The organism is Xanthomonas sp. D-36-1 (assembly GCF_017746155.1).
Taxonomy (GTDB): domain Bacteria; phylum Pseudomonadota; class Gammaproteobacteria; order Xanthomonadales; family Xanthomonadaceae; genus Xanthomonas; species Xanthomonas cissicola.
Genome location: NZ_JAGHWR010000035.1, coordinates 57,672 through 114,451, shown reverse-complemented (window position 1 = coordinate 114,451; position 56,780 = coordinate 57,672). Strand labels below are relative to the sequence as shown.

At 65.7% G+C, this 56,780-nt stretch carries 52 protein-coding genes (1 of these 52 only partly in view); 36 read left to right on the top strand and 16 right to left on the bottom strand.

Going from position 1 to position 56,780, the window contains the following annotated elements; genetic code table 11:
- Positions 1-204 precede the first annotated feature (204 nt).
- The 3 genes from J7367_RS11615 to J7367_RS11605 all read left to right on the top strand — a co-directional run bounded on the left by J7367_RS11615 (position 205) and on the right by J7367_RS11605 (position 4,900).
- Complete coding sequence (locus J7367_RS11615; protein WP_057660070.1) at positions 205-705, top strand: TspO/MBR family protein; 501 nt, start codon at positions 205-207, stop codon at positions 703-705.
- 671 nt (positions 706-1,376) lie between these two features.
- On the top strand, positions 1,377-3,884 hold the full coding sequence (gene thrA / locus J7367_RS11610; RefSeq protein ID WP_057660068.1) for a bifunctional aspartate kinase/homoserine dehydrogenase I: 2,508 nt from the start codon (positions 1,377-1,379) through the stop codon (positions 3,882-3,884).
- 41 nt (positions 3,885-3,925) lie between these two features.
- On the top strand, positions 3,926-4,900 hold the full coding sequence (locus J7367_RS11605) for a homoserine kinase (protein ID WP_057660078.1): 975 nt from the start codon (positions 3,926-3,928) through the stop codon (positions 4,898-4,900).
- 74 nt (positions 4,901-4,974) lie between these two features.
- Here the strand turns inward: J7367_RS11605 and J7367_RS11600 are convergent, their stop codons facing one another.
- Entirely contained in the window at positions 4,975-5,289 is a 315-nt protein-coding gene (locus tag J7367_RS11600; RefSeq protein WP_042675108.1) for an EthD family reductase, read from the bottom strand.
- A 155-nt stretch (positions 5,290-5,444) separates the two neighbouring features.
- On the opposite strand from J7367_RS11600, the gene thrC reads away from it, so the two are divergent.
- Both thrC and J7367_RS11590 read left to right on the top strand, forming a co-directional pair.
- A complete protein-coding gene (gene thrC, locus J7367_RS11595) occupies positions 5,445-6,755 on the top strand; it encodes a threonine synthase (protein ID WP_176214997.1) in 1,311 nt (436 codons plus the stop codon).
- Between the two features lie 100 nt (positions 6,756-6,855).
- Positions 6,856-7,599, top strand: coding sequence for a murein L,D-transpeptidase catalytic domain family protein (locus tag J7367_RS11590; protein ID WP_057660066.1), 744 nt, complete (start codon positions 6,856-6,858; stop codon positions 7,597-7,599).
- A gap of 85 nt (positions 7,600-7,684) precedes the next feature.
- Here the strand turns inward: J7367_RS11590 and J7367_RS11585 are convergent, their stop codons facing one another.
- Positions 7,685-8,350 carry a helix-turn-helix domain-containing protein gene (locus J7367_RS11585; protein ID WP_172955836.1) on the bottom strand — a complete coding sequence of 222 codons (666 nt, stop codon included), beginning with the start codon at positions 8,348-8,350 and terminating at the stop codon, positions 7,685-7,687.
- Positions 8,351-8,553: 203 nt separating this feature from the next.
- Here J7367_RS11585 and hisS point away from each other — a divergent pair, with 203 nt between their 5' ends.
- From hisS to J7367_RS11530, 11 genes are all read left to right on the top strand, one after another.
- On the top strand, positions 8,554-9,966 hold the full coding sequence (gene hisS / locus J7367_RS11580; protein ID WP_057660064.1) for a histidine--tRNA ligase: 1,413 nt from the start codon (positions 8,554-8,556) through the stop codon (positions 9,964-9,966).
- Between the two features lie 624 nt (positions 9,967-10,590).
- On the top strand, positions 10,591-10,914 hold the full coding sequence (locus J7367_RS11575; RefSeq protein WP_007963919.1) for a YerC/YecD family TrpR-related protein: 324 nt from the start codon (positions 10,591-10,593) through the stop codon (positions 10,912-10,914).
- Between the two features lie 9 nt (positions 10,915-10,923).
- A complete protein-coding gene (gene hisG / locus J7367_RS11570) occupies positions 10,924-11,838 on the top strand; it encodes an ATP phosphoribosyltransferase (protein WP_057660062.1) in 915 nt (304 codons plus the stop codon).
- Positions 11,835-13,130: a histidinol dehydrogenase gene (hisD, locus tag J7367_RS11565; RefSeq protein WP_057660060.1), complete on the top strand. Its 1,296-nt coding sequence runs from the start codon at positions 11,835-11,837 to the stop codon at positions 13,128-13,130. The genes hisG and hisD overlap by 4 nt, the downstream gene beginning before the upstream one ends.
- Positions 13,127-14,218: a histidinol-phosphate transaminase gene (hisC, locus tag J7367_RS11560; RefSeq protein WP_057660058.1), complete on the top strand. Its 1,092-nt coding sequence runs from the start codon at positions 13,127-13,129 to the stop codon at positions 14,216-14,218. The genes hisD and hisC overlap by 4 nt, the downstream gene beginning before the upstream one ends.
- Positions 14,215-15,342, top strand: a complete 1,128-nt coding sequence (hisB, locus tag J7367_RS11555; protein ID WP_007963926.1) for a bifunctional histidinol-phosphatase/imidazoleglycerol-phosphate dehydratase HisB — start codon at positions 14,215-14,217, stop codon at positions 15,340-15,342. Before hisC ends, hisB begins: the two co-directional genes overlap by 4 nt.
- Positions 15,339-15,941, top strand: coding sequence for an imidazole glycerol phosphate synthase subunit HisH (gene hisH, locus J7367_RS11550; protein ID WP_007963930.1), 603 nt, complete (start codon positions 15,339-15,341; stop codon positions 15,939-15,941). Before hisB ends, hisH begins: the two co-directional genes overlap by 4 nt.
- Positions 15,938-16,672, top strand: a complete 735-nt coding sequence (gene hisA / locus J7367_RS11545; RefSeq protein WP_057660056.1) for a 1-(5-phosphoribosyl)-5-[(5-phosphoribosylamino)methylideneamino]imidazole-4-carboxamide isomerase — start codon at positions 15,938-15,940, stop codon at positions 16,670-16,672. The genes hisH and hisA overlap by 4 nt, the downstream gene beginning before the upstream one ends.
- A complete protein-coding gene (gene hisF, locus J7367_RS11540) occupies positions 16,666-17,442 on the top strand; it encodes an imidazole glycerol phosphate synthase subunit HisF (protein ID WP_022559052.1) in 777 nt (258 codons plus the stop codon). The genes hisA and hisF overlap by 7 nt, the downstream gene beginning before the upstream one ends.
- Positions 17,432-18,052, top strand: a complete 621-nt coding sequence (gene hisIE / locus J7367_RS11535) for a bifunctional phosphoribosyl-AMP cyclohydrolase/phosphoribosyl-ATP diphosphatase HisIE (protein ID WP_057660054.1) — start codon at positions 17,432-17,434, stop codon at positions 18,050-18,052. The genes hisF and hisIE overlap by 11 nt, the downstream gene beginning before the upstream one ends.
- 107 nt (positions 18,053-18,159) lie before the next feature.
- Positions 18,160-19,746, top strand: coding sequence for a calcineurin-like phosphoesterase family protein (locus J7367_RS11530; RefSeq protein WP_057660052.1), 1,587 nt, complete (start codon positions 18,160-18,162; stop codon positions 19,744-19,746).
- A 437-nt stretch (positions 19,747-20,183) separates the two neighbouring features.
- Here the strand turns inward: J7367_RS11530 and J7367_RS11525 are convergent, their stop codons facing one another.
- The 6 genes from J7367_RS11525 to J7367_RS11500 form a co-directional block, all read right to left on the bottom strand.
- Positions 20,184-21,269, bottom strand: coding sequence for a C13 family peptidase (locus J7367_RS11525; protein ID WP_057660050.1), 1,086 nt, complete (start codon positions 21,267-21,269; stop codon positions 20,184-20,186).
- Positions 21,270-21,452: 183 nt separating this feature from the next.
- Positions 21,453-22,151, bottom strand: coding sequence for an acireductone synthase (mtnC, locus tag J7367_RS11520; RefSeq protein ID WP_007962134.1), 699 nt, complete (start codon positions 22,149-22,151; stop codon positions 21,453-21,455).
- Positions 22,152-22,153: 2 nt separating this feature from the next.
- The gene (locus tag J7367_RS11515) at positions 22,154-22,720 is read right to left on the bottom strand and encodes an acireductone dioxygenase (protein ID WP_005915388.1); all 567 of its coding nucleotides are present in this window, start codon (positions 22,718-22,720) and stop codon (positions 22,154-22,156) included.
- A gap of 35 nt (positions 22,721-22,755) precedes the next feature.
- Positions 22,756-23,409, bottom strand: a complete 654-nt coding sequence (locus tag J7367_RS11510; protein ID WP_007962123.1) for a methylthioribulose 1-phosphate dehydratase — start codon at positions 23,407-23,409, stop codon at positions 22,756-22,758.
- Positions 23,410-23,498: 89 nt separating this feature from the next.
- The gene (locus J7367_RS11505) at positions 23,499-24,929 is read right to left on the bottom strand and encodes an amino acid permease (RefSeq protein WP_007962121.1); all 1,431 of its coding nucleotides are present in this window, start codon (positions 24,927-24,929) and stop codon (positions 23,499-23,501) included.
- Positions 24,930-25,005: 76 nt separating this feature from the next.
- Complete coding sequence (locus J7367_RS11500) at positions 25,006-26,478, bottom strand: amino acid permease (protein ID WP_057660048.1); 1,473 nt, start codon at positions 26,476-26,478, stop codon at positions 25,006-25,008.
- A gap of 141 nt (positions 26,479-26,619) precedes the next feature.
- Between J7367_RS11500 and J7367_RS11495 the strand changes: the two genes are divergently transcribed.
- On the top strand, positions 26,620-27,285 hold the full coding sequence (locus J7367_RS11495) for an NUDIX hydrolase (protein WP_244667756.1): 666 nt from the start codon (positions 26,620-26,622) through the stop codon (positions 27,283-27,285).
- 572 nt (positions 27,286-27,857) lie between these two features.
- On the opposite strand, the gene serA is transcribed toward J7367_RS11495, so the two are convergent.
- Positions 27,858-29,099: a phosphoglycerate dehydrogenase gene (gene serA, locus J7367_RS11490; RefSeq protein WP_057660046.1), complete on the bottom strand. Its 1,242-nt coding sequence runs from the start codon at positions 29,097-29,099 to the stop codon at positions 27,858-27,860.
- 208 nt (positions 29,100-29,307) lie between these two features.
- Between serA and J7367_RS11485 the strand changes: the two genes are divergently transcribed.
- From J7367_RS11485 to J7367_RS11475, 3 genes are read left to right on the top strand one after another with little or no spacing between them, the layout of a single operon-like run.
- Positions 29,308-30,726 (top strand): FAD-binding oxidoreductase, encoded by a 1,419-nt coding sequence (locus tag J7367_RS11485; RefSeq protein WP_022559059.1) that lies wholly within the window; start codon positions 29,308-29,310, stop codon positions 30,724-30,726.
- Positions 30,727-30,760: 34 nt separating this feature from the next.
- Entirely contained in the window at positions 30,761-31,060 is a 300-nt protein-coding gene (locus J7367_RS11480) for a DUF2388 domain-containing protein (RefSeq protein ID WP_022559060.1), read from the top strand.
- Positions 31,057-32,913 (top strand): DUF4105 domain-containing protein, encoded by a 1,857-nt coding sequence (locus J7367_RS11475; RefSeq protein WP_057660045.1) that lies wholly within the window; start codon positions 31,057-31,059, stop codon positions 32,911-32,913. Before J7367_RS11480 ends, J7367_RS11475 begins: the two co-directional genes overlap by 4 nt.
- A gap of 229 nt (positions 32,914-33,142) precedes the next feature.
- Here the strand turns inward: J7367_RS11475 and J7367_RS11470 are convergent, their stop codons facing one another.
- The 6 genes from J7367_RS11470 to J7367_RS11445 all read right to left on the bottom strand — a co-directional run bounded on the left by J7367_RS11470 (position 33,143) and on the right by J7367_RS11445 (position 37,309).
- A complete protein-coding gene (locus J7367_RS11470) occupies positions 33,143-33,529 on the bottom strand; it encodes a hypothetical protein (protein WP_007962937.1) in 387 nt (128 codons plus the stop codon).
- Complete coding sequence (gene yeiP / locus J7367_RS11465) at positions 33,529-34,095, bottom strand: elongation factor P-like protein YeiP (RefSeq protein ID WP_007962938.1); 567 nt, start codon at positions 34,093-34,095, stop codon at positions 33,529-33,531. The genes J7367_RS11470 and yeiP overlap by 1 nt, the downstream gene beginning before the upstream one ends.
- Positions 34,096-34,215: 120 nt before the next feature.
- Positions 34,216-34,986 (bottom strand): SDR family NAD(P)-dependent oxidoreductase, encoded by a 771-nt coding sequence (locus J7367_RS11460; RefSeq protein WP_022559064.1) that lies wholly within the window; start codon positions 34,984-34,986, stop codon positions 34,216-34,218.
- A 136-nt stretch (positions 34,987-35,122) separates the two neighbouring features.
- The gene (locus J7367_RS11455; RefSeq protein WP_007962941.1) at positions 35,123-36,019 is read right to left on the bottom strand and encodes a hydroxymethylglutaryl-CoA lyase; all 897 of its coding nucleotides are present in this window, start codon (positions 36,017-36,019) and stop codon (positions 35,123-35,125) included.
- A gap of 106 nt (positions 36,020-36,125) precedes the next feature.
- Positions 36,126-36,515 (bottom strand): VOC family protein, encoded by a 390-nt coding sequence (locus tag J7367_RS11450; RefSeq protein ID WP_057660042.1) that lies wholly within the window; start codon positions 36,513-36,515, stop codon positions 36,126-36,128.
- Positions 36,512-37,309: an enoyl-CoA hydratase-related protein gene (locus tag J7367_RS11445; protein WP_057660040.1), complete on the bottom strand. Its 798-nt coding sequence runs from the start codon at positions 37,307-37,309 to the stop codon at positions 36,512-36,514. The genes J7367_RS11450 and J7367_RS11445 overlap by 4 nt, the downstream gene beginning before the upstream one ends.
- 114 nt (positions 37,310-37,423) lie before the next feature.
- Between J7367_RS11445 and J7367_RS11440 the strand changes: the two genes are divergently transcribed.
- The 13 genes from J7367_RS11440 (at position 37,424) to recJ (ending at position 51,871) form a co-directional block, all read left to right on the top strand.
- A complete protein-coding gene (locus J7367_RS11440; protein WP_003486267.1) occupies positions 37,424-37,672 on the top strand; it encodes a FeoA family protein in 249 nt (82 codons plus the stop codon).
- The gene (locus J7367_RS11435) at positions 37,669-39,528 is read left to right on the top strand and encodes a ferrous iron transporter B (protein ID WP_057660038.1); all 1,860 of its coding nucleotides are present in this window, start codon (positions 37,669-37,671) and stop codon (positions 39,526-39,528) included. Before J7367_RS11440 ends, J7367_RS11435 begins: the two co-directional genes overlap by 4 nt.
- A 1-nt stretch (position 39,529) precedes the next feature.
- Positions 39,530-39,784, top strand: a complete 255-nt coding sequence (locus J7367_RS11430) for a DUF6587 family protein (protein ID WP_022559069.1) — start codon at positions 39,530-39,532, stop codon at positions 39,782-39,784.
- Between the two features lie 60 nt (positions 39,785-39,844).
- On the top strand, positions 39,845-40,345 hold the full coding sequence (locus J7367_RS11425; RefSeq protein WP_022559070.1) for a hypothetical protein: 501 nt from the start codon (positions 39,845-39,847) through the stop codon (positions 40,343-40,345).
- Between the two features lie 227 nt (positions 40,346-40,572).
- On the top strand, positions 40,573-41,775 hold the full coding sequence (locus J7367_RS11420; protein ID WP_057660036.1) for a PLP-dependent aminotransferase family protein: 1,203 nt from the start codon (positions 40,573-40,575) through the stop codon (positions 41,773-41,775).
- Positions 41,772-42,491: an MOSC domain-containing protein gene (locus tag J7367_RS11415; protein WP_057660035.1), complete on the top strand. Its 720-nt coding sequence runs from the start codon at positions 41,772-41,774 to the stop codon at positions 42,489-42,491. The genes J7367_RS11420 and J7367_RS11415 overlap by 4 nt, the downstream gene beginning before the upstream one ends.
- A gap of 408 nt (positions 42,492-42,899) precedes the next feature.
- A complete protein-coding gene (gene dapB, locus J7367_RS11410) occupies positions 42,900-43,616 on the top strand; it encodes a 4-hydroxy-tetrahydrodipicolinate reductase (RefSeq protein ID WP_007962949.1) in 717 nt (238 codons plus the stop codon).
- 239 nt (positions 43,617-43,855) lie between these two features.
- Positions 43,856-45,031: a glutamine-hydrolyzing carbamoyl-phosphate synthase small subunit gene (carA, locus tag J7367_RS11405; protein WP_042674829.1), complete on the top strand. Its 1,176-nt coding sequence runs from the start codon at positions 43,856-43,858 to the stop codon at positions 45,029-45,031.
- Positions 45,031-45,474, top strand: coding sequence for a hypothetical protein (locus tag J7367_RS11400; protein WP_007962953.1), 444 nt, complete (start codon positions 45,031-45,033; stop codon positions 45,472-45,474). Before carA ends, J7367_RS11400 begins: the two co-directional genes overlap by 1 nt.
- 8 nt (positions 45,475-45,482) lie before the next feature.
- Positions 45,483-48,725: a carbamoyl-phosphate synthase large subunit gene (gene carB / locus J7367_RS11395; protein WP_007973506.1), complete on the top strand. Its 3,243-nt coding sequence runs from the start codon at positions 45,483-45,485 to the stop codon at positions 48,723-48,725.
- Between the two features lie 8 nt (positions 48,726-48,733).
- Positions 48,734-49,198 carry a transcription elongation factor GreA gene (greA, locus tag J7367_RS11390; RefSeq protein WP_003486289.1) on the top strand — a complete coding sequence of 155 codons (465 nt, stop codon included), beginning with the start codon at positions 48,734-48,736 and terminating at the stop codon, positions 49,196-49,198.
- 16 nt (positions 49,199-49,214) lie between these two features.
- Positions 49,215-50,135 carry a hypothetical protein gene (locus tag J7367_RS11385; protein ID WP_057660033.1) on the top strand — a complete coding sequence of 307 codons (921 nt, stop codon included), beginning with the start codon at positions 49,215-49,217 and terminating at the stop codon, positions 50,133-50,135.
- Positions 50,132-51,871 (top strand): single-stranded-DNA-specific exonuclease RecJ, encoded by a 1,740-nt coding sequence (recJ, locus tag J7367_RS11380; protein WP_057660030.1) that lies wholly within the window; start codon positions 50,132-50,134, stop codon positions 51,869-51,871. Before J7367_RS11385 ends, recJ begins: the two co-directional genes overlap by 4 nt.
- Before the next feature lie 326 nt (positions 51,872-52,197).
- On the opposite strand, the gene J7367_RS11375 is transcribed toward recJ, so the two are convergent.
- On the bottom strand, positions 52,198-53,412 hold the full coding sequence (locus J7367_RS11375) for an acyltransferase family protein (protein ID WP_057660029.1): 1,215 nt from the start codon (positions 53,410-53,412) through the stop codon (positions 52,198-52,200).
- Positions 53,413-53,571: 159 nt separating this feature from the next.
- Here J7367_RS11375 and J7367_RS11370 point away from each other — a divergent pair, with 159 nt between their 5' ends.
- From J7367_RS11370 to lysS, 3 genes are all read left to right on the top strand, one after another.
- Positions 53,572-54,519 carry a LytTR family DNA-binding domain-containing protein gene (locus J7367_RS11370; protein WP_057660026.1) on the top strand — a complete coding sequence of 316 codons (948 nt, stop codon included), beginning with the start codon at positions 53,572-53,574 and terminating at the stop codon, positions 54,517-54,519.
- Between the two features lie 248 nt (positions 54,520-54,767).
- Positions 54,768-55,893 (top strand): peptide chain release factor 2 gene (prfB, locus tag J7367_RS11365; RefSeq protein ID WP_099050317.1). Its coding sequence is split into 2 segments (ribosomal slippage): positions 54,768-54,842 and positions 54,844-55,893, totalling 1,125 coding nucleotides; the frame shifts between segments, so codons are not numbered across the junction.
- 218 nt (positions 55,894-56,111) lie between these two features.
- Positions 56,112-56,780, top strand: the start of a protein-coding gene (gene lysS, locus J7367_RS11360; RefSeq protein WP_057660024.1) for a lysine--tRNA ligase. 849 nt of this gene lie beyond the right edge of the window; 669 of the gene's 1,518 nt are visible here — the first part of the coding sequence; it begins with the start codon at positions 56,112-56,114; the stop codon falls past the right edge of the window.

Sequence of the window (56,780 nt, the reverse complement as noted above, 5' to 3'; positions counted from 1 at the left end):
GTGATCAAGCGCCAGTTTGGCCGACGTCCCCCCAAGTTTAAATAGCACATCGGTTTGGAGTGTAATTCCCTATCCCGAGAGATTGGACCTGACGGCACGAATCCCTACGGCCTCAGCTGACGGCGGACTCGCTTATTTGCGTAGTCACGGCTTGCACAGGCGCTCTGCGAAGATGACGAACGGTGATGAGAGGTCACAGCAGTCATGATCCGAGGACGTTCAAAAAAGCCGCAATGGTTGGGTCTTCTCGGCTGGCTGATGCTTTGCTATTCCATCGCCGGTTTAGGCGCAATGGCATCAATCCAGGCGGCCAGCTTTTATGCGCAGCTGCAACGGCCGGGGTGGGCGCCGCCGGGGTGGTTGTTCGGGCCGGTGTGGACGGTGTTGTACGGAATGATGGCGGTGTCGGTATGGTTGGTGTGGCGCCGTGGGGGATGGGCTGGTGCGCGCGTGGCGCTGACACTGTTCGTCGCGCAGCTGACGCTCAACGGGCTGTGGAGTTGGTTGTTCTTTGCGTGGCATCAGGGGGCGTGGGCGTTCGCGGACATCGTGGCGCTGTGGCTCGTGCTGGTGGCCACCATCGGGGCGTTTGCGAAGAGGCAGGCTTTGGCGGAGTGGCTGTTGGTGCCGTATCTGGCATGGGTGAGCTTTGCGGCGGCGCTCAATTTCTCGGTATGGCAACTCAATCCTCAAGTGCTCGGCTGATCCCGTGTTGTCACGCAGGGAGTTGGCTGGATCTGCTTTGTCTCGTGGCTCGCAACTCAGGACGACGATCACCTGTGCGGGGCGACGACAACCCGCAGTGGGAAGCGGCATGTCGGCAGCAGCAAGGGGACAGGGCGTTCAAAGGTTATGACGGCCTCTGAGCCGCATCGCACGTCCGCGCTCACCAGACAGGTGCACGCGCGTAGATGGCGCTAACGATGCAAGTTAAGTCTTTCCCGTCGTGCCACGGCGGTGAGAGGTCTTCCAAAGCTGCGCACAGCGGTCCGCCTAGGTCCCCAGAAAAGTTTCCATGGCAATCAATTGCTTGCACGCGCGGCGCTTAAATCCCTGAGCGGCAAGGTTTTCTGTTCCCTGCGCCCGGCGTATGCGCCTGCCCATTCACGCAATGCTTGACAGGCCTCGGCCCGGTGATGTCTTTTGCATGCATGGGTAACGCCTCCGCCATCGCTTCGCTTCTCTGCCAGCCGCTGCTGCGGGCCGGTGCGGGCGTGGCCGGCATTACCACCATCATTACTACCGCCACCATTCGCCCGGTGCGGTCCGTCGTCTTCGCGTAACTTCCGAAAACAACGGCCCCGCACCCGGATCAGGATGCGGGGGCTTCCCTCTCTCATCCGATGCGGACGGGGCCTCCCCAATGAGGTCTGTCGATGTCATCGCCCGCTGTTTCGTTCGAACCCGCTGCTGTTCTTGCGTCCTCTGCGCGCACCGTCGTGCACAAATTCGGCGGCACCTCGGTGGCCGATGCCGAGCGTTATCGGCATGTGGCCCAGCTGCTGCTTGCACGCGACGAGACGGTGCAGGTCACCGTGGTCTCGGCGATGAAGGGCGTCACCGATGCCTTGATCGAACTGGCCGAACTGGCGGCGAAGAATCGCCCCGAATGGCGCGAGCGGTGGCACGAAACACGCGCACGCCATCGCGGTGCGGCGGTGGCGTTGCTCGGCGAGCATTCCGGGCCAACCGTGGAGTGGCTGGACGAGCGCTTCGAGCATCTGTCGCAGATCCTCGGCGCGCTGGCGGTCATCGGGGAATTGCCGCGTGAAGTGCTCGACCGCGTGCAGGGTTTGGGCGAGGTGTATTCGGCGCAGTTGCTGGGCGATCACTTTCGCGCGATCGGCGAAGACTGCGCGGTGCTGGACGCGCGCGATGTGCTGGTGGTCAATCGCGGCGAACTCGGTGTGGACGTGGACTGGGAGGCCAGTGCGCAACGTCTTGCAACCTGGCGGCAAGCGCATCCGCAAACGCGCGTGGTAGTGACCGGATTCGTGGCGCGCGATCGCGCCGACCGCATCACCACACTGGGCCGCAACGGCAGCGATTACTCCGGTGCGATCTTCGCCGCATTGTTCGACGCTGATGAGTTGCATATCTGGACCGATGTGGATGGCGTGCTGTCGGCCGATCCGCGCGTGGTGCCCGAAGCGGTGCAACTGGAAACCCTGAGCTACGACGAGGCCTGCGAGCTGGCGTATTTCGGTGCGAAGGTGGTGCATCCGCAAACGATGTCGCCTGCAATCGAACGTGGTTTGCCGATCATCATCCGCAATACCTTCCAGCCCGAACACCCGGGCACGCGCATCACCGCCAGCAGCGCGGTGAGCGGGCCGATCAAGGGGCTGACGCTGAGCCCGGATCTGGCGGTACTGAATCTGGAAGGCACCGGTCTGATCGGTGTGCCGGGAACGGCCGAGCGCGTGTTCGCCGCTCTGCGCACCGCGCAGGTGTCGGTGGTGATGATCTCGCAGGGTTCGTCAGAACATTCGATCTGTTGCGTGGTCAAACAGCACGAGTCCGAGCGTGCACGCAATGCCTTGCTGCAGGCGTTCGCGCATGAACTCACGGTCGGGCAGGTGCAGCGCGTGCAGCTGACCACCGGCATCAGCGTGCTCGCAGCGGTGGGCGATGGCATGGCCGGCCAGCCAGGCGTGGCGGCGCGCTTGTTCGAATCATTGGGGCGAGCGCAGGTCAATATCCTGGCGATTGCGCAGGGCTCGTCGGAGCGCAACATCTCGGTAGCGATCGATGCGGCGCATGCCACCAAGGCGTTGCGCGCGGCGCATGCGGGTTTTTGGTTATCGCCGCAGACGTTCTCGGTGGGCGTGATCGGGCCGGGCAATGTCGGCGCGGCGTTGCTGGATCAGCTACGCGTCGCGCAACCGCAGTTGCTGGGCAAGGCCAATCTGGATCTGCGTCTGCGTGCGGTGGTGTCGCGTGGTCGCATGTTGCTGGACGAGCGCGGGTTGGTCGGCGACTGGCGCGATGCGTTTGCATTGGCCACCACCGCGACCGATCTGGAACGCTTCACCGCGCATCTGCTGTCGGCACATTTGCCGCATACGGTGATCATCGATTGCAGCGGTAGCGCCGAAGTCGCAGACCGTTATGCGGGCTGGCTGGCCGCCGGCATCCATGTGGTGACGCCGAACAAGCAGGCTGGTTCCGGGCCGCTGGCGCGCTATGAGGCGATTTGCGCAGCGGCCGACGCCAGTGGTGCGCGCTTCCGTTATGAAGCCACCGTGGGCGCCGGTTTGCCGGTGATCACCACGCTACGCGACCTGGTCGATACCGGCGATGCAGTCACATCCATCGAAGGCATCTTCTCCGGCACGTTGGCATGGTTGTTCAACAAGTACGACGGCAGCGTTCCGTTCGCCGAACTGGTGACGCAGGCGCGTGGCATGGGATACACCGAGCCGGATCCGCGCGACGATCTGTCCGGCGTGGATGTGGCGCGCAAGTTGGTGATTTTGGCGCGCGAAGCGGGGCGTTCCATCAGCCTGGAAGATGTGCAGGTTGAAAGCCTGGTGCCGGAAGCGCTGCGTCAGGCCAGCGTGGACGATTTTATGGCGCGCTTGCCGGAAGTGGATGCCGCCTTTGCGCAGCGTCTGGCCGACGCGCGCGTGCGCGGCAACGTGCTTCGCTATGTGGCGCAGCTGCCGCCGGACCGCGCGCCCAGCGTGGGCCTGGTCGAACTGCCGGCCGATCATGCATTCGCCAACTTGCGTCTGACCGATAACGTGGTGCAGTTCACCACGCGTCGCTACTGCGAGAACCCGCTGGTAGTACAGGGGCCGGGCGCGGGGCCGGAAGTGACCGCGGCAGGCGTGTTCGCCGATCTGCTGCGCGTGGCGGCAGGCGAGGGCGCGCGGCTGTGACGCAGACTGTTGTCAGCCAGGCCGGCGTGAGCCAGGCAGCGGTGGTGCAGGCGCAGGCGCAGGGCAGCGATCGCGCTTCCCCGGGCAAACATGGCCTGCACGAAGCGCGCGCCTTCGCACCGGCATCGGTTGCCAATGTTGCGGTGGGATTCGACCTGCTCGGCTATCCGATCGATGGCGTTGGCGACACTGTGACCGTGCGCCGGATCGAAGCGCCAGTGGTGCGCATCGCTGCGATTCGCGGCACGACGGTGGCGCTGCCACTGGATGCCGAGCGCAACACTGCAGGCGCTGCACTCATTTCGCTGCGGGCAGCCTTGCAGCTGCCGTATGGATTCGAAATCGAGATCGACAAAGGTATTGCGCTGAGCTCGGGCATGGGCGGGTCTGCCGCGTCATGCGTGGCAGCGTTGGTCGCGGCAAACGCGCTGCTGGCCTCGCCGCTGGATCACCACCAGCTCTACCAATACGCGCTCGATGGCGAAGCGGTGGCCAGCGGCAGCCGCCACGGCGACAACCTGGGGCCGCTGTTTGCCGGTGGCTTGGTGCTGTGCACGCTGGAGCGCCTGGTGCCGATCAACGTGCCGGCGGCGTGGCATAGCCTGCTGGTGCATCCGGATGCAGTGCTGGAAACGCGACGCGCGCGCGAAGCCTTGGCAGGAAACTATCAATTGCGCGAATTCGTCGCGCAGAGCACCAATCTGGCCTTGGTGTTGGCCGGTTGCCATGCCGGCGATGCAGACCTGGTACGCGCGGGCTTGCGTGATGTGCTGATCGAACCGCGTCGCGCCCCATTGATCGCCGGCTTCGCCGACGCCAAACAGGCAGCGCTGGACCACAACGCCCTCGGCGCCAGCATTTCCGGCGCCGGGCCGAGCGTGTTTGCCTGGTTCGAATCGCGCGCCGCGGCCGAAGCTGCGGCACCGGCAGTGCAGGCCGGGTTTGCGGCTGTAGGGTTCGATAGCCAGGCCTGGGTTTCGCCGATCGCAAGTCCTGCGGCGCGGTTGCTCGGATGAATCGGGACGCACGCAATGCCAACGCGCCGCAGGCAGCCGGTAGCAGGTCTGGCCTGCAGATTGGCACACGTCATTTAGTCGACGACGACTTCGCTGATCTGCATGACCGGGGTCAGGTCGGTGTAGTTGGCGATGTCGGCGAGGATTTCCTGTGCATGCGGCCCGAAGCCGGCGTTGAAGGTCTCCACCGACCCGCAAAAGATGTGGCACATGCCGATGAACGCCGGCGGGCTGCCGGCCTCCCCCCCGCTGATGCCCTTGTCCACGGTGTATTTCAAACAGGCCGCGCCCATGCGCGCGCTCACCAGCGGCATGTGCTGGTCGCGGTAGTAGGCGTGATCGAAGCGGGCGCCGTCGCGGTACGGGTACATCACACTGACCTTGATCATCTGCCGACTCCACGGAAGGGTGCGCGCAGCATAGCCCCGCGCCATCGACCGTACGCAACCCTTCGGCCGAACGCCGGTGCAACGCGACGCCCGGCTACCTCACACGCGGCACCCCTTGTCATGGGTGCCGCCCAGCCTTCGCTTTATCTGGAGTCATGCTGATGTTTATCTCCACCCGTGGCGGTGCCCCCGCTGCAAGCCTGAGCCAGGCCATTGCCGCCGGGCTGGCGCCCGATGGCGGCCTCTACGTGCCGCAGACCCTGCCACCTGCCCGTACGCTGGTTGCGGGCGCCGGCCTGGCCGACACCGCCACTGCGCTGTTGCAGCCATTTTTCGAGGGCGACGCACTGGCGGCCGAACTGCCTGCCATCTGTGCCGAAGCCTTCGATTTCCCGGCGCCGTTGGTGGCGCTGGGTACGCCGGGCGATTACGCGCTGGAGCTGTTTCATGGCCCCACGGCCGCGTTCAAGGATTTCGGTGCGCGCTTCCTGGCTGCCTGCCTGACCCGCTTGCGCCGTGCTGAAGACCGCCCGCTCACCATCCTGGTCGCCACCTCCGGCGACACCGGCGCCGCCGTGGCCGCCGCGTTCCATCGCCAGCCCGGCCTGCGCGTGGTGGTGCTGTATCCGGACGGCCGCGTGTCGCCGCGGCAGGCGCATCAGCTGGGGTGTTTCGGCGACAACATCCAGGCCCTGCGCGTGGCCGGCTCGTTCGACGACTGCCAGGCAATGGTCAAGCAGGCCTTGAACGATGCCGCGTTGCAGACGCAGGTGCCGCTGAGTTCGGCCAACAGCATCAGTCTGGGCCGGCTGCTGCCGCAGATGAGTTACTACGCGCATGCCGCGCTGGAGCACCATGCAGCGTCGGGTAGCGTGCTCAATCTGGTGGTGCCCACCGGTAACCTGGGCAACGCCCTGGCGGCGATCATCGCGCGCGCGCTCGGGGTGCCGTTGGGCCGCATCGCGCTGGCGTCCAACGCCAATCATGTGTTGCCGGACTATTTCGCGGGCGATGCCTACGTACCGCAGCCCAGCGTGGCCACGCTGGCCAATGCGATGGACGTGGGGGCGCCGAGCAATTTCGAACGGCTGCGCTGGCTCTACAACGGCGACGACGCCGCCTTGCGTGAGGAATTCCGGGCCTTGTCCGTGGACGATGCGGCGATTCGCCACACCGTGCAGCAGCGCTTCGCGCGCTACGGCGAGGTGCATTGCCCGCATACCGCCACCGCGGTGCATGTGCTCGAACAACTGCGTGCAGAAGGCGCGGAGGGCGGCACTGGCGACTGGGCGGTAGCGGCCACCGCGCATCCGGCCAAGTTCGAGGGTGTGGTGGAGCCGCTGATTGGCCGTGCCGTAGAGGTTCCGCCGGCACTGGCTGCACTGCTGCAGCGCCCAGCGCAGGCCGAAGCACTGGCGGCGGACTACGCCGCCCTTCGGCAGCGCTTGCTTGCCGATGCCACCTGACCCAACGCGTTCAGCCACCGGGGTTGGAAAGTGGCCCATATGCGGCTATTTCTAGGGGGTGCGGCCCCGCTGTGGCGCCGCGTCCGCTGTGGGTTGTTGCATGTCTGATCGAATGATCGCCGTTGCCGCCGTCTTGTGCGGGTGGGCAGCGGCCGGTGCGGCCAATGCGGCCGATGCATTGTCTGCGTCACCGGTGCCGCCGCTGGGCGCCCCGCGTGTGGGTCTGGTCGAGGCGCTGGCGCGCCAGGCGCCGTCGCTGGACCGCCAGGTGCTGGCCCTGGCCACCGAGGCACTGCAATGCGCGCGACAGCGCCAGCAGGTGGGTGCCGAACGGGTGCTCAGCGTCATCGACTACAGCCGCCCCTCGACCGAGCGCCGGCTCTGGGTATTCGATCTGGACAAGCAACGCCTGTTGTTTCGCGAATGGGTCGCGCACGGGCGCAATACCGGCGAGAACCAGGCGGCGAAGTTCTCCAATAACGACGGCAGCTTCCAGTCCAGCCTGGGCGCATTCACCGCGCAGGAGTCGTACACCGGGCACAACGGTTACTCGTTGCGGCTCAAGGGTCTGGAGCCCGGTTTCAACGACCACGCGCGCGACCGTGCCATCGTGATCCACGGCGCACCCTATGTCAGCGAAGCCATCATCCGCACCCAGGGCCGGCTCGGCCGCAGCCTGGGCTGCCCGGCGGTGCGGCCAGCGGTGGCCAAGCAGTTGATCGATACCTTGCGCGACGGTGCGTTCGTGTTCGCCTACTACCCGGATCGCGCCTGGCTGCGCCAATCGCGGCTGTTGAGCGGTGGCTGTAGCGGTGCGGCAGCGCGTGCAGTGGCCGGGCGCTGAGCGATTGCGCGTCACCGACCCGACCGACTGCTTCGACAAGCACGCACCGACGCATCAATGAAATCCATCAATCAGCCGCCAATCCTCACACCGTATCGCCGGCCAGACGGCGCAGTGCAGCGTAATCCAGGATCTGCACCAGATGCAGTTGCGGCAGCGCGATCAACTGCTGCTGCCGCAGTTTGGTGAAGGTGCGGCTCACCGTTTCCACGGTCAGCCCCAAGTGGTCGGCGATGTCGCTGCGGCTCATCGGCAGCGCCACCGTGTCGCCGCTGGCGCCGGGTTGGGTGGAGCGGGCGGCCAGCCGTAGCAGGAAATGCGCCAGCCGTTCGCTGGGGTGCAGGCGCGCCAGCAACAGGCCGGTGTCCTGCGCGGCGGCCAGCTCCATGCTGGCGCGTTGCAGCAGCTTGCGTTCCAGCTGTGGGTAGCGCTCGCGTAGCTGGCGCATTTGCGCCATCGGCGTGCGGCACACCCGGCTGTCGACGATGGCTTCGATATCGTGGCGGTGCTGCGCGGTTTCGGTGAGCCCGACGTAGTCGCCGGGCAGCACGAAGCCGGTGATCTGGCGGCGTCCGTCGGCCAGCGTGCGCACCATGCGCAACGCGCCGGAGGTCACGGTATAGACGTTGTGCCGGGTCTCGCCCGCACGCACCAGGGTGCTGCCGGGCGCGTAGGCCGCCGCGTGGGTGACCTGGTCCAGCGCGTCCATTTCCTGCGCCGAGAGCGCCGCACAAATGGCCCGGCCGCGCACGGTGCAAAGGGCGCAATCTGAGTTGGGCGTGCCGCTGGCGGATGCCGCGCTGGGCGCCGGGCAGGTCGCGCTGGGGTCGGAGAGCTGCCGATACATGGGCCACGCACTGCTGGGACGCATTGAATGATACGCCATGCGGTCAGCGCGGCCGCCCAGCCGGTAGAATTGTGCGTTCGCCACATTGTCCTGCAGGAGTTTCGCTCGTGATCAAGCCCCGTACGCCGCCCGGCATCATGGAATTGCTGCCGCGCGAGCAGATCGCGTTCCAGCGCATGCTGGACGTCATCCGCCGCAACTACGAGCGGTTCGGGTTCCTGCCGGTCGAAACGCCGGTGTTCGAGCTTTCCGATGTGCTGCTGACCAAATCCGGCGGCGAGACCGAGCGCCAGGTGTATTTCGTGCAGTCCACCGGCGCGCTGGCCAATGCCGCCGCTGCGGCCGATGAGGGCGCCGAGAACGGCGGCTTGCCGGAGCTTGCGCTGCGCTTCGACCTGACCGTGCCGCTGGCACGCTACGTCGCCGAGCACGAGCATGACTTGAGCTTCCCGTTCCGGCGCTACCAGATGCAGCGCGTGTATCGCGGCGAGCGTGCGCAGCGTGGGCGTTTCCGCGAGTTCTACCAGTGCGACATCGACGTCATCGGCAAGGATGCGTTGAGCATCCGCTACGACGCCGAAGTGCTGGCAGTCATCCATGCGGTGTTTGCCGAGCTGGGCATCGGCGACTTCAAGGTGCAGTTGAACAATCGCAAGCTGCTGCGCGGCTTCTTCGAAAGCCTGGGCGTGGCCGAAGGCGAGTTGCAGCTGGCGGTGCTGCGCGAGGTCGACAAGATCGACAAGCGTGGCGCCGATTACGTGCGCAACACGCTGGTGGGCGAGGGCTTTGGCATTCCTGCCGAGCAGGTGGCCAGGATTCTCGCCTTCGTGGCGGTGCGCTCTGAAGGGCATGCCGATGCGCTGGCGCAATTGCAGGCGCTGGAAGGCTCGGTCGGGGCCAGCGCGACGCTGGGCGAGGGCATCGCCGAGTTGCGTGAAGTGCTGGAGCTGGTCAAGGCGCTGGGCGTGCCGGAGAGCGCGTACTGCCTGAATTTCTCCATCGCGCGCGGGCTGGATTACTACACCGGCACCGTCTACGAAACCACGCTGACCGACCACCCGCAGATCGGCTCGATCTGTTCGGGCGGCCGTTACGAGAGCCTGGCCAGCCACTACACCAAGTCCAAATTGCCCGGTGTGGGCATTTCGATCGGCCTGACCCGCCTGTTCTGGCAGCTGCGCGAGGCCGGCCTGATCCAGGGCATCGCCGAACGCAGCGTGCAGGCGATGGTGGCGCTCATGGACGAGACCCGCCTGGACGACGCGCTGGATATCGCGCGCCGGCTGCGCATCGGTGGCATCAACACCGAGGTGCAGATGGAGCCAAAGAAGGTCGGCAAGCAGTTCCAGTATGCCGCTCGTGCCGGCATCCGCTTCGTGGTGCTGGCCGGCGACGACGAACTGGCACGCGGCGTGGTGGCGGTGAAGGACCTGGTCCGCGAGCAGCAATTCGATGTCGCCCGCGACGAGCTGGCCAGCACTTTGCTGGTTGAGCTGGAACAGGCCAAGGCGATGCCGTGAGGCGGAGCTGGTCGTTTCTGATTGCCTGATTTGAAGGGCGCTACAGTTGCTTGCCGTGCGAGTCCGGCGGGCATGCTTTGTGTCATCTATGTAAGAGCGGCGGCGCATCGGATGTGTGCCGAAATGGTGAACATCGTGCCTCTGCGCCACGTTGCCGCTTGCGACAAACCGGAGCGGGCCTGCCTGGGCTGATCGCTCCCGGCTCTCTGGCGGCGACGGAAGAACCCAATGTGCGCAGACCAGCCCTTGGTCCTTCTCCCGTCAACGGGAGAAGGTGGCGCGTAGCGCCGGAGGAGGGGCTTCGGAGCTTCCCGGCAGCGCAGTTGAGAAGTGTGGCGCAGCGTTCGGCTAAGGCTTCGTTGCTGGCTTTGCGATGGAAGGGCGCGCAATCCGCACGTGAAGCGGTGTGTGTTGCTGTACGAGATCTCGCCCCCATCCGCCCTTCGGGCACCTTCCCCCGCAGGCGGAGGAAGGGAACCGCCTGCTTTTCTTCGTCCGCCTGCGGAGAAGATGGCGCGAAGCGCCGGATGAGGGCCAGCCGAACGAGCGCTCTCCACACCATCCGAACAGGTGACAAGTCCCGTCGTTTGCGTTAATGTACTAACACGCTATTACATTAACGCAATGAAACAACGATCTGCCCCCGAAACTACCGACGTCGCCGCCTCGCTGACGATGCTGGCCGACGCACTGGCATGCCTGCGCGAGCCTGGGGCCGTCGAAGCGTTTCTGCGTGACCTATGCACGCCCGCCGAGCTGGAAGCCATGGCCGACCGCTGGCGGGTGGTGCCGCTGCTGGTCAAGGGCGTGCCGTATCGCGAAATCCACGAGCTGACCCAGGTCAGCGTGACCACCATCGGGCGCGTTGCACGCACCCTGGACCACGGCGCCGGCGGCTATGCCGCGGCCCTGCGCGAGCAGTCGTCGCGCCCTGACGACTCCCACTGAGAGAACAAGATGAGTGCTTCCACGGCAGCGCCGGCACGTGACCGGTTGCGTATCGCCATCCAGAAGAGCGGCCGTCTGGCCGAGCCGGCGCGCAGCCTGTTGGCCGCCTGCGGGCTGAGCTGGCGGCAGAGCCGCGACAAGCTGTTCTGCTACGGCGAGTCGTTGCCGGTGGACCTGCTGCTGGTACGCGACGACGATATCCCCGGCCTGATCGCCGATGGCGTCTGCGACTTGGGCATCGTCGGCCAGAACGAGCTGGAAGAGCAGGCCGCCGAGCGCCGCCGCAATGGCTTGCCGGCCGCCTACCACGCGGTACGTGGGGTGGGCTTCGGCCAGTGCCGCCTGATGCTCGCCGTGCCGGAAGAATGGGATTGGCACGGCGTGGCGCAACTGGCGGGCAAGCGTATCGCCACCAGCTACCCGGCGATTTTGGCCGATTGGCTGGAGCGGCAGGGCATCGACGCGGCGGTGGTGGAGTTGTCCGGTTCGGTGGAAATCGCCCCGCGCCTGGGCACCGCCGATCTGATCTGCGATCTGGTCTCCAGCGGCGCCACCCTGGCCGCCAACCAGCTCAAGCCGGTCGAACTGGTGATGGAAAGCGAAGCGGTGCTGGCCGGCGCGGTGCGCGAACCTGCCGATGCGCGTGCCGGCCTTCTGGCAATGCTGCTGCGGCGCATGGACGGCGTACTCAAGCTGCGCGACAGCAAGCTGCTGATGTTCCGTGCCGAGCACGGCAACGTGGATGCGCTGCGCCGCCTGCTGCCCGATGCTGATCCGCTGGTGCAGTTGCCCGACGACGGCAACGGCGCGCTGCGCTTGCAGACTATGTGCCACGGCGCGGTGACCTGGCAGCGCCTGGAAGAACTCGAACGCGCAGGTGCGCAAGGCTTGATGGTGTTGACGGTGGAGCGCTCGCTGGCATGAAGATTCTCGATTGGTCCCAACTCGACGGTGCTGCACGCACCGACGCATTGACCCGCCCGGTGCAGACCGTGGCCGCACGAACGCGCGATGCGGTCGCCGCCTTGATTGCCGACGTACGCACGCGCGGCGATGCGGCGTTGCGCGAGATCACCGCGCGTTTCGATGGCGTGTCGCTGGACAGCTTCGCAGTGAGCGAAGCCGAATTCGTCACCGCCGAAGCGGCCGTCCCACCGGAGCTGCGCCAGGCCATGCAGGATGCGGTCGCACGCATCGACACCTTCCACCGCGCCGGGATGAGCCAGGGCTATGCGGTGGAAACCGCGCCCGGGGTAGTGTGCGAAAAGATCGTGCGGCCGATCGGCCGTGTGGGCCTGTATGTGCCGGCAGGCAGTGCGCCGCTGCCATCGACGGCCTTGATGCTGGGCGTGCCGGCGCGTCTGGCCGGATGCCGCGAGGTGGTGTTGTGCACGCCGCCGCGCAAGGACGGCAGCGTGGACCCGGCGGTGCTGGTGGCCGCGCAACTCACCGGCGTGCGCCGCGTGTTCAAGCTCGGCGGTGCGCAGGCGATCGCGGCGATGGCGTATGGCACCGAATCGCTGCCCAGCTGCGACAAGCTGTTCGGCCCGGGCAACAGCTATGTTACCGAAGCCAAGCAGCAGGTGGCCCAGTCCGGTGCGGCGGCGATCGACATGCCGGCCGGCCCCTCGGAAGTCTTGGTCATCGCCGATGCGGGTGCGCAGCCGGCGTTCGTGGCTGCCGATCTGTTGTCGCAGGCCGAACACGGCCCCGATTCGCAGGTGCTGTTGCTCTCCGACAGTGCCGCGTTGATCGATGCGGTGCAAGCGCAGCTGGAAGTTCAGCTGGCGCAACTGTCGCGCGCGGACATTGCGCGCCAGGCGCTGGCGCAATCGCGGCTGATCAAGGTGCAGACGCTGGATGAGGCGTTTGCGATCAGTAATCGCTATGCGCCGGAGCATCTGATTCTTGCGCTGCGCGAACCGCGCGCGTGGTTGGAGCACGTCGAAGCGGCCGGTTCGGTGTTTCTCGGCGATTACACGCCCGAAGCGCTGGGCGACTACTGCAGCGGCACCAATCATGTATTGCCGACCAGCGGTGCGGCGCGCGCCTACAGCGGCGTGAGCGTGGCCAGCTTCCAGAACATGGTCAGCGTGCAGGCGGCCAGCAAGGCCGGCATCGACGGCATCGGCGAATGCGCGTTGCTCCTCGCGCGGGCCGAGGGGCTGGATGCCCATGCCAATGCGGTGGCGCTACGCATGGGAGCGGCAGCATGAGCACGTCGTCGATTCTGGATCTGGTGCGCGAAGACCTGCGTGCATTCGCGGGCTATTCGTCGGCGCGCACCAGTGCGTTGCAGGGCGATGTGTGGCTCAACGCCAACGAGTCTGCCTGGGCCAATCCCGCCGATCCCGCTGCCAGCACGCGGCGCTATCCCGACCCGCAACCCAAGGGCCTGCGCAGCGCGCTTGCGGCGCTGTACGGTTGCGCCCCGGAGCAGCTGTTGATCGGTCGCGGTAGCGACGAGGCGATCGATTTGCTGGTCCGTGGCCTGTGCGTGCCAGAGCGCGACGCGGTGCTGGTCACGCCGCCGGTGTTCGGCATGTACGCCGTGTGCGCACGGCTGCAGAACGCGCCGCTGGTGGACGTGCCGCTGGTCGACGGGCCCGACGGTTTCCATGCGGATATCCCGGCGATCGTGGCAGCGGCATTGTCTTCGAACGCCAAGTTGGTGTTCCTGTGTTCGCCGTCCAATCCTGCTGGTTCGGCCATTGCGCTGGACGAAATCGAACAAGCGCTGCAGGCTTTGCAAGGCAAGGCGCTGGTGGTGGTGGATGAGGCCTACGGCGAATTTTCCGATGTGCCTTCGGCGGTCGGCCTGCTCGGGCGTTACGACAATCTCGCCGTGTTGCGCACGCTTTCCAAAGCGCATGCATTGGCGGCGGCGCGTATCGGCACGCTGATCGCCAATGCCGAGCTGATCGCCTTGCTGCGCCGCTGCCAGGCGCCGTATCCGGTGCCCACACCATGTGCAGCCATGGCCGAGCAGGCCTTGTCTGCGCCAGCGCTGGAGGTTACACGCCGCCGCATCGCCGAGGTGCGTAGCGAACGCGAACGTGTGCACAAGGCGTTGGTGCAGCTGCCTGGGGTGCGTCAGGTCTATCCCTCGCAAGGCAACTTCCTGCTGGTGCGTTTCGACGACGCCGAAGGCGCATTCCAGGCGCTGCTGGAGGCCGGGGTGGTGGTGCGCGATCAACGCGCAGTGCCGCGCCTGGCCGACGCGTTGCGGATCACGCTGGGCACGCACGAACAGAACCAGCGCGTGCTGAGCGCGCTGCAACGCACGCAGGAGGCCGCCGCATGACCCCGATTCTTTTTGTCGACCGCGACGGCACGCTGATCACCGAGCCGGCCGATTACCAGATCGACGCCTACGAGAAATTGCGCTTTGTCGATCATGTGATTCCGGCGATGCTCAAGCTACGTGATGCAGGCTATCAGTTCGTCATCGTCAGCAACCAGGATGGGCTGGGCAGCGAGAGCTACCCACGCGCGTCCTTCGACGGCCCGAACAATCTGATGCTGCAGATCTTCGCCAGCCAGGGCATCGTATTTCGCGAAGTACTGATCGATTGCAGCTGGCCTGCCGACAATGCGCCCACGCGCAAGCCAGGTGTCGGCCTGATGGTGCCGTATCTGCAGGACCGCAGCATCGACTGGGCACGCTCGGCAATGGTGGGCGACCGCATCACCGACATCCAGTTCGCGCAAAACCTGAATATCCGCGGGTTTCAGCTGCGCACCGATGAGTTCGGCGGCGAGTGGGACTGGCCAGGCATCGCCCACGAGCTGGCCGATGCGCCGCGCCGCGCGGTGGTCCAGCGCAACACCAAGGAGACCAAGATCCGCGTGGAACTGGATCTGGACCGTGTGGCCGAGCCGAAAACCGCCACCGGTCTGCCGTTCTTCGACCACATGCTGGAACAGATCGGCAAGCACGGCGGTTTTGCGCTGGAGATCCGCGCCGAAGGCGATCTGCATATCGATGAGCATCACACCATCGAAGACACCGGCCTTGCACTGGGCCAGGCGCTGCGTGAAGCGCTGGGCGACAAGCGCGGCATCGGCCGTTACGGCTTCGATCCGGAAAGCAGCCCATGGCAAGTTGCCGGCGACACCGCGCAACATGGCTTCACGTTGCCGATGGACGAAACCATCGCCAGTGCGGCGCTGGATTTCAGCGGCCGCCCGTATTTCGTCTTCGACGGCGAGTTCAAGCGCGAGCGCGTCGGCGACATGCCCACCGAACTGGTGCCGCATTTCTTCCGCTCGATCTGCGATGCGTCCGGCTTGAATCTGCATCTGACCGTGCGCGGTGAGAACGATCACCACAAGGTGGAAGCCTGCTTCAAGGCCTTGGCGCGTGCATTGCGCCAGGCGATTCGCCGTGAGGGCACTGCGTTGCCGACCACCAAGGGCGCGCTATGACCGACGTTGCGCTGATCGACGCCGGTGGCGCCAACCTGGGCTCGGTGCGCTATGCGTTGGAGCGCTTGGGCGTCGACGCACGCGTGGTGCGCGATGCGGCTGGCCTGCAGGGCGCGCAGCGGGTGATCCTGCCTGGCGTCGGGGCGGCGCCAGAGGCGATGTCGCGTCTGCGCGCGCAGGGCTTGGTCGAGCCATTGCGGGAATTGCAGGTGCCGTTGATCGGCATCTGCTTAGGGATGCAGTTGCTGTTCGAACATTCCGAAGAAGGCGATGTCGAGTGCCTGGGCCTGCTGCCGGGCATCGTGCGGCACATGACGCCGGCACTTGGCATTCGCGTGCCGCATATGGGCTGGAATCAGCTGGTGCCGATGCGCGACTCCGCGTTGCTGGCCGGTCTGCCCGAGCGTGCCAGTGCGTACTTCGTGCACGGCTATGCGGCGCCGGTGACCGCCGACACCGTTGCCGCCTGCGATCACGGCGGATTGTTCACTGCCGTCGTGCAGAACGGGCTGCGCTGTGGCGCGCAATTCCACCCTGAGCGTTCGGCCGATACCGGTGCACGCATCCTGCGCAATTTTCTTGAGATGAGCTTCCCATGAGTTTCACCGTTTACCCGGCGCTGGATATCCGCAACGGTCGTGTGGTGCGCCTGCTGCAAGGCGATTACGCGCGCGAAACGCAGTACGGCGACGACGTGCTGCCGCGTGCGCAGGCATTCGCCGCTGCCGGTGCGCAGTGGATGCATCTTGTCGATCTGGATGCGGCCAAAGCAGGCGGCTACACCTTGGCCAGCACACTCGGAGAGATTGCGCGAGCCACCGGCTTGCGCGTGCAGACCGGCGGCGGTGTGCGCTCGCGCGAGGATGTGGCGCGCATCCTCGACGCAGGCGCCGCACGCGTGGTAATCGGCTCGTTGGCGGTGCGCGATAGCGCGATGGTGATTGGCTGGCTGCAGGAATTCGGTGCCGATCGCCTGACGATTGCACTGGACACGCGCCAGGATGCCAATGGCGTCTGGCAGTTGCCGGTGCACGGCTGGACCGAGGCTGCAGACGCCACGCTGGATCAATTGGCCGTGCGCTACGCGCAAGCCGGGCTGCAGCATCTGCTGTGTACCGACATCGCCCGCGACGGCATGCTGTCGGGCCCCAACATGGCGCTGTACGCGCATCTGCGCGCGCTGACGCCGCAGTTGCAGGTGCAGGTCTCCGGAGGGGCGCGCAATCTGGCCGATGTCGCCGCTGCCAAGGCCGCAGGCTGCGCCGGCATCGTGCTGGGCAAGGCCTTGCTCGAAGGGCATCTGAATCTCGACGAGGCACTGGCATGCTGAGCCGTCGCATCATTCCGTGCCTGGACGTGCGCGATGGCCGCGTGGTCAAGGGCGTCAAGTTCCGCGACCACATCGACATGGGCGACATCGTCGAACTGGCATTGCGCTACCGTGCGCAGGGCGCCGACGAACTGGTGTTCTACGACATCGGTGCCAGCCCGGAAGGACGCTCGGTCGACTACACCTGGGTCGAGCGGGTGGCGCGGCTGATCGATATTCCGTTCTGCGTGGCCGGTGGTATCGGCGATGTGGAAACAGCGCGCGCGGTGCTACACGCCGGTGCCGACAAGATATCGATCAATTCGCCTGCACTGGGCCGCCCGCAATTGATCTCCGAGCTGGCCGACGCGTTTGGCGTGCAATGTGTCGTGGTCGGCATCGATTCGATTCGTGAGGAAGATGGTCAGTGGCGCGTGCGCCGCTACACCGGCGACCCGAGCAAGACCCAGGCGCTGCCGATGCGTACGCTGGATTGGGTGGCCGAAGCGCAGCGGTTGGGCGCAGGCGAAATCGTGCTCAATTGCATGGACAACGACGGCGTGCGCCGCGGTTACGATATCGCCCAACTGCGCCAGGTGCGTGCGTTGTGCCGGGTGCCGCTGATCGCTTCCGGCGGTGCAGGCGAGATGCAGCACTTTGCCGACGTCTTCGACCAGGCCGATGTGGATGGCGCACTGGCGGCCAGCGTGTTTCACAGCGGCGCGATTCCGATTCCGGAACTCAAGCAATTCTTGCGCGCGCAACAGATCGAGGTACGCGATGGGCAGTAACGACGTGGCGACGGGCGACGCGCTCGCGACGCTGGATTGGAGCAAGGGCGAGGGCCTGTTGCCGGTGATCGTGCAGGACGCCGACAACCTGCGCGTGCTGATGCTGGGCTACATGAATGCCCAAGCGTTGGCCGTGACCCAGCAGCGCGGTGAAGTCACCTTCTTCAGCCGCAGCAAGCAGCGCTTGTGGACCAAGGGCGAGAGTTCGGGGAACGTGTTGCGCGTGGTGTCGATCCAGACCGACTGCGATGCCGACACGTTGCTGGTGCAGGCGCGCCCGCATGGCCCGACCTGTCACCTGGGCCGCACCAGTTGCTTCCCGTCTGCGCCCGGGCAGTTCCTGGGCAGCCTGGATGCGCTGGTGGCCGAGCGCGAGCGCGCACGCCCGCATGCCAGCTACACCACCAAACTGTTCGAGCAAGGCATCCGTCGCATCGCGCAGAAGGTGGGCGAGGAGGGCGTTGAAACCGCGCTGGCCGGTGTGGTGCAGGACGATGACGCGTTGCTCGGCGAATCGGCCGATCTGCTGTATCACCTGATCGTGCTGCTGCGCGCACGTGGGCTGGGCCTTGGCGACGCGGTGGCGTTGCTGGAGTCGCGACATCAATAACGTGGTCGCTCCTACGGATAAGCGGGCATGTGTGCCGCCTGCGTACACGCACTGCGCGCCTTGCGATGGCATGTACAATTTCCGCTGATCTTCGCGCGGGAAAACGCATGCATCGTCGCTTCGCTTTGTTGGCACTGGGCTTGCTCGCGGCAAGCGCATACGCGCGCGGCACCACGGTCGATGGCATCGTCTACGAAGAACGCGACGGGCGCGCCGGCCGCAGCGCGGATGAGCCGGGCGTAGCCGATGTGGCGGTTTCCAATGGCGAGCAAATCGTACGTACCGACGCACAGGGGCGCTACCGCCTGCCGGTACGCGACGGGCAGACGGTATTCGTGATCAAGCCGGGCGACCGCCGCTTTTTACCCGCCGCCGACGGTCTGCCCGCATTCTGGCGCCACTACGCACCGCGTGGTTCTGCCAAGCATCGGTACAGCGGTGTCGCCGCGACCGGCCGCAACACACGCAACTGGGATTTCGCGCTGACGCCACGCGCAAACACCGCGGCCGATGGCTTCCAGATGCTGGTGTTCGCCGACAGCCAGACCGCCAGCCTTGCCGACGTTGGCTACTACCAGCGCGACATCGTGGAACCGATCATCGGCAAGACCACCGCCAGGCTGGGCACCACGCTGGGAGATATCGTCAGCGACGATCTAAGCTTGTATCCGGCGTTGAACAAGGTCACCACGCAGCTGAGCGTGCCGTGGTTCCACGTGCCGGGCAACCACGATCTCAACCTGGACGCGCACGACGATGCGCAGTCGCTCGACAGTTGGCATGCGGTCTACGGTCCGGACACCTATGCGGTGGAAGAGGCCAATGCCAGCTTCGTGTTCCTGGACGATGTGGTCTACACGCCGGGCGGCAAGCAGGCCTACATCGGTGGCCTGCGCGAAGATCAATTCGCGTTCCTGCAGAATTATCTGTCGCAGCTGCCACGTGACAGGCTATTGGTGCTGGGCATGCATATCCACCTGTTCGATGCAGTGCCGGGGCAGGAAACCTTCCGGCATGCCGATCGCCGCCGCCTGTTCGCATTGTTGAAAGAGTTTCCGCATGTATTGGTGCTCAGCGGCCATAGCCACACCCAGCGCCAGGTGGATCACGGTGCGGACGAAGGCTGGCAAGGTGCGCGCCCGCTGCACGAGTACAACGTCGGCGCTGCCTGCGGTGCGTTCTGGTCGGGCGCCAAGGATGCCGACGGCATTCCCGATGCGACGATGAGCGATGGAACTCCCAATGGCTATGCGGTGCTGCAAGTTGCCCCCAGCGGCAACTACACGCTGGCTTATCACGCCGCGCGCGCGGCCGACGATGCGCAATTGCTGCTGCACGCGCCCAAGGTACTGCGCAAGGGCGCGTATGCGGCATGGGGCATCTACGCCAATGTCTTCATGGGCCAGGACGACACCGTGGTCGAGATGCGCATCGATAACGGCGCATGGCAGCCGATGAAGCGCGTAGAGCGTGGCGATCCGCGTGTGCTGGCAGAGAATGTGCGCGACGATGCGGCAGACGCGTTGCGCGGTTACGACCGCTCGCCGGAGGCCACGCCATCTACGCATCTCTGGCGCGGCGCATTGCCGACCACGCTGGCGGTGGGCGAACACACCGTCCAGGTGCGCGCGACCCTGCCCACTGGGCAATACAGCGCGAGCACGGTGTACCGCCTGCAAGCCGCTGAGCCGTAAGGCGGCTAACAGTGACCGTCGCCTCATGTCCTTCTCCCACTGGGAGAGGATGCCCCCGAAGGGTGGATGAAGGAGCGCGCAGCGCCTGACAGCACCCAATCCTGGGACACCTCGCGCCAGGAATCCAGGTCGCATCAAACGATTGCCTGTTACCTTGCTCTTGATGCAGCGATAGGGCGCTGTGTCTGCGTGATATCCAGCATGGACAAGAACGCGGCTGCGACATCGCGACGTCGAAGCATGCGTCAGCTGCGACGCAGCCTCATCGCCACAAACACAAACGCCTCCACAAGGGAGGCGTGTTGGGATCCGGGCTGGCAGGCATTGGCGCGCTGGCGAAGATCGGTGCTGGCTGGCGGTTGCTGGCTGGCTGGGCGAGTGTAGCGATGCCCGGTCAGCGCTGCCGAAATGAGAATTAGTCTCAGCGCTCGCCGTGGTTATCGATTGGATGCTGCAGGTGCAGTTGGCGGCGTGGTTGTCGGGTTCGCGGGTGCCGGGGCCTTCGAACGCGGCACGGCGTCCACGGGCGCATCGTCCGTTGATCCGGTTGACTCGACGTCCTGGTCCGACTCGGCATCCATGTCCACTGCCGGATACGGATACGCGACCGCCGGCCCGAGATGCACGCCGGCACGCCAACGCGCCAGCACCGGCGCGATGCGCTTGCCCAGCGACTGCTGCGGCAACGAGGGCAGCTCGCCTTCCTGCTTTTCGCGTGCGGTGATGGCGGCTTTGGCGATGTCGAATGCGGCCAATGGGTCGTCGCTCTGGTTCATTGCATCGATCAACCAAGCCTGCCCAAAATAGGTGGCGTTGGAGGTATTGCCGCAGCCGAACGAGGGCCGGTCGGCGCGCGCAGCGGTGAGGATCAGCGTTTGCGGCGAACGCAGTGCGGGAATGAAACCTCCCGAATAACAGGCCGACAGCACGATGACGCGATTGTCGATGCCGGCATCGTCCAGCGCCTTGCGCAGATCCTGCGGGCTGATGAAATCCTCTTCCTTGTCGTCCACCTGCACGTACAGGCTGTGATCTTCGGTGCCGTGGGTGGTGACGAACAGCAGCAGCGCGTCTTCCTTGCGATCCATGCGCTTGCCGATTGCGGCAAGCGTGTCGTACAGATTGTCGTAGGTCGCCAACGGGGCGTAGGGATGTTCGCCCAGGTTGTCCGGATTGTTGACCAGCGTGACCACGCGCCCGCGCGCATCGAAGCGTTGCTCGAACAGCTGCTTGAGGTAGAGCGTCTCGTTGCGGAAGACATCGTCGCTGGCATCGCCGGCAAAACCGACCACGTACAGATCGGTGACGCCTGGCTGCTGCGGTTGCAACGCTTTCAGCGCTTGCGCCAAGGCGGCCTGATCGACCGGATCGACCGGATCGACCTCATCGCGGTTCTCGGCAGGCTGAGCCTGCAACGCCGCACCAGCGTCCGGATGGCAGCCGGCCATCAACGCCACCACGACGATCAGCGCGGAAAGTCGACGCCATGCTGCATGTGGTGCGAAAGGGGAATGCAGCGACATGGCGCGCCGAGGTCCAGAGAAGACAGGGGGGAGCGGCGGAGCACGGTGCCCGCAGTGCAGACCATCACCCCGCCAGAGAGATGCATGCGGCGCGTCGCAGCTGGAACATCTCAGCGGCTTGCGCAGCGCCAACGCCCGATTGCGCTCAAACGGCAATGAGCGCAACCGGCTTGCAGATCGTGCTTACAGCACCAGCTGGCTGAAACTCTCCACGCGCTGGTGGCTGCCGACCTCGTCGGCCGAACGCGGCGTGGGGTAGTCGTCCAGGCGATCCAGCAGCGCGGTGCGCATGCCGGCACGTTTGGCGGCGTCGAGCTCTTCAATCACATCCGACAGGAACAGGATCTCCGGCCCCGGCACGCCAATGCGCTCGGCGATGCGGCGGTAGCTGGCGCTTTCGCGCTTGGGGCCGACTTCGGTATCGAACCAGTCGGTGATCAGTCCGCTCAGGTCGCCCGCGTCGCTGTGCGCGAAGAACAGTTTTTGCGCCGGCACCGAGCCGGACGAATACACATACAGCGGAATGCCCGCTGCGTGCCAGGCTTTGAGCTGGATCGCGGCATCGGCGTAGATATGCGCAGTGAAGTCGGCCGTCTTGTAGCCCTCGCCCCAGATCAGGCCCTGCAAGGCCTTGAGCGCGGTGTGCTTGCGGTCCTCATCGATCCAGGTCTGCAGCGTGGTGATCAGCACCTCGTCCGGCACGTCCTCTCCGATTTCATCGGCCACCTGGTTGAGCCAGTGGCGCACCTGCGGATGATTGCCGTGCTCGCGCACGTAGGCCGGCATGGCACGGCGCGCGTACGGAAACAAGACGTCCTTGACGAACGAAATGCTGCTGGTCGTACCTTCGATATCGGTGAGGATCGCTTGCGGTCGTGTCATCGTCAGCTGGCCTTGTGAGGTTTCTCGGGGGCGTAGCGGGGGAATTGTTTGGCGATTTCGGTGCCGGTGAAGTGCCCGACCCAGCCGTCCGGCTCGGTGAAGAAGCGGATCGCCACGAAATGCGGTTCCGGTCCCATGTCGAACCAGTGCAGGGTGCCGTCGGGCACGGCAATCAGGTCGTCCTTGACGCATTCGATCTCATAAACCTTGGCATCGACGTGCAGCGTGAACAGGCCCGAGCCGGCGACGAAGAACCGCACTTCATCTTCCTTGTGGAAGTGTTCGTCCAGGAACTTGGCGCGCATTTCTTCGCGCTTGGGGTTGTCCGGCGCGATGCTGACCACGTCCACGGTCTTGAAGCCGCGCTCGGCGCTGATGCGGTCGATATCGGCGCGGTAGGCGTCCATCACCTGCTCGGGCGTTGCGCCCGGTTCGACCGGCGCGCTGGCATGCCAGCGTTCGAAGGTCACGCCGATCTTGACCAGCTCGGCGGCGATCGCATCGCCGTCGCGGCTATCGAACTCGGGTGTGGCGGGATTGGTGTCGGCAAAGATACGCAGTCGGCTCATGGCGGTCTGGCTCACGAATGGGGGACGGGCATTACTCAGCGCGTGCCGCGCAGTTTCAGCAGTTCGAGTTCGCAATGCAGCAGGAATTCGAACGCTTCCAGATGACGACGTGCCTCGGCCATGTTGCGGCCCCAGGCATACAGGCCGTGTCCTTCGATGAGATACCCCCACATGCTCTGTTTGTCCAGCAAGGCATCGACCTGCGTGGCCAGCACCTGCATGTCCTGGGTATTGGCGAACACCGGTACTTCCATCGCGGTTTCGTGGGTGGTGTTGCCATCGAAGGCCTTGAGCAGTTCGTAGCCTTCCAGCCGAATCACACCGCTACCTGCATACAGGCGGGAGGCAATCGTCTGCACCGGCGAGTGCGTATGCAGCACGCAACCGATCTCCGGAAACCGGCGATACAGCTGGGTGTGCAGCAGGGTTTCGGCAGACGGGCGCAACGGGCGGCCGACGGCCAGGCCATCGAAGTCCACCACCATGATGTCTTCTTCGACCAGGCGACCCTTGTCGCGGCCGGAGACGGTGATGGCCGCGTGCTGTTCGTCCAGGCGGTGGGAGAAATTGCTGCTGGTCGCGGGTGTCCAGCCGGCATGGGCCAGCTCGCGGATATTGGCGATCAGCAGATGCGCCAGCTCGTGCAGACGCGCGGCGCTATAGGGCAGGGGGGCAGTGGTCGCATTCATGGACCTATTCTACTGCGCCCCCGGTGCATGGGCAGGTGCAGCGCAGCAGGCGTCGTCTTGCCGCGCCCGACGCCGGCTCATGCGGGGGCTCAGCGGCCGTCGCGCAGACGGCTGTGGCGATACCCGTAGCCGAAGTAGATCACCAGCCCGACCAGCGTCCACAGGCCCATCAGCATCCAGTTGTGCAGCGTCATTGCCGACAGCAGCGCAAGGCAGCTCAACACGCCGGCGGTGCAGATCAGCCAGGCGGCCGGCATGCGGAACGGGCGCGGCAGTTCCGGATGGGTGCGACGCAGGATCAGCACGCCGGCGCACACCGCGGCGAAGGCGATCAGCGTGCCCATCGACGTCAGTTCGCCCAGCACATCCAGCGGGAACACCGCTGCCAGCAGCGCGATGCCGACACCGGTAATGACGGTATTGACATGCGGGGTGCGGTACTTGGGATGGATGCGGGTGAAGATCGAGGGCAGCAGGCCATCGCGCGCAATGATCATGAAGATGCGCGGCTGCCCGATGATCATCACCAGCACCACCGACGACAGCCCGATCAACGCGCCCACTTCCACGACCACACGCAACCAGGCCAGCTGCGGATGCGCCGCCACCGCGGTCACCACCGGCTCGTCGGTGCCGAGCAAGGTGTATGGCACCAGGCCGGTCATGACCGCCGCCATGGCGATGTAGAGCACGGTGCAGACCACCAGCGACAGGATCATGCCGATCGGCAGGTCGCGTTGCGGGCGATGCGATTCCTGTGCTGCCACCGACACCGCTTCGAAGCCGATATAGGCGAAGAACACCATCGCTGCGCCGCGCAGCACGCCTTCCATGCCGTATTTGCCCGGACCTTCGTTGGCCGGAATGAACGGGTGCCAGTTGGAGGTGTCCACGTATTTCCAGCCCACCGCGATCACCAGCAGGATCAGGCCGGTCTTGAGGATCACCATGGCCATGTTCATGGCCGACGACTTGCGGATGCCGACATAGCACAGCCAGGTCAGCAGCAGCACGATGCCGGCCGCCGGCAGGTTGGCGATCGCCCCGGTGGGTTGCAGTTTGCCGTCCAGCGGCGCGCTGACGAATGCGGCCGGCAGGTGGATGTCGAAATGCTCGAGCAGGCTCAAGAAGTAGCCCGTCCAGCTGACCGCCACTGCCGAGGCGGACACGCCGTATTCCAGCACCAGCATCCAGCCGATGAACCACGCGGCCAGCTCACCGAAGGTGGCGTAGGTGTAGGTATAGGCGCTGCCGGAGACCGGCACCATCGCGGCGAATTCGGCGTAGGCCATCGCACAGAACGCACAGCACACCGCTGCGAGCACGAACGAGAGCATGATCGCCGGGCCGGCATGGTCGGCCGCCGCCTGGCCGGTGATGACGAAGATACCTCCGCCGATCACCGCCCCAATCCCCAGGGCCGTCAGCCCCCAGGGGCCAAGCGCGCGTTGCAGGCCCAGCCCATCGGCCGCCTCATGGCTGGCATGCGGGTGTTTGGTGGCCCAAAGTTGTTTGAACATGAAGCGGTTCCGGCTTGGCGCTACGCGCGATCATTGAACAAGAAGACCGGCGTCGCGCGCCGGTCTTAAGAGAAGGTTAGGCCCGTTTCGCGAGGCGACTGTGGTGGATGCCGTAGCCGAAGTAGATCGCCAGGCCAATCACGGTCCAGCCCACGAACACCTTCCAGTGTTCCTGAAAGGCCTGGAAGAACAGGAACAGGCAGGCCAACGCGCCCAGTGGGCAGATCACCATCGCCAGCGGCACCCGGAACGGGCGCGCCAGGTCGGGCTTGGTGAAGCGCAGCACCAGCACGCCAGCGCAGACCGTGGCGAAGGCGAGCAGGGTACCCATCGAGACGAGTTCGCCCAGCACGTTCAACGGGATCACCCCGGCCAGCAGCGCGGCGACCACGCCCACGAAGAGCGTGCCGACGTAAGGCGTGCGGAATGTCGGATGCACCTTGCCGAACAGCTTGGGCATCAGCCCATCCTTGGCCATGGTGTAGAAGATGCGCGGCTGCGCCATCAGCATCACCAGCACCACCGACGACAGGCCGGCGATGGCACCGATTTCCACCGCGGTCTTGAGCCAGGTCAATTGCGGATGGGCTTCCAGCGCGGTGGCCACCGGCTTGGCGGTGCCGAGCTGGGTGTAGGGCAGCAGGCCGGTCAGCACTGCGCAGACGATGATGTAGATGATGGTGCAGATGGCCAGCGACACCAGGATGCCGATCGGCATGTTCTTCTGCGGATCCTTGGTCTCGCCGGCGGAGGTGGAAACCGCGTCGAAGCCGATGTAGGAGAAGAACACGATGGACGCGGCGCGAAACACCCCGTCCCAGCCGAACTGGCCAGGGCCGGTATTTTCCGGGATGAAGGGGTGCCAGTTCGCCGGGTCGATATAGGCAATGCCGAAGCCCACGAACAGGCAGATCACCACGACCTTGATCGCCACCACGATCGCGTTGGCGAACGCCGACTGGGTGACGCCGACGTAGCACAGGATGCTCACTGCGGCGACGATCAGCACGGCCGGCAGGTTGACCAGGTTGCCGGAGCTGACAAAGCCGTGGCCGTCCCAGGCCAGCGGCGCACCCGCGAGTTCTGCGGGGAACGGCAACCCCAGGGTGCCGGTGATGAAGCTGATCAGGTAGGCAGACCAGCCGACCGCAACGCTGGAGCCGGCGAACAGGTATTCCAGCACCAGACACCAGCCGATGAACCAGGCGATGCCTTCGCCGAGCGTGGCGTATGAATACGAATAGGCGCTGCCGGAGACCGGCATCATCGCGGCGAACTCGGCGTAGCACAGGCCGGCGAAGGCGCAGGCGATACCGGCGAACACGAACGACAGCATCACCGCCGGGCCGGCGTGATTGGCCGCGGCCTGGCCGGTCAGCACGAAGATGCCGGCGCCGATCACCGCGCCGATACCGAGCATGATCAGGTGCTTGGCTGTGAGGGTCCGTTGCAACGTGGCTTCGCCTTGCAGGCTACCTTCGACCGGTTCGCCCGCATCGACGTGGCCGGCGGGCTCGATCGGTTTGACCCTCAACAGAGACTTCAGCATTCGGTACATCCCTAAGTGGCAAAGCGCAGGCGCAGGCGCCCGGACGAATTGGTGCGCCGCATCCCGGTGGGACAGGCAAGCGGCCTACCTTGCCAAAGCTACACGCTCACGACAAGCGCGTACGCAGCATGAATGGCGATAATGGCCGCCTGGCCCGCACCGGGCGCCCGAGAACGAGCGATGGTGGATACAACCCTGCAGCAGCAATTGGCGGCGTACCGCCTGCGTTGGCCGGAGGAAGCCGCGCTGGCCGAGCAGTTCGCGCAACTGCTGGACGATGCCACCGATCCGTTCGTGCGCGAGCGTGTCGAAGGTCATTTCACCGGCTCGGCGTGGGTGGTGAGCGCCGACGGCACACGCACCTTGCTGACCCATCACCGCAAGCTGCAGCGCTGGCTGCAGCTGGGCGGGCACGCCGATGGCGACCGCGATCTGGCCCAGGTGGCGTTACGCGAAGCGGAGGAGGAATCCGGGCTCGTCGGCTTGCGGCTGGCCGACGGAGAGCTGTTCGATCTGGACCGTCACTGGATTCCGGCGCGCGGCGACGTGGCGGGGCACTGGCACTTTGATGCGCGATACGTGGTGGTGGCCGGTGCGGACGAGGCATTCGAGGTCAGCGAAGAATCGCTGGCACTGGCATGGCGCCCGATTGCCGAGCTGCTTGCGGAGCCCGAGCTCGATCCATCGCTGCGTCGAATGGCGGAGAAGTGGCTGGAGAGCCGGGATTCGGGATTCGGGATTGGTAGAGGCGGTGGTCCGGCGCCGATCTACCTAGCCGGCCCCATGTTTTTACCTCCTACAGCGTGATTGGACCGGTGAACCCGCCAGTTGCCGCGTAGCGCTATTGCGAATCCCGATTCCCCAATCCCGGTAACTGAAGAGCCGGGATTCGGGATTCAGGATTGGTAGAGGCGGTGGTCCGGCGCCGATCTACCTAGCCGGCCCCCATGTTTTTACCTCCTACAGCGTGATTGGACCGGTGAACCCGCCAGTTGCCGCGTAGCGCTGTTGCGAATCCCGAATCACGATTCCGGTAACTGAAGAGCCGGGATTAGCGATTCGGGATTTGGGATTGGTAGAAGCGGTGACCCGGCGGCTATCCACGTGGCCGGTTCCCATGTTCCCTGCCCGCAGCGTGATTGGACCGGTGAACCCGCCAGTTCCGCGCAGCGCTGTTGCGAATCCCGATTCCCCAATCCCGGTCACTGAAGAGCCGGGATTAGCGATTTGGGATTCGGGATTGGTAGAGGCGGTGGTCCGGCGCCGATCGACCTAGCCGACTCCCATGTTTTACCTTCTGCAGCGTGATTGGACCGATGAACCCACAGGTTGCCGCGCAGCGCTGTTGCGAATCCCGAATCCCGAATCCCCAATCCCGCTCAATAAAGGACCCGGGTCCGCAAGGTGCCGGTGATCTGCCCCAGCTCGTCCTTCAGTACGCCGGCAAGTTCCTCGCTGGCGCCGACATCGATGACCACATAGCCCACCTTGGGGTCGGTGCGCAGGAACTGGCCATCGATATTGACGTTGTGGCGCGAAAACAGTTCGTTGATCTGCGACAGCACGCCCGGTACGTTGCGATGGATGTGCAGCAAACGCAGGCTTTCGGCATGCTCGGGCAGGGTGACTTCCGGGAAGTTCACCGCCGACAAGGTGCTGCCGTTGTCGCTATAGCGCACCAGTTTGGCGGCGACCTCAATGCCGATGTTGTCCTGCGCTTCCAGCGTGCTGCCGCCCACGTGCGGGGTCAGGATCACGTTGTCGTGCGCAGTGAGCGGCGATTCGAACGCATCGCCATTGCCCTTGGGCTCGATCGGGAAGACATCCACCGCCGCGCCGCCGATCTGGCCGGAGGTGAGCGCCGCATCCAGCGCGTCGATGTCGATGACGGTGCCACGCGAGGCGTTGATGAGATGCGCGCCGGGTTTCATGCGGGCGATCTCCGGTGCGCCGATCATGTCCTTGGTCGACGGCGTTTCCGGCACGTGCAAGGTCACCACGTCCGCGCGTGCCAGCAGGTCGTCCAGATCGATCGCCGCGCGGGCATTGCCCAACGACAGCTTGGTTTCGATATCGTGGAAGATCACCTGCATGCCAAGCGATTCGGCCAGCACGCCGACCTGGGTGCCGATATGCCCGTAGCCGACGATGCCCAGCACCTTGCCGCGCGTTTCGTGGCTGCCGGTGGCCGATTTGGACCAGCCACCGCGATGGCATTGCGCGTTCTTCTGCGGAATGCCGCGCAGGAGCAGGATCGCCTCGGCGATGACCAGTTCGGCCACGCTGCGGGTGTTGGAGTAGGGCGCGTTGAACACCGGGATGCCGGCCAGCTCGGCCGCGTCCAGGTCGACCTGGTTGGTGCCGATGCAGAAGCAGCCGACTGCGATCAGGCGCTTGGCGTGCGCCAGCACGTCGGCGCTCAGCTGCGTGCGCGAGCGGATACCGACGATATGCGCGTCGGCGATGCGGGCGATCAACTCGTCTTCCGGCAGCGATTTGGCGTGCAGTTCGATCTGCGAGTAGCCGGCGGCACGGAACACGTCTACGGCGGTCGGGCTGATGCCTTCCAGCAACAGCACGCGGATGTCCTGCTTGGGAAACGAGGTTTTCTTCGGCGACATGGGGGAACGCACTGCAGCAATCGGGTCGGCAACTATGCCAGATGGGGTGCGCGATTGGGCGGTCGCAACGCAGTGTTTGCACCGGCGAAGCCCTTGCGGTGCAACGGTTTCAGCTGAATCCAACGCGGCGTCGGCCGGGAGTGCGCCGGCTGGACGGGGCAGGCCGGCGCTGGCACGCTGTGCGGTTCCTACCGCAGCGCCGCGTGCCATGACCGATCCCCGCATCCTTTCGTTGCAACAGGCCGTGCCTGCGTTGCGTTTGAAGACCGAGCCGGCCGACCTGGAGCACTACGGGCGCGACTGGACGCGCCGCTGGACGCCGAACCCGCTCGCCATCGCCTTGCCCGGCTCGGTGGAGGAAGTGCAGGCGGTCATGCGTTGGGCAAACGCGCAAGCCGTGGCGGTGGTGCCCTCGGGCGGGCGCACGGGCTTGTCCGGCGGCGCAGTGGCGGCCAACGGCGAATTGGTGTTGAGCCTGGAGCGGTTGAACAAACCGCTGGATTTCAATGCAGTGGATCGCACGCTCACCGTGCAGGCCGGCATGCCGCTGGAAGCGGTGCACAACGCCGCGCGCGAGCATGGGCTGGTGTACCCGGTGGATTTCGCGGCACGCGGCTCGTGTTCGATCGGCGGCAATATCGCCACCAATGCCGGCGGCATCCGGGTGATCCGCTACGGCAATACGCGCGAATGGGTGGCCGGGTTGAAGGTGGTCACAGGTGGCGGCGAGTTGCTGGAACTCAACAATGCGCTGGTGAAGAATTCCAGCGGCTACGACTTCCGGCATCTGATGATCGGCTCTGAAGGCACGCTCGGCATCGTCGTCGAAGCCACGTTGCGGCTGACCGACCCGCCGCCGCCCAGCAACGTGATGCTGCTGGCATTGCCGTCCTTCGACGTATTGATGCAGGTGTTCGCCGCGTTTCGCGCGCAGCTGCGTTTGGAGGCGTTCGAATTTTTTACCGATCGCGCGCTGGAGCATGTGCTTGCGCATGGCGCGCAGGCGCCGTTCGCCGAGGTCCACCCGTATTACGTGGTCACCGAATTCGCGGCAGGCGACGAGGCGCAGGAGGCGGCTGCGATGGCGGCCTTCGAGACCTGCATGGAGCAGGGCTGGGTCAGCGATGGCGTGATCAGCCAGAGCGATGCGCAGGCCGCGCAACTGTGGCGCCTGCGCGAAGGCATCACCGAAGCGCTGGCGCGCTATACGCCGTACAAGAACGACGTGTCGGTGCGCATCTCGGCGATGCCCGCATTCCTGGCCGAAACCCAGGCCTTGCTCAGCCAGGCGTATCCGCACTTCGATGTGGTGTGGTTCGGGCATATCGGCGATGGCAACCTGCACATCAACGTGCTCAAACCCGATGGCACCAGCCAGGGCGATTTCGTTGCGGCCTGCGATCAGGTCACCAAGTTGCTGGCGCAGGCCCTGCAGCGTTTCGACGGCAGCATTTCCGCCGAACACGGCATCGGCCTGGTCAAGAAGGCCTATCTATGGAGCACGCGCTCTGCCGAGGAAATCGCCTTGATGCGCGGCATCAAACATGTGCTCGATCCTCATCTTTTGCTGAATCCCGGCAAGCTGTTCGCGACGCATGACGCACCTGCCGACACGCCCGCCGGTTAGTCTTCCAGCACCTTCACACGGAATCGATCAGCCCATGATGCGCTCCCTCGTGTTCTGCGCTTTGACGCTGCTGCCGCTGGCAGCGTTCGCATCCAGCCTGGCCGGCACTTCGGCAGGTGCCTCGTCGGCTGGCTCGTCCAATTCTTCCGGCAGCAGTTCCGGCGACGACAAGGTGGTGGCCGACGCCCGCGAAGATGCGGCCGGCTTTGTTGCCAGCGATGGCGTCATCCGCGGCGCGCGTCTGGAAGCGGCGTTGGTGCAGTTGCGTAGCCGTAGCGACGCGGCGCGGCTGGCCAGCGACCTGGAACTGGCGCAGTCCGTTCTGGCCCAGTGAGTCTGCGCCGGCGGTGCGGTTGGCTGCTGCTGGCTGCCTTGATCGCACCGCAGGCGCAGGCCGAACTGTTGTTGGAGGTTGTTCCCTCGGATTTGCCTGCGGCGCAAATCGACGCAAGTAATGCGCTGGTGCAGCAGGTCGCACAGCGATTGCCGCAAGGCTGGACCCAGCGGATGACCGCCCCGATCCAGCTGCAATGGCGCACCGATCTGCCGATGCAGGTACACGGCCGTGCAATCGGCAATCGCATCCTGCTCGATCGCGCGCTGCTGCAGGCGTGGAGCGCGCAATCCGACGATGCAAGTGCCGATCGCAGCGCGGCGGCCACGCGCGCGGCGATGGCTGCGCTCATACACGAACTGGCGCATGTGCTCGATCGCGGCGCACACAGCGCGTTGTCGCGCGATCCGCGCCTGCGTGATCTTGCCGGCTGGCAGGTACGGCCGTGGCGGGTAGGGCGCGGCGCAAATCGGTTCAGTGACCGCAGCCCGGACGCGTACGAACGTCGCAGCCCGGCCGAGTTCGTTGCGGTCAATCTCGAGCATTACGTGCTGGACGCCGACTACGCCTGCCGGCGCCCTGCGCTGGCGGCCTGGTTTGCGCAGCGCCTCGGTACGCCGCGGGGCGCTACGCCCTGCGAGACTGCGTTGCCGTACCTGCAGGCCGACAACGATGCCGGTGCGATGTCGTTGCTGTCGCTGGATCCGGCACGCGTGTACGCGGTGGACTATCTGCTTGCCGAGGGCAACGAGCAGCCGATGAGCCGCTGGGGCCATAGCATGTTGCGCCTGGTGATCTGTGCACCCGGGCGCGCACCAGGCCCGGCATGCCGGCTGGATCTGCAGTACCACCGTGTGCTGTCGTTCCGCGCGTTCGTGGGCGATGTGCAGATTTCCAGCTGGCGTGGGCTCACCGGCTCGTATCCGTCGCGGCTGTTCGTGCTGCCGTTGAATCAGGTGGTCGACGAATACACCAAGGTGGAATTGCGTGCCCTGTCGTCGGTGCCGCTGACACTGGCGCCCGATGAGATCGCGGCCCTGCTGAAGCGCGCCGCGCAGGTGCACTGGAGTTACGACGGGCACTATTACTTCATCGGCAACAACTGCGCGGTGGAGACCTATAAGTTGCTGCATGACGGGGTGCCGCGTCTGGCTGCAGCGAACTTGTCCTCGATCACGCCGCGCGGGGTACGGCAGCGACTGCAGCGTGCCGGCATCGCCGATCTGCGGGTGCTGGACGACCCTGCACAAGCCATCCGTCAGGGCTATTACTTCGAATCGGCGGCGGCGCATTACCAAACCATGTTCGATGTCGTCCGGCGCGGCATCGCGGTGCCGCAAACAACTGTCGCGCAGTGGCTGGATGCCACGCCCGAGGTGCGCGCGCAATGGTTCGGACGCGGTGGCCTGCGCGAGACTGCAGCGGCATTGTTGCTGGAACAGGCGGCCCTGCGTCGTCAGGAATTACTGGCGCGCGATGCGCTCAAGCGCCTGTTGCAACCGGGCATGGCCGCGCGCGACGCAGTGCAGGGACAGCTGCAAGCGCTGTTCGCGCGCCAGGCGCAACTCAGTCATCCGGCGGTGCTGCTGGGCAGCGCGGGGTATGGCTTGCCGCAAGCGGACGAGCAGCAACAGCTGAGCGCGCGCGTGGCGCAGGAAAGCGCGGTGTTGGTCGGCGGCTGGAAACAGCTGCAGTTGGCTGGACGGCAGCAATTGCCGGCCAACATGCGCAATGGGTTGGAGCAGGGCGAAGCGAATGTGGAACGTTTGCGTGCGCGCCTGCGCGTGCTTGCGCGCGGTGATGCCGCCGCCGCGGATGTGTTCACCCCCGCGCACGCGCAATCGCGACCCTGACCAGAACGGGTGAGTTGCTTGGCGCTCTCCCGTCGGGAGAGGGGTTGGGATGAGGGGGGCAGCCAGCATTCTCCCGAATTGCCTCGCCCTCATTGAGGGGGCAGCGCGCCGTCTTCTCTCGGCGAAATAAGGAAGGGCGGCAGTCCGCAGCTGTGAGTTCTGACTACGCTGCCACTAGCAGGAGTAACCCACCGCATCAGCACACAGCTGTCATGTCAGCCGATGTATCTCAGCCGGCTGGTTGCAGATCCGCTTGCTTTGCATACTGACGCAGCCATTGGCTGACATGCGCGTCGTTGCGGTACCGCTGCATCAACGTGGCCAGGCGTGCCGGTGCCGGCGTGCAGAACTGTGCCACGGCCACTTCGATTTCATGCCGGCGGTCGGCGTCATACGGCTCTTCGCCGGCGAAGTGCTCGCAGGTGTCGTAGTCCTCGACCAGTTTGCGCACATCCTCCGGCATGCCGCACAGGCCTGCCGGATGCTGCAGCCATTCGTCTTCCACCTTGGGATCGGTGCAGGCCACCGGCGCAGGCGTTGCGGCCTGCGTCGGTGCTTGTTGCACGCTGCAGGCCGCCAGCACACCCACGGCCACGACAACGGCAAGGCGACGCATCAGTCGGCGCGACCGGCAAATTCGCCCGTGGTGGTGTTGACCAGCACGCGTTCGCCATTGGTGATGTACTCGGGCACCATGATTTCCATGCCGGTGTTGAGCTTGGCCGGCTTGGGCCGCTTGGTGGCGGTGCCGCCCTTCAATTCCGGCGGCGTCTCCACCACTTCCAGCGTCACCGTCTGCGGCAGTTGGACGGCCACCGGCTGGTCGTCGATCACTTGCACATAGATGCCGGTCAGACCGTCGGTGATGTAGCCGGCGTCGGTGCCGATCACGTCCGCATCCAGCGTGTACGGGGTGAAGTCTTCGTCGTCCATGAACACGAACGCCTCGCCGTCCTTGTACGAGAACGTGGACTGCCGGCGCAGCAGCTCGACTTCCGGCAGGTTGTCGTCGGCATCGAAGCTGGCGTCGGTTTTCACTCCGCCCGGCACGCTGTACATGATGAAACGAAAGCGCACATTGCCGCCGCGGCCCTGCGGCGAGCTGCGTTCGATGTCGCGGACCTGGTAAATGCCGCCGTTGTATTCGACGACGTTGCCTTTCTTGATGTCGTTGGCTTTCATGGCTTCAGTCAGAGATTAGGGATTGGGGATTTGGGATTGGCAAAAACAGGATTGCAGGAGGCGGGGAGGGTACGGCGTTCTCGCTGCGACCAATCCCCAATCCCGAATCCCCAATCCCGGCTATTTGGGCGCCAACCGCACGCCGCCGTCCAGGCGGATCACTTCGCCGTTGAGGTAGCGGTTGCGCAGGATGAAGGCGACGGTGTCGGCGTATTCGTCGGGCTGGCCGAGGCGCGAGGGGAACGGGATGGAGGCGGCCAGCGATTGCTGCACGGCCTCGGGCATGCCGTCGACCATCGGGGTCCAGAACACGCCCGGCGCGATCGTCATCACGCGAATGCCGAAGCGGGCCAGTTCGCGCGCCATCGGCAAGGTCATGCCGACCACGCCGCCTTTGCTTGCCGCATATGCTGCCTGGCCAATCTGGCCCTCGAATGCGGCGACCGAGGCGGTATTGACGATCACGCCGCGCTCGCCGTCATCGCCGCTGGTGTTGTGTTGCATGACATCGGCCGCGGCCTTGGCCACATTGAAGCTGCCGACCAGATTCACCAGCACGGCGTTGCGGAAGGTGGCCAGCGGCATGGGCGCTTCCTTGCCCAATACGCGGCCGGCGCCGAGGATGCCGGCGCAATTGACCACCAGATTCAATCCGCCCAGCGCCTGCGTAGCCTGCGCCACATTGGCCGCGACCTGGGCCTCATCGGTGACATCGGTGGCGAGATAATGCGCGTTGCCGGCACCGAGCAGCGCCAGCGCCGCCTCGGCCTTGTCGGCGTTGACATCGAACAGCGCGACCTTGCCACCGTCGGCCACCAGGCGCTGTGCGACAGCCAGGCCGAGACCGGAGACGCCGCCGGTCACGATGGCAAGGACAGAAGATGGCTGCATGCGTTGGTTCCCTGAGTCGCGTTGATGGCCGGTGGTAGCGGCAAACGAACGATCGGCGGAGCGGTCGGCAATTCTAGCCCAAGCTCCTGCGTGATCGCGGTGGTAGGTGATGCACGATTGCGCGGGCAGGGAGATCTCAGCCGGCGGCAGCCAACGCCTTGCCGACCTTGCTGCCGGTGTCGCGACCGAGCAGCTGCGCCAGCCAGCGGCCGGTACGGGCCAGGGCGGGCAGGTCGATGCCGGTGGGCATGCCCAGCCCCTGCAACAGGTACACCACGTCTTCGCTGGCCACGTTGCCGCTGGCGCCCCTGGCATACGGGCAGCCGCCCGCACCGGACACGGCCGCATCGATCACGCGTACGCCTTGCTCCAGGCAGGCCGCGATATTGGCCAGCGCCTGCCCATAGGTGTCGTGGAAATGCACCGCCAATGCCGGCATCGGCACGGCCTGCGCCACCGCGGCCAACATCCGACGCGCCTTGACCGGCGTGCCCACGCCAATGGTGTCGCCCAGCGAGATTTCATAGCAGCCGAGCGCGTGCAGACGTTGTGCCACATCCACCACGTCGGTCACCGGCACCTCGCCCTGGTACGGGCAGCCCAGCACGGTGGAGACGTAGCCGCGCACGCGTACGCCATCGAGCGCGGCCTGCTGCAGGATCGGCCGAAACCGTTCGATCGATTCGTCGATGCCTGCGTTGGTATTGGTGCGATTGAACGCCTCCGATGCTGCGGTGAATACCGCCACTTCCTGCGCCCCGGCGGCGCGTGCGCGTTCGTAGCCCTGCAGGTTGGGCACCAGCACCGGATATGCGATGCCCGGCGCCCGCGCGATGCCGGCAAACACCTCGGCGGCGTCGGCCAGCTGCGGTACCCAGCGTGGGCTGACGAAGCTGGTTGCTTCGATCGTGCGCAGCCCGGTGGCCGAGAGTTGATCGATCAACGCGATCTTGTCGGCAGTGGCGATCGGCTGCGCTTCGTTTTGCAGGCCATCGCGTGGGCCAACTTCGACGATGCGGACGAAGTCGCTCATGCGCTCACGTCGCGGCGCGCATGACGGCGTACAGGCGTCGCCACAACCGCAGGCGTGGTGGCGGCCGAATGCGCGAATAGGGAAACCAGGGACATCGGAAAGATACTCATGCGGGGAGGTGGCAGACCGCTTCGCAATTGTGGCCATCAGGGTCGAGCACGAAGGCGCTGTAATAGTGTGGGTGGTAATGCGGGCGCAGGCCGGGTGCGCGGTGATCGCGGCCGCCGGCGGCCAGCGCAGCACGATGAAACGCATCGACGCTGTCGCGGTCGGTCGCCGTCAGCGCGACATGGATGGTGCCCGGCGTCTGCGCGTGGGAGCCCAGCCAGAGAAACGGGCGCTCGGTGCCGAAGCCGGCATGCGCGCGGCCGCCGGTCTGCGCGGCCGTCAGTTCCACCAGCAGCGCGATGCCCAGGGGCGCGAGCGCGGCCTGGTAGAACGCGGTGCTGGTTTGCAGATCGCTGCAGGCCAGGCCGATATGATCGATCGCGCTCACGCCATGCTCTCCGGCACCCACGCGGCGCTGCGCTTGTCGAGGAACGCCCCCAGGCCTTCCTGGCCTTCGGGCGACACGCGCAGACGGGCAATCAACGCCGCATTGGCGGCATCGATGGCATCGCGGTCGGCAGGTGGCAGCACCGAGCGCACCAGCGCCTTGGCGCTGCTGGTGGCCAGCGGCGCCGCTGCCAGCAGCAGACGGACCTGCCGCTCCACGGCGATATCCAGCTGATCGGCGGCCACCAGTTGGTGCAGCAGACCCAGCAACTGCGCGGTGCCGGCATCGAAGATCTCGGCGGTTGCGAACCAGCGCCGCGCCTGGCGCGCACCGATCGCTGCAACCACATAAGGCGAAATGACCGCCGGCAGCAGGCCGAGCTTGCTCTCGGTCAGGCCAAAGCGCGCCTCGGTACAACCGATGGCGATATCGCAACACGCCACCAGGCCGACACCGCCGCCGAAGGCGGTCCCGTTGACGCGCGCGATGGTGGGCTTGGGCAGTTCATCGAGGGTGCGCATCAGCTGCGCCAGTGCCAATGCATCGGCGGCGTTCTCCGCTTCGTTGGCGCTGGCCATGCCGCGCATCCAGTGCAGGTCCGCGCCGGCCGAAAAGGCCGCGCCATCACCGGTCAGCACGACGATACGGATCTGCGACGCCCGGCCAGCCTCGCGCAATGCATCGGTCAGCGCGGCGATCAGCGTCGCATCGAAGGCGTTGTGGACTGCGGGGCGATGCAACCGCAAGGTGCGGACCGCTCCGTGGTCTTCGACGATCAAGCCGGTGTCCTGCATTGCGTCCGTCCATGAATGGGATGCGAACCATGATAGCGGGCCGGGTCGCCGGAGCCATGACGCGGTGCGTCGATGCTAGAATTGAGAACCATTCCTAACAATCAGGCCGTCTTTGTGACGCTGTCCGACATGCCTTTGCATCGCGCCGCCATCGTGGATTCCGTGGAGGATCGTCTCCCCAACGACACGATCGCCCGGCGCTTGCGGGAGTTGGGGTTTGTCGCAGGCGAGGAAGTCACGGTGCTGGCCACCGGGCCGGTCGGTCGCGAGCCATTGTTGGTGCAGGTGGGCTACACGCGGTTTGCCCTGCGGCGCAGCGAGGCTGCGCGCGTGCAGGTGCGCCATGCGGGAGGATCGGCATGAGCGCGGCCAGCGTTCCTCTGCGTCTGGCGCTGGTTGGCAACCCCAACAGCGGCAAGACCGCACTGTTCAACCAGCTCACCGGCAGCCGGCAGAAAGTGGCCAACTACACCGGCGTCACCGTCGAGCGTAAGGAAGGGCACTTCCGCGCACCGTCCGGGCGCGACTTTGCGGTGCTGGATCTGCCCGGCGCCTACAGCCTGCAACCGGCGAGCCTGGACGAGGCGATCACCCGCGACCTGTGCCGTGGCTTTTATCCGGGCGAGCCGGCGCCGGACGTGCTGGTCTATGTGATGGACGCGACCAATCTGCGCCTGCATCTGCGCTTTGCGTTGGAGTTGCGCGAGCTCGGCCGCCCGATGATCGTGGCGCTGAACATGATGGATGCCGCACAGCGGCGCGGCATTGTCATCGACCTGCCGGCGCTGGAGCAGGCGCTCGGCGTGCCGGTGGTCGAAACGGTGGCGGTGCGGCGCGGTGGTGCCAAGGTGCTGGTCGAGCGGCTCGATGCGCAGGCGGCGCGCCTGGCGGCGCCCGCCGCCAATCCGCCGGCCGACGGTAATTATCACGCGCTGGTGCGGCAGATCCTTGGCGCAGCGGTGACCATGCCCACCCGCACCTCGCGTGTGGATGATGCGTTGGACCGCTGGCTGCTGCATCCGATCTGGGGCCTGGTCACGCTGGCGGTGGTGATGTTCCTGATCTTCCAGGCGGTCTATGCCTGGGCTGCGCCGGTCATGGACCTGATCGACGGCGGCACCGCTGCCTTGGGCGATTGGGTCGGCGCGACCCTGCCGGAAGGTCCACTCAACAGCTTGCTCAAGGATGGCGTCATCGCCGGACTGGGCGGGGTGATCGTGTTCCTGCCGCAGATCCTGATCCTGTTCGCCTTCATCCTGGCATTGGAAGAATCCGGCTATCTGCCACGTGCGGCGTTTCTGCTCGATCGCATGATGTCGGTGGCCGGTTTGTCGGGGCGCTCGTTCATTCCGCTGTTGTCGAGTTTTGCGTGTGCGGTGCCGGGCATCATGTCCACGCGCAGCATCCAGGACCCGCGCGACCGGCTCGCCACCATCATGGTCGCGCCGTTGATGACCTGTTCGGCGCGGCTGCCGGTGTATGCGTTGTTGATCGGCGCCTTCATTCCGCAGAGGACCGTGTGGGGCATCTTCAACCAGCAGGGGCTGGTGCTGTTCGGTCTGTACGCTGCGGCCATCGTCAGTGCGCTGCTGGTCTCGTGGACGATGAAGAAATGGCGGCGCGACAAGAGCGAGCACCCGTTGATGCTGGAGCTGCCGTCCTATCGCGTCCCGCAGGTGCGCGATCTGGCGCTGGGGCTGTGGGAGCGCGCATGGATCTTCCTCAAGCGCGTGGGCGGCATCATCCTGGCGCTGACCATCCTGCTATGGTTCCTGCTGTCGTTTCCCGAGGCGCCGGCCAATGCCACCTTGCCGGCAATCGACTACAGCTTCGCCGGTCGTATCGGTCACGCAATGGCAGTGTTCTTCGCACCGCTGGGCTTCAACTGGCAGATCTGCATCGCGTTGATTCCCGGCCTGGCTGCGCGCGAAGTGGCGGTGGCCTCGCTGGCCACGGTGTACGCGTTGTCCGCTGCCGACGACGACGCAGCAGCCCAGGCGCTGTCGCCGTTGATCAGCGACGGTTGGTCGCTGGCCACCGCGTTGTCGCTGCTGGTCTGGTACATCTACGCACCGATGTGCATCTCCACCCTGGCCACGATCAAGCGCGAAACCAACTCGTGGAAGCAGATGACCATCAGTGCGGTGTACCTGTTCGCGCTGGCCTACCTGGCGTCGCTGGTGACTTACCAACTGGCCGTGCTGCTGGGAGCCGGCTGAGATGACGCTTTCGCTCACGCTGCAGTACCTGGTGATCGCCATCGCAGTGCTGGTGAGCCTGTGGGTGGTGATGAAGAAACAGTTTCCCGGTGTGCTGCGTCGCCTGCGTGGCGCGCTTGCGCTTGGGCTGCTGCGCAACGGGCGGCCGGCATGGATGCAGGCACTGGGGCGTCGCGTGGCACCGCCTGCCGCCCAAACCGTCTCGGCCTGCGGCGGTTGCGACAGCTGCGGCCCGACACCGCCCCGCAGCCACTGACCCGCGTCGTCTGGTCTACACTTGCGCGGCCGCAGGACGCGGCCAGACAAGGGGGCGGTGATGCGTTTGCTGGTGTTGTTGGCGGTGCTGGCCGCCGTTGCGGGCCTTTATAACTATGGCGGCAACGCACTCGACGAGAAGCAGGTGCGCGATTTCTATGCCGCGCACGACAAGGCGATGTTGAGCCAGGACGGCGAGGCGCTCTGCGCGATGGCCGCGCCGGAATTCGAAATGGTGATGCTGTACCGCATGGATTCGCATCAGCAGCGGCAGACCGCCAACCGCGAAAAATATTGCAAGTCCAACGGCGAATGGGCGCAGGTGCTGCGGCAGATGAGCCACGTGGCCGATCCGGAAGAGCTGATCGACTACAAGCAGTCGATCACCAAGATCGACATCGCCGCAGACGAACACTCGGCGATGGTCGAAACCCGCGCCACGCTCGGTCTGCCGGGCGTGCGCATGACCTTTCGCACACGCGACAAGGTGATCCGCAAGCGCTGGAAGACACTCATCGCCCACAGCGAAGGCACTGCCTGGGTCGGCCCGGCCTATCAATAAGCGCAGTTGACCAAACGACTGCGCTTGTTGCCCGCTGGCGCGGTCGTCGCTGGGTGCGGCTTGTGTCATGCGGCCAGGGCAGCTGCAGTGCATCCTCCATGGTTGCCTGGCGATGGCCGGCGACGTGCTGGTGGCCTTTGGACTGCGTGCCGGGCGAGGCACGCGGCCAGCGATCCGTCGCTGCACTGCACAGCGCCGCAGCCACTGGCGTTCGCTATGCTTGCGCCATGACAACTTCCTTCCAGATCTCCCGACGTGCGCAGGCGCTGACCAGTTCGGCGATTCGCGAAATCCTCAAGGTGACCGAACGGCCGGAGGTCATTTCCTTCGCCGGCGGCCTGCCGTCGCCGGCCACCTTTCCGGTGGAGCGCATGCGCGCAGCCAGCGACCAGGTGCTGCGCGACGCCCCGCAGGCGGCACTGCAATACGGCCCAACCGAAGGTTATGCGCCGCTGCGCGAATGGGTGGCCGCGCGGCTGAGTCGCGACGGCGCCAGCATCCGGCCTAGCAAGGTGCTGATCACCACCGGCTCGCAACAAGGCCTGGACCTGCTCGGCAAGGTCTTTATCGACGAAGGCAGCAAGGTGTTGGTGGAAACGCCGAGCTACCTGGGCGCATTGCAGGCGTTTTCGTTGTTCCAGCCGGCATTCGTCGGCATGCCTTCGGACGAGGACGGCGTGGTGGTGGATGCGCTGGATCCGTCGTTGCTGGCCGATGCGCGCTTTCTCTACTGCCTGCCGAATTTTCAGAATCCCACCGGCCGGCGCTTGCCGTTGGCGCGTCGCCAGGCCTTGGTGGCACGCGCGGCCGAGGCAGGCGTGCCGATCGTGGAAGACGACCCGTATGGCGAGCTGTACTACAGCGGGCAACCGTTGCCGAGTCTGTTGTCGATGAACCCGGAAGGCGTCATCTACATGGGCTCCTTTTCCAAGGTGCTCGCGCCCGGCCTGCGGCTGGGCTATGTGGTGGCGCCCGAAGCGGTGCTGGGAAAACTGATCCAGGCCAAGCAGGCGGCCGATCTGCACACCCCATCGTTCACGCAGCGCGTGGTGTACCAGACGCTGCAGGACGATTTTCTCCAGACCCATATTCCGCAGATCCGTGCGCTGTACGCGCGTCAATGCAGCCTGATGCTGGAGGCGCTGGACCGGCACTTCCCGCCGCAGGTGCAGTGGAATCGCCCGGAGGGCGGCATGTTCTTGTGGGTGACCTTGCCACCGGGTCTAGACGGGACCGCGTTGCTGGCGCGGGCCATCGCGCGCAATGTCGCGTTCGTTCCCGGCGCGCCGTTCTTCGCCACCTTGCCGCAGACCAATACGCTGCGCCTGTCGTTCGTCACCGTGCCCGGCGAGAAGATCGATGCCGGCATCCAGGTGCTGGGCGAGCTGTTGCGCGAGGCGCTGGCCGAGTTGCCGGGGCTGGGCGGGTGACGGTGGCGACGGCGGAGCAGGGTGCGCCGATCGCGATCAGGATCGATCACGTTGCCATCGGCAGCGCGCGCGACTTCACTCGCCCTGGCAGCCGCAGCGCGATCGACAAGCGCGCGCTGCAGGGAGCGGTGCAGGTGGGCCTCGAAGGCCTGGAGGGCGACGAGCAAGGCGACCGGCGCGTGCATGGCGGGCCGGACAAGGCCATCCATCATTACCCGCGCGATCACTACGCTGCCTGGCGCGATGAACTTGGTCCGCACGTGTTGCTTGAGGCTGCAGGTGCCTTTGGCGAAAACCTCAGCAGTGTGGGCGTGACCGAAGCCGATGTCTGTCTCGGCGATCGCTTCACCTTGGGCACGGCGGTGGTGGAGGTGTCGCAGTTGCGACAACCGTGCTGGAAGCTGTCGGACCGTTTTGGTGTGCGCGAACTGGCGCGGCGGGTGCAGGAAACCGGCCGTACCGGCTGGTATTACCGCGTGCTGCAGCCGGGCAGCGTCGCGGCCGGCGACCTGCTGACCCTGCAGGCGCGGCCGCATCCGGAGTGGCCGCTGTCGCGTCTTCAGCAGGTGCTGTACGCACGCCAGGTCGATGTTGCAGCTGTCACCGCGGTATTGCAGCTGCCGCTCGTGCCGTCCTGGCGCACGCTTTTCGAACGCCGCCTGCAGCGCAGCGAAGTGGAAAGCTGGAGCAAGCGGCTGGATGGGATCGGCGACTGAGGAGGGATAACGAAACTACTGCGCAGCGTCAGGCGGATGTGGTCGCTGCGTACGTCGGCCAGTACGGCATGTGTATGCGCTTGCGCCGCGCAGTCCGCGCCTGCGTGACGATTGCGCGCTACGTTGCGATAGCCACGCGTAGAGCGGCCGACATCATCGCCTCATAGGGTTGGCTGCGTGCCGGCTTGCGGAATCGGCAGAGTCCAGTCGCATCTGTGGCTCTCCACTCGGCAGTACATATCCAGGAGCCGTTCGCCACGCCTCGTCGCGCGCCTCGACAGTACCGGTCGCATCACCGCGCAACGCCGCATCGCGCGCAATGGGGCACCGCGGTGACGAATCGCTAATCCCAGATCCCCAATCCCGGCTATCGTGTACCACCCCACATCGCCAAGCCAGCCTGCCGCCATGACAACCTCTGCTGTGAAAGTTCTGATCCACGGCGCCTCCGGGCGGATGGGCAAGGCGTTGCTGCGCTTGGCTGCCGAAGACCAGACCGTGCAGGTGGTCGGCGCCGTGGTGGGCCGCTCGCCGTCCCAGCGCGTGGTCGATGGGGTGCCGTTTTTCGCTGCCAGCGAACTCGGCGGCGCGCCTGCGTTCGATGTGGCCATCGACTTCAGTTTGCCGCAGGGCTTCGCACCGATCCTGGCGTTGTGCGCGCAGCGCGGCAAGCCGCTGGTGTCCGGCACCACCGGGCTCGACGAAGCGCAACGTGCGGCCTTGCGCGATGCCGCCCAGCAGATTGCGCTGGTCTGGGCGTCCAACTTCAGTTTGGGCGTTGCGGTGCTGACAGAGCTGGTGGAACGCGCGGCCGGCACCTTGCCGGGGTGGGACTGCGACATCCTCGAAGCGCATCACGTGCACAAGCAGGACGCACCCTCCGGCACCGCATTGACGCTGGGCGAAGCGGCGACCGGCAGCGGCGCGCAGCCGCGCTATGTCAGCCTGCGTGCCGGCGACATCGTTGGCGAACACACCGTGCAGTTCACCGGGCTGGGCGAGCGGGTCGAGCTGGTGCACCGCGCAACCAACCGCGACATCTTCGCGCGCGGTGCCTTGCATGCGGCCAAGCGGCTGATCGGCAAGCCGGCAGGCAGCTACCGCGTACGCGACCTGGTGCTGTAAGCGCGCCGCAGCCATGCATGAATGGTAGCCGCACCTCGCGGCCTATTCATGCCTCAGCGTTGATGCCGTGACGGCATCCGATGCTCTTCAGACTGGCATGGCGGGGCAGTTGCCTTTACAATTCTCGCTTGCCCGAACCAGCGTCGGACCGGTCCCCAGCACCGCGTCCGCGCTTTGCTGCAACCGGAATTTGGCCGGGAGCGCATCGGAGTCCCAGGCAGCCAGAGCGAGACCCCCACGTGACCCAACCCGCAATCCTTGTCCTCGAAGACGGCACCGTGTTCGAGGGCGAATCCGTAGGCGCCAACGGGCTTTCTGTCGGTGAAGTGGTGTTCAACACTGCCATGACCGGCTACCAGGAAGTCCTGACCGATCCCTCCTACGCCCGCCAGATGGTCACGCTGACCTATCCGCATATCGGCAACACGGGCTTCACCGACCAGGACGACGAGGCCCGCAAGATCTGGGCGGCCGGCCTGATCGTGCGCGATGTGCCGCGCCGCCCCAGCAACTGGCGCAGCCAGGTGGCCTTGCCGGAATGGCTGCAGGCCCGCGGTGTGGTCGCCATCTCCGGCATCGACACCCGCAAGCTGACCCGCCTGCTGCGGCAGAAGGGCGCCCAGAACGGTGCGCTGATGGCCGGCGACATCGACGTCGAGAAAGCGCTGGAAGCCGCACGCAAGTTCCCCGGCCTGAAAGGCATGGATCTGGCCAAGGTGGTCTCGACCGAGAGCACGTACACCTGGAAGGAAGGCTCGCTGGATCTGAACTCAGACAGCTTTTTGGGTCTGGGTGCGTTGAATATTGGAAAGTCCGCGCATGGAAGTGCGGGCTCTGGCGAGGGACTCGCATTCAAGGTTGTGGCCTACGACTACGGCGTGAAGCTCAACATCCTACGCATGCTGGCCGAGCGCGGCTGCGACGTCACGGTGGTGCCGGCGCGCACGCCGGTGGCCGAGGTGTTGGCGCTGCAACCCGATGGCGTGTTCCTGTCCAACGGCCCGGGCGACCCGGAGCCGTGCGACTACGCGATCGATGCGATCAAGGAACTGATCGCGCAGAAGGTGCCGACCTTCGGCATCTGCCTGGGCCATCAGTTGCTGGCGCTGGCCGCTGGTGCCAAGACGCTCAAGATGACCACTGGCCATCACGGCGCCAACCACCCGGTACAGGACCTGGACGGCGGCCGGGTGATGATCACCTCGCAGAACCACGGTTTTGCAGTGGATGAAAGCACCTTGCCGGCCAATGTGCGGGTGACCCATCGGTCGCTGTTCGACGGCACCAACCAGGGCATCGCGCTGACCGACGCCCCGGCGTTCTCGTTCCAGGGCCATCCGGAAGCCTCGCCCGGCCCGCGCGATGTGGGGCCGTTGTTCGATCGGTTCGTGGATCTGATGGCGGCACGCGCCTGATGAAAACAGGGCTGGCCTCGCTGCCGCGCACACGCCATTGGCGGGTGTTTGCGTTGGCGATGCTCGCGCTGTCGACGTATCCGGCGTTCGTGTTGATTGCGGTGTATTCGCAGTGGTTGGGTTCCGGCCTCCCCGGCGGGCGCAACGGCCCGGCCGATGCCTACCGACACAGCCTTGCGAGCGCCATCGTCGCCTACACCTTGTCTCCGCGTTGCGTGGATTGGGTGACTGCCGTGATGGAACGCGGTGGCGTTGGCACGCCGAGCCGCGCGATGGATGCGCATAACAACGGGATTGGCGCGCGCATCGGCGCCGCCGCTCCCAGCTGGGCCGCGATGCAGCGAGAGGTTCGCGCCGCGGTCGACCATGGCGCGATCGATGCCCGATCGCCCGACCAAATTACCTGGCTCGCCGCTACGGCGTGGCAGGACCGACTTTACTGAGGACCCCCATGCCAAAGCGCACCGACCTTAAAACCATCCTCATCATCGGCGCCGGCCCGATCGTCATCGGCCAGGCCTGCGAGTTCGACTACTCCGGTGCGCAGGCGTGCAAGGCGCTGCGCGACGAGGGTTACCGCGTGGTGCTGGTCAACAGCAATCCGGCCACCATCATGACCGACCCGAACATGGCCGACGCCGTGTACATCGAGCCGATCAACTGGCAGACGGTCGAAAAAATCATTGCCAAGGAAAAGCCCGATGCCCTGCTGCCGACCATGGGCGGGCAGACTGCGCTGAACTGCGCGCTGGACCTGGCCGACCACGGGGTGCTGGAGAAGTACAACGTCGAGCTGATCGGCGCCAAGCGCGAAGCGATCCGCATGGCCGAAGACCGCGAGCTGTTCCGCGTGGCGATGGGCGAGATCGGCCTGGATTGCCCGACGGCGGCGGTTGCCCACACGCTGGAAGAAGCGCTGGAGATCCAGACCCGCGTCGGTTACCCGACCATCATCCGCCCCAGCTTCACCCTGGGCGGTAGTGGCGGCGGCATCGCCTACAACCGCGAAGAGCTGATCGAGATCGTTGGCCGCGGCCTGGAACTGTCGCCGACCACCGAAGTGCTGGTGGAAGAGTCGGTGCTGGGTTGGAAAGAATTCGAGATGGAGGTGGTGCGCGACACCGCGGACAACTGCATCATCGTGTGCGCCATCGAAAACCTCGACCCGATGGGCGTGCACACCGGCGACTCGATCACCGTGGCACCGGCGCAGACGCTCACCGACAAGGAATACCAGCGCCTGCGCGATGCCTCGATCGCGGTGTTGCGCAAGATCGGTGTGGATACCGGCGGCTCGAATGTGCAGTTCGGCATCAGCCCGACCACCGGCCGCGTGGTCGTCATCGAAATGAACCCGCGCGTGTCGCGTTCCTCGGCGCTGGCCTCCAAGGCCACCGGCTTCCCGATCGCCAAGGTCGCCGCCAAGCTGGCGGTGGGCTACACGCTGGACGAATTGAAGAACGAGATCACCGGTGGCCTGACCCCGGCCTCGTTCGAGCCGTCGATCGACTATGTGGTCACCAAGATCCCGCGCTTTGCGTTCGAAAAATTCCCGCAGGCCGATGCGCGCCTGACCACGCAGATGAAGTCGGTCGGCGAGGTGATGGCGATGGGCCGCACCTTCCAGGAATCGCTGCAGAAAGCGCTGCGTGGCCTGGAAACCGGCAAGATCGGCCTGGACCCGACCGGTCTGGACCTGAGCAGCGAAGACGACATCGCCACGCTCAAGCGCGAGCTGAAGGCACCGGGCCCGGAGCGCTTGTTCTACGTCGCCGATGCCTTCCGTGCCGGCATGACGGTGGCCGATGTGTATGCGCTGTCGTTCATCGACCCCTGGTTCCTGGACCAGATCGAAGAAATCATCAGCCACGAACAGCAGTTGGCCGACGACGGCATGGCGGCGCTGGATGCACCGCGCCTGCGCATGCTCAAGCGTGCCGGTTTCTCCGATGCGCGCATGGCGCAGCTGATCGGCAGCAACGAAGAATCGGTACGCACGCTGCGCCGCGCGCTGAAGGTACGCCCGGTCTACAAGCGCGTGGATTCGTGCGCTGCCGAATTCGGCACCAGCACGGCCTACCTGTATTCGACCTACGAGGACGAATGCGAGGCGCTGCCGACCGATCGCGACAAGATCATGATCCTGGGCGGTGGCCCCAACCGCATCGGCCAGGGCATCGAGTTCGATTACTGCTGCGTGCACGCGGCACTGGCGCTGCGCGACGATGGTTTCGAAACCATCATGGTCAACTGCAATCCGGAAACCGTCTCCACCGATTACGACACTTCCGATCGCCTGTACTTCGAGCCGCTGACGCTGGAAGACGTGCTGGAAATCGTCGAGCTGGAAAAGCCCAAGGGCGTGATCGTGCAGTACGGCGGCCAGACCCCGTTGAAGCTGGCGCGTGCGCTGGAAGCCAATGGCGTGCCGGTGATCGGCACTTCACCGGACTCGATCGATCTGGCCGAGGACCGTGAGCGTTTCCAGCAACTGGTCGACAAGCTCGGCCTGAAGCAGCCGCCGAACCGCATCGCCCGCAATGCCGAAGAAGCCTTGGTGCTGGCGCGCGAAATCGGCTACCCGCTGGTGGTGCGCCCGAGCTACGTGCTGGGCGGCCGTGCGATGGAAATCGTCTATGGCGAATCCGACCTGGCGCGCTACGTGCGCGATGCGGTCAAGGTCTCCAATGATTCGCCGGTGCTGCTGGACCGCTTCCTCGACAACGCGGTGGAAGTGGACGTGGACATCATTGCCGACAAGGACGGTAACGTGCTGATCGGCGGGGTGATGGAACACATCGAAGAAGCCGGCGTGCATTCGGGCGATTCGTCCTGCTCGCTGCCGCCGTATTCGCTCTCGCCGCAGACCCAGGCCGAGCTGCGCCGCCAGGTGGTGATGCTGGCCGAAGGCTTGAACGTGGTCGGCCTGATGAACACCCAGTTCGCGGTGCAGGTCAACGAGGCGGGCGACGACATCGTGTACCTGCTGGAAGTGAACCCGCGTGCCTCGCGCACGGTGCCGTTCGTGTCCAAGGCGATCGGCATGCCGCTGGCCAAGATCGCCGCACGTTGCATGGCCGGCAAGACGCTGGCCGAGCAGGGCGCCACCAAGGAAATCGTGCCGGACTACTACTCGGTGAAGGAAGCGATCTTCCCGTTCGCCAAGTTCCAGGGCGTGGACCCGATCCTCGGGCCGGAGATGCGCTCCACCGGTGAGGTGATGGGCGTGGGCCGCAGCTTCAGCGCCGCGTTCGCGCGCGCGCAGGAAGCCGGTGGCATCAAGGCGCCGCCGCTGGGCAAGGCCTTCGTCTCGGTGCGCGACCCGGACAAGCAGCGCGTGCTGCCGGTGGCGCAGGCGCTGGTGGAGCGTGGCTTCACGCTGGTGGCCACGCGCGGTACCGGTGCCTGGCTGCAGCAGAACGGGCTGAGCTGCGAAATCGTCAACAAGGTGGCCGAAGGCCGCCCGCACATCGTCGATTCGATCAAGAACGGCGAGATCGTCTACATCGTCAACACCACTGAAGGTCGCGCTGCCATTTCGGATTCGTTCTCGATCCGTCGCGAAGCGCTGCAGCATCGCGTGACCTATTCGACCACTGTCGCCGGCGCCAAGGCGCTGGTGCAATCGCTGGAATTCCGCGGCACCGGCCCCGTGTGGTCGCTGCAGGAACTGCACAAGGAGCTGGAAGCATGAGAGCACCCATGACATCGAAGGGCGCGCAGCGCCTGCGCGAAGAGCTGGAACACCTGAAGTCGGTCAAGCGCCCGGAGGTGATCAATGCGATCGCCGAGGCGCGTGCGCACGGCGATCTGAAGGAAAACGCCGAATACCATGCGGCGCGCGAGCAACAGAGCTTTATCGAAGGCCGCATCAAGCAACTGGAAAGCGAGCTGTCGCATGCCGAAATCATCGACATCACCAAGTTGTCGGCCGGCACCAAGATCGTGTTCGGCGCCACGGTGACGCTGGCCGATACCGAGACCGACGAAGAGAAGCGCTACCAGATCGTTGGCGATCTGGAAGCGGACATCAAGATGGGCCTGATTGCGATCTCCTCGCCGTTGGCACGTGCGCTGATCGGCAAGCTGGAAGGCGATTCGGTCACCATCGATGCGCCGGCCGGCCAGCGCGAGTACGAAGTCGTCAGCGTCGCCTACCTGGACTGACCGGCATCACCGCGCGATGACCACCGCCACGCTGCTGCTGCCGGAAAAACGCTGCCTGCCCGGAACCCTGGGCGATACGGCAGTGGCGCGTGCGCTTGCGCGCGCCGACGGGCACACCGCCGACGCCGGCGAAGTGGCGCAATTGCAGCGCCATTTCAGTCTGACTCCGGCGCACTGGCCGGTGGCCGCGTTGACGCGCCAGCTGGATGCCGGCGATGCCGCCGGCGCCACCTGGGTGCGCGCGGATCCGGCCTATGTGGTCCCGGACATGCAGGGTGCGCGGTTGATGGGCTATGGCGAGGCGCTCGGCCCCACCGCCGACGATCTGGCGGTGCTCTTGCCCATCCTCAAGCCGATGTTCGGCGATGCCGGTTTTCTGCTGGACGCGCCCACGCCATCGCGTTGGTATCTGCGCCTGTCGCCGGATGCGAAATTGCCGGACTTCGCGGCGCCCGATGTCGCCATTGGCGACGACTTGTTCGAGCACCTGCCGGCCGGCGACAGCGGGCGCCGTTGGCGGGCCTTGCTGACCGAAGCGCAGGTGCTGCTGCATCAGCATCCGTGGAACGAAGGCCGCGTCGCCAGCGGCAAGCCGGCCATCAATTCGCTGTGGTTCTGGGGTGGCGGCGTCCTGCCGCATTCGGTGAGTTCGCCGCATCGCCAGGTGCGCAGCCGCGAATCGATGCTGCGCGCGCTGGCGCTGGCGGCAGGTGCCGACGCGCAGGGCGAACAACGCGTCGATGCGCTGGTGGATCTGCGTCATCTGCGTTCGCTGCAGCAGTTCAGCGACGATGCGGTGGCGCCGCTGTTGGCGGCGATGGCGCGCGGCGAACTGGATCGGTTGGTATTGGACTTTCAGGACGGCGAAAGCGTGTCGCTCACGCACGCGCAGCGCTGGCGTTTCTGGCGCAAGCCGCGGGTGCAGCTGGCGCAATGACCTCGAGTCCGCGGATCGTGCGGCGCCCCTCCGGGCAGGCCGGCAGTTGGCCCGATACCATGTTGCCGCTGCTGCGCCGCATCTATGCAGCGCGTGGTGTCACCGATGCGCAAGGCGCGCAGCCGCGGTTGGGTCAGCTGTTGTCGCCGGAATTGCTGCGCAACAGCGGCGTGGCCGCCGAGCTACTGGCCGATGCGATCGCGCAGCAACGGCGCATTCTGGTGGTGGGCGATTTCGACTGCGATGGCGCCACCGCCTGTGCCGTCGGTGTGCGCGGCCTGCGCATGCTCGGTGCGCTGGATGTGCATCACGCCGTGCCCAATCGCATGGTGCATGGCTATGGCTTGTCGCCTGCGTTGGTCGACGAACTGGCGGCGTTGCAGCCGGATGTGCTGGTCACCGTCGATCACGGCATCGCCTGTCACGCTGGCGTCGCCGCAGCCAAGGCGCGCGGCTGGACGGTGCTGGTCACCGACCACCATCTGCCAGGCGAGGTGCTGCCGCCGGCCGATGCGATTGTCGACCCGAACCTGGCCGAAGACACCTTCCCCAGCAAGACCCTGGCCGGGGTCGGGGTGATCTTTTACGTGTTGCTCGCATTGCGAAAGGTGTTGCGCGCACGCGGCGCCTTCGCCCAGCGCGCCGAGCCCGACCTGTCGGTGCTGCTGGATCTGGTCGCAGTCGGCACCGTTGCCGATCTGGTACCGCTGGACACCAATAACCGTGCGCTGGTGTCGGCCGGATTGCGTCGCCTGCGCGAGGGCAAGGGCTGCATCGGGTTGCGTGCCTTGATCGATGCCAGCGGCCGCGATGTGGCGCGGCTGAGCGCCAGCGATATCGGGTTTGCGCTCGGGCCACGACTCAATGCCGCCGGGCGGCTGGAGGACATGGCGCTGGGTATCGAACTGTTGCTCAGCGAAGACTGGGGTCAGGCCCGCGAGATTGCCGGCACGCTGGAAGAGATCAACGCCGAGCGCCGCGCGGTGCAGCAGTTGATGACCGACGATGCCGAGCACGCCGTCACCAAGGTGGTGCTCGATGGCGATGGTGCATTGCCGATCGCCGCATGCCTGTTCGACGCCGAATGGCACCCGGGCGTGATCGGTCTGGTGGCCTCCAAACTCAAGGACCGCCTGCACCGTCCCGTGATCGCGCTGGCACCGGCCGAGCCGGGCAGCAGCCAGTTGCGGGGTTCGGCGCGTTCGATTCCCGGCCTGCATATCCGCGATGTGCTGGCGGCGGTGGACGCGCGGCATCCCGGATTGATCCAGAAGTTCGGCGGCCATGCGATGGCAGCCGGGTTGAGTATCGACCATGCGGCATTGGCCACGTTCGAGCAGGCCTTCCAGGCGCAGGTGACGGCGATGGTGGATGCCTCGCTGCTGCATGCCCAATTGCATAGCGACGGCGAACTGGCCGCGCACGAACTCGATCACCTGCACGCCGAAGCGCTGCGCGTGGCCGGTCCATGGGGGCAGGGCTTTCCCGAGCCGCTGTTCGATGGTCAGTTCGAGGTGCTGCAGCACCGCGTGCTCAAGGAACGCCACCTCAAGTTGACCCTGCGGTGCCCCGGACGCGCGGAACCGCTCAATGCCATCCACTTCAACGGTTGGCGTGGCAGCGATCCCGCGCGCTTGGTGCGGCTGGCGTATCGGTTGGTCGCCGACGACTATCGCGGCGGCACGGCAGTGCAGTTGATCGTGGAGCATTGCGAGCCGGCTACAGTCACTGGCTGATCTGCGGTCTTGGCGCCCCGAGGTTTGCGACAGTCGCACTTGGCATCATCTCGATGGACATCAGTTGGTGGGCTGCTGAAAGCGCTCGCTCGGCCCAAGTTGAGGGCAGATCAGCCATCGGCCCACTCGCCTCGAGCGCGCCTGATGCCGGCCACGGGATCGGCGAAGCGGCAATCGGGCGAGCAGTACGGCGGCGCGCGCAGGGCGGGGCACATGGTGGTTCCGAACGCATGCCGACGCGCAGCTTGGACTGCGCCAGATGGCGCGTCCAAGGATGGTCCGCCCAATGAATCGCACGTTGCAGGCAGCGTGCGTCCGCAAGATTGTTACGACGCAACTGCCGTAACACCGACCTGGCGGTTCACCGCCTGCGTGCGTCCACGCAAGCCGAACAACGGCCGCAACCAGCGCACCCGCCGAATCACGTACTCATGCAGCGCCAGGCAGCTGATCACAGTGGCCGCGATCACCAGCGCCGGTTCCAGCCAGGCGTTCAACTGCAACGGCATCAACCAGTACAGCGCCACGATGATCAGGCTCTGATGCAGGATGTACCAGGGAAACACCGCTTCGGTGCAATAAGGCAGCCAGCGGAACGGCCGGTTCAAACGCTGCTTGGCCCAGCCCAGCAGGGTCAGCAGCGCCAGCCAGGTATAGGCCGCGCGTGCGGTGTGTTCCAGGTTTTCCCATGGCAGCGCGGCCAGTGCCGGCGGCAGCTGCGCGGGCTGCACGTGCATGCCCAGAAAACGAATGCCCAACTCGGTGGCGATGGCCAGCACCGCAGCGACCAGGGTGAGCCAGCGCAGTTGTACGGCCAACTGCCAGAAGCGCTCGCTGCGTGCCAACAGATAGCCCAAGAGAAAGAGCGGGAACGATTCGGCATGCACGAACCAGTCGCCGACCAACGCATGGGTCGGCGGATGCCGCGGTATCACCCACATCACGCAGAACGCCTCCCACAGGATCGGCAACATCAGCAGGGCCGGCACCACCATCGCGGCGGGCAGCGGCGGTAGGGCTGGCAGCCGCGCCAGCCTGGCCAGCGACACCAGCGCCATCAGGGCCACGGTGTAGGGCAGCAGGTAGGCCAGGTACCACAGGTGATTCCAGGTGATGCCGTGTTCCCAACCATCGAAACTGCCGGCCGGCCACGGGCGCACCTGCCAGTAGCGCAGCAGGAAGCTGCCGAACCCGGTGGCGACCTTGCCGTTGCTCACGCCCTGGCAGTAGGCCTGCACCGCCACCACCACGAACATGCCGAACAGCAAGGGCGGCAGCAACCGCCCGCAGCGACGCAACGCGAAGCGCCACGGCGCGGCTTGCGGCTGCGACAACCCGATCGCGATGCCGGAGATCATGAACAGCAACGGCATTCGCCACCGGTTGAGCACGATCATCGGCCACTGCAGCCACTCGGCCATGTGCACGCTCATGAGGTGGAACCCCCAGTCGGCCACATAGGCCATGCCCACGTGGTAGAGGATCAGCAGGGCGAAGGCGAAAACGCGCAAGGCATCGATATCGTGGCGGCGCTCGGTCATGGTCGGTGGCTGGTGAAGGAATGGAGGCATCCTGCCCGCGACCCCGCTCCAGCAGTGGTGTCAGGGGTGGAAAGCCCGGCCCACAGTGACCAGTTGCGCCCACCCAGGGACGAACAGGGCCGGCAGGGAGGGCGGTTTCGCCTTGTAGCGCAGGCCTCTATGATCGGCAGCTGCCAACTGCGGACGTGTGCAATGCAATCGATCGGGACGCGCCCGCCAATCATCCACGACAATGCCGGCCGCGCTGCGACACGCTGGGCGGTGGTGATCTGGTCGCTGGTGTTCTATGTGAGCGCGCTGGGCAACGTCTGGACCGCCTGGCTTGCCGCGCGCCGCGATGGCCAGCCCATCGTGGTGTGGCAGGTGCTGAGCTGGGAGCTGAGCAGCGCCACCGCCGCGCTGCTGCTGTTGCCGGCGGTGGTGTGGCTCTGCGCACGCTGGCCGTTGCATGCCGATGTCTGGGTGCGACGCCTGCCGGCGTATGTGATGGCTGCACTGGGCTGGTGGCTGCTGCATGTCGCCGGCATGGTGATGCTGCGCATGCTGGTCTATGCCCTGGCCGGCGCACACTACGACTTCGGCGGCTGGCTGCAGTGGGTCTACGAGCTGTCCAAGGACCTGCGTACCTTTGCGCTGCTGGTGGCGGTGCAGCACGCACTGGCCTGGTACGCACGGCGCCGTCAGGGCGAGGCGCACCTGCTCGCCGCACCTGACGAAGGCCCGCCAGTGGAGCCGCTGGATCGCCCGGAGCGTTTTCTGGTGCGCAAGCTGGGGCGCGATTTCCTGGTCGCTACCGCCGATATCGAGTGGATCCAGGCCTCGGGCAACTACGTCAACCTGCATGTGCGCGGCCACGATTACCCGTTGCGCAGCACCATGGCGGCGATCGAGGCGAAGCTGGACCCAGCCGTGTTCGTGCGCATCCACCGCAGCTATCTGGTCAATCTGGGGCAGGTGCAGGCGATCGAGCCGTCCGACTCCGGCGACGCGCGCGTGCATCTGCGCGATGCCAGCGTGCTGCCGTGCAGTCGCAGCCACCTGGCCGGCTTGCGTTCCCATGCCGGGCAGGGCGCCGCTGCGCCGAGACCTGACGCACTGGTGGCATAACCCCCACTGCTGGATGCCTGGGGTGACCAGCCCCGGTCCCAAATTCGTCCCTGGCCCATGCGCCGCCAGGTCGCAGCTGCTGCGATACCGACACGCGATGGCGGCCGCCGGCCGAGCCTGCGGTCGCGCGCGGCAGCCAGGAGCCTGGAGTGTCGCAGGTGTCCCAGCACGCGCGGCCGCAGTTTCATCGCGTTCCGCCGCCGCCGCCCGCTTGCTAAACTAGCCCGCTTGTTTGCCGGAAGTCCGTCATGATCGAAACCAATCCGATCCGCCAGCGCATCACCGATCTCAACGATCGCGTGCTCTCGCTCAGGGGGTATCTTTGACTACGACGCCAAGAAAGAGCGTCTAGAGGAAGTCAGCCGGGAGCTCGAGAGTCCGGACGTGTGGAACGACGCCGAACGCGCGCAGGCCCTGGGCCGCGAGCGTTCGATGCTGGAAAAGACCGTGATCGGCATTGCCGATGTGCTGTCGGGCCTGGCCGATGCGGGCGACCTGCTGGAGCTGGCCGAGAGCGAACAGGACGAAGACACTGCGGTGGCGGTGATCGCCGATCTGGACAACTACCAGGCGCATGTCGAAAAGCTGGAGTTCCAGCGCATGTTCTCCGGCCAGATGGACAGCGCCAACGCGTTCGTCGACATCCAGGCTGGCGCCGGCGGCACCGAGGCGCAGGACTGGGCCGAAATCCTGCTGCGCATGTATCTGCGCTGGGCCGAGTCGCGCGGCTGGAAAACCGAGTTGATGGAAGTCTCCGGTGGCGAAGTGGCGGGCATCAAGTCGGCCACCGTGCGCATCGAGGGCGAATACGCCTACGGCTGGCTGAAGACCGAGATCGGCGTGCATCGGCTGGTGCGCAAATCGCCGTTCGACTCGGACAACCGCCGGCATACCAGCTTCACCTCGGTGTTCGTGTCGCCGGAAGTGGACGACAACATCGAGATCGACATCAATCCGGCCGACCTGCGGACCGACGTGTATCGCTCGTCCGGTGCCGGTGGTCAGCACGTCAACAAGACCGAATCGGCGGTGCGTATCACGCACATCCCGACCAATACCGTGGTCGCCTGCCAGACCGGCCGCAGCCAGCACCAGAACCGCGACAACGCGATGAAAATGCTGGCCGCCAAGTTGTACGAGCTGGAAGTGCAGAAGCGCAACGCCGAGAAGGATGCCTTGGAAGCGACCAAGTCCGACATCGGCTGGGGCAGCCAGATCCGCAATTACGTGCTCGACCAGAGCCGCATCAAGGATCTGCGCACCGGCATCGAGCGCAGCGATACACAGAAGGTGCTGGACGGCGACCTGGACGAATTCGTCGAGGCCAGCCTGAAGGCCGGTCTGGCAGCGGGCTCCAAACGCCTGGATGCCTGACCGCCGCGCCAGGTCGCTGTCACGACGGCATCGGCATCCTGGCGCAGCGCCGCAGCGCCGCAGCGTCTGTGACGCGGCGGTGGTCGTGCACTGCGGCTTTCGGGTAACCCGGTAACCGCCTGCCTTCGTCACATCCTCGTTGTAATAAGCGTGCCGGCGCCGCCGGTTCCTCGTTCCCACCGGGCACCCGCCCGACCCACAGCAGACCGATCCCCGCCATGACCGAGCAGACCCCCGCGCCGCAGATCCCCGCCGACGAGAACAGCCTCATCGCCGAGCGCCGCGCGAAACTGGGCGCGTTGCGCGGGCAGGGCATCGCCTACCCGAACGACTTCGTGCGCGAACACTTCGCCGGCGACCTGCAGGCAGAATTCGCCGACGCCGACACCTGGACCCCGGAAGCGCTGGAAGCCAGCGGGCGCACGGTCAGGATGGCCGGCCGCCTGATGGCCAAGCGGGTGATGGGCAAGGCCAGCTTTGCGCAGATCCAGGACGAATCCGGGCGTGTGCAGCTGTTCCTGCAGGGCAATGTGCTCGGCGATGCCTATACCGCGTTCAAGGGCTGGGATGTGGGCGACATCGTGGCGGTGGAGGGGGGGCTCACCCGCACCAAGACCGGCGAGCTGTCGGTCAAGGCCAGCGCGCTGCGCCTGCTGACCAAGTCGCTGCGCCCGTTGCCGGACAAGTGGCACGGCCTGTCGGATGTTGAGCAGCGTTACCGCCAGCGTTATGTCGACCTGATCGTGACACCGGAAGCGCGCGAGGTCTTCATCAAGCGCTCCAAGATCATCCGCGCCATGCGCGCCTGGCTGGACGCTCGCCGCTTCCTGGAAGTGGAAACGCCGATGATGCATTACATTCCCGGCGGCGCCACGGCCAAGCCATTC

Excerpts from the sequence above, each read along its gene's own strand:
- serA (WP_057660046.1), bottom strand. The coding sequence starts at position 29,099 with ATGTCGCCGAAGAAAACCTCGTTTCCCAAGCAGGACATCCGCGTGCTG.
- J7367_RS11400 (WP_007962953.1), top strand. The coding sequence starts at position 45,031 with ATGAAAACAGGGCTGGCCTCGCTGCCGCGCACACGCCATTGGCGGGTG.
- yeiP (WP_007962938.1), bottom strand. The coding sequence starts at position 34,095 with ATGAAAGCCAACGACATCAAGAAAGGCAACGTCGTCGAATACAACGGC.
- hisF (WP_022559052.1), top strand. The coding sequence starts at position 16,666 with ATGCTGAGCCGTCGCATCATTCCGTGCCTGGACGTGCGCGATGGCCGC.
- hisC (WP_057660058.1), top strand. The coding sequence starts at position 13,127 with ATGAGCACGTCGTCGATTCTGGATCTGGTGCGCGAAGACCTGCGTGCA.
- J7367_RS11420 (WP_057660036.1), top strand. The coding sequence starts at position 40,573 with ATGACAACTTCCTTCCAGATCTCCCGACGTGCGCAGGCGCTGACCAGT.
- J7367_RS11525 (WP_057660050.1), bottom strand. The coding sequence starts at position 21,269 with ATGTCGCTGCATTCCCCTTTCGCACCACATGCAGCATGGCGTCGACTT.
- J7367_RS11370 (WP_057660026.1), top strand. The coding sequence starts at position 53,572 with ATGATCGGCAGCTGCCAACTGCGGACGTGTGCAATGCAATCGATCGGG.
- greA (WP_003486289.1), top strand. The coding sequence starts at position 48,734 with ATGACATCGAAGGGCGCGCAGCGCCTGCGCGAAGAGCTGGAACACCTG.
- mtnC (WP_007962134.1), bottom strand. The coding sequence starts at position 22,151 with ATGACACGACCGCAAGCGATCCTCACCGATATCGAAGGTACGACCAGC.
- J7367_RS11510 (WP_007962123.1), bottom strand. The coding sequence starts at position 23,409 with ATGAATGCGACCACTGCCCCCCTGCCCTATAGCGCCGCGCGTCTGCAC.
- J7367_RS11425 (WP_022559070.1), top strand. The coding sequence starts at position 39,845 with ATGCGTTTGCTGGTGTTGTTGGCGGTGCTGGCCGCCGTTGCGGGCCTT.
- J7367_RS11495 (WP_244667756.1), top strand. The coding sequence starts at position 26,620 with ATGGCCGCCTGGCCCGCACCGGGCGCCCGAGAACGAGCGATGGTGGAT.
- hisD (WP_057660060.1), top strand. The coding sequence starts at position 11,835 with ATGAAGATTCTCGATTGGTCCCAACTCGACGGTGCTGCACGCACCGAC.
- J7367_RS11515 (WP_005915388.1), bottom strand. The coding sequence starts at position 22,720 with ATGAGCCGACTGCGTATCTTTGCCGACACCAATCCCGCCACACCCGAG.
- J7367_RS11615 (WP_057660070.1), top strand. The coding sequence starts at position 205 with ATGATCCGAGGACGTTCAAAAAAGCCGCAATGGTTGGGTCTTCTCGGC.
- J7367_RS11485 (WP_022559059.1), top strand. The coding sequence starts at position 29,308 with ATGACCGATCCCCGCATCCTTTCGTTGCAACAGGCCGTGCCTGCGTTG.
- hisH (WP_007963930.1), top strand. The coding sequence starts at position 15,339 with ATGACCGACGTTGCGCTGATCGACGCCGGTGGCGCCAACCTGGGCTCG.
- J7367_RS11375 (WP_057660029.1), bottom strand. The coding sequence starts at position 53,412 with ATGACCGAGCGCCGCCACGATATCGATGCCTTGCGCGTTTTCGCCTTC.
- thrA (WP_057660068.1), top strand. The coding sequence starts at position 1,377 with ATGTCATCGCCCGCTGTTTCGTTCGAACCCGCTGCTGTTCTTGCGTCC.
- hisIE (WP_057660054.1), top strand. The coding sequence starts at position 17,432 with ATGGGCAGTAACGACGTGGCGACGGGCGACGCGCTCGCGACGCTGGAT.
- recJ (WP_057660030.1), top strand. The coding sequence starts at position 50,132 with ATGACCTCGAGTCCGCGGATCGTGCGGCGCCCCTCCGGGCAGGCCGGC.
- J7367_RS11505 (WP_007962121.1), bottom strand. The coding sequence starts at position 24,929 with ATGTTCAAACAACTTTGGGCCACCAAACACCCGCATGCCAGCCATGAG.
- J7367_RS11480 (WP_022559060.1), top strand. The coding sequence starts at position 30,761 with ATGATGCGCTCCCTCGTGTTCTGCGCTTTGACGCTGCTGCCGCTGGCA.
- J7367_RS11600 (WP_042675108.1), bottom strand. The coding sequence starts at position 5,289 with ATGATCAAGGTCAGTGTGATGTACCCGTACCGCGACGGCGCCCGCTTC.
- J7367_RS11500 (WP_057660048.1), bottom strand. The coding sequence starts at position 26,478 with ATGCTGAAGTCTCTGTTGAGGGTCAAACCGATCGAGCCCGCCGGCCAC.
- carB (WP_007973506.1), top strand. The coding sequence starts at position 45,483 with ATGCCAAAGCGCACCGACCTTAAAACCATCCTCATCATCGGCGCCGGC.
- thrC (WP_176214997.1), top strand. The coding sequence starts at position 5,445 with ATGCTGATGTTTATCTCCACCCGTGGCGGTGCCCCCGCTGCAAGCCTG.
- hisB (WP_007963926.1), top strand. The coding sequence starts at position 14,215 with ATGACCCCGATTCTTTTTGTCGACCGCGACGGCACGCTGATCACCGAG.
- dapB (WP_007962949.1), top strand. The coding sequence starts at position 42,900 with ATGACAACCTCTGCTGTGAAAGTTCTGATCCACGGCGCCTCCGGGCGG.
- J7367_RS11590 (WP_057660066.1), top strand. The coding sequence starts at position 6,856 with ATGTCTGATCGAATGATCGCCGTTGCCGCCGTCTTGTGCGGGTGGGCA.
- hisA (WP_057660056.1), top strand. The coding sequence starts at position 15,938 with ATGAGTTTCACCGTTTACCCGGCGCTGGATATCCGCAACGGTCGTGTG.
- hisG (WP_057660062.1), top strand. The coding sequence starts at position 10,924 with ATGAGTGCTTCCACGGCAGCGCCGGCACGTGACCGGTTGCGTATCGCC.
- J7367_RS11445 (WP_057660040.1), bottom strand. The coding sequence starts at position 37,309 with ATGCAGGACACCGGCTTGATCGTCGAAGACCACGGAGCGGTCCGCACC.
- J7367_RS11455 (WP_007962941.1), bottom strand. The coding sequence starts at position 36,019 with ATGAGCGACTTCGTCCGCATCGTCGAAGTTGGCCCACGCGATGGCCTG.
- J7367_RS11385 (WP_057660033.1), top strand. The coding sequence starts at position 49,215 with ATGACCACCGCCACGCTGCTGCTGCCGGAAAAACGCTGCCTGCCCGGA.
- J7367_RS11430 (WP_022559069.1), top strand. The coding sequence starts at position 39,530 with ATGACGCTTTCGCTCACGCTGCAGTACCTGGTGATCGCCATCGCAGTG.
- J7367_RS11470 (WP_007962937.1), bottom strand. The coding sequence starts at position 33,529 with ATGCGTCGCCTTGCCGTTGTCGTGGCCGTGGGTGTGCTGGCGGCCTGC.
- J7367_RS11435 (WP_057660038.1), top strand. The coding sequence starts at position 37,669 with ATGAGCGCGGCCAGCGTTCCTCTGCGTCTGGCGCTGGTTGGCAACCCC.
- J7367_RS11575 (WP_007963919.1), top strand. The coding sequence starts at position 10,591 with ATGAAACAACGATCTGCCCCCGAAACTACCGACGTCGCCGCCTCGCTG.
- J7367_RS11460 (WP_022559064.1), bottom strand. The coding sequence starts at position 34,986 with ATGCAGCCATCTTCTGTCCTTGCCATCGTGACCGGCGGCGTCTCCGGT.
- J7367_RS11530 (WP_057660052.1), top strand. The coding sequence starts at position 18,160 with ATGCATCGTCGCTTCGCTTTGTTGGCACTGGGCTTGCTCGCGGCAAGC.